At 36.0% G+C, this 43555-nt stretch carries 47 protein-coding genes, 1 pseudogene and 1 riboswitch; of the genes and pseudogenes, 33 read left to right on the top strand and 15 right to left on the bottom strand.

All coding sequences use genetic code 11. From position 1 onward, the window contains the following. The first annotated feature begins 489 nt into the window (after positions 1–489). The gene (locus ACVWXS_RS11665; protein ID WP_456958323.1) at positions 490–1146 is read left to right on the top strand and encodes a CAP domain-containing protein; all 657 of its coding nucleotides are present in this window, start codon (positions 490–492) and stop codon (positions 1144–1146) included. A 254-nt stretch (positions 1147–1400) separates the two neighbouring features. Then, complete coding sequence (locus tag ACVWXS_RS11660; RefSeq protein ID WP_456958322.1) at positions 1401–1619, top strand: hypothetical protein; 219 nt, start codon at positions 1401–1403, stop codon at positions 1617–1619. A gap of 110 nt (positions 1620–1729) precedes the next feature. On the opposite strand, the gene ACVWXS_RS11655 is transcribed toward ACVWXS_RS11660, so the two are convergent. Further along, positions 1730–3100 (bottom strand): MATE family efflux transporter, encoded by a 1371-nt coding sequence (locus ACVWXS_RS11655; protein WP_456958321.1) that lies wholly within the window; start codon positions 3098–3100, stop codon positions 1730–1732. A gap of 165 nt (positions 3101–3265) precedes the next feature. Here ACVWXS_RS11655 and ACVWXS_RS11650 point away from each other — a divergent pair, with 165 nt between their 5' ends. After that, positions 3266–4342: an undecaprenyldiphospho-muramoylpentapeptide beta-N-acetylglucosaminyltransferase gene (locus ACVWXS_RS11650; RefSeq protein ID WP_456958320.1), complete on the top strand. Its 1077-nt coding sequence runs from the start codon at positions 3266–3268 to the stop codon at positions 4340–4342. Between the two features lie 125 nt (positions 4343–4467). Here ACVWXS_RS11650 and ACVWXS_RS11645 read toward each other — a convergent pair whose 3' ends face one another. Continuing rightward, positions 4468–5016, bottom strand: coding sequence for a GNAT family N-acetyltransferase (locus tag ACVWXS_RS11645; RefSeq protein WP_456958319.1), 549 nt, complete (start codon positions 5014–5016; stop codon positions 4468–4470). 740 nt (positions 5017–5756) lie between these two features. Here ACVWXS_RS11645 and ACVWXS_RS11640 point away from each other — a divergent pair. From ACVWXS_RS11640 to ACVWXS_RS11595, 10 genes are all read left to right on the top strand, one after another. Continuing rightward, positions 5757–7784, top strand: a complete 2028-nt coding sequence (locus tag ACVWXS_RS11640; protein WP_456958318.1) for a diguanylate cyclase domain-containing protein — start codon at positions 5757–5759, stop codon at positions 7782–7784. Positions 7785–7899: 115 nt separating this feature from the next. Further along, on the top strand, positions 7900–8574 hold the full coding sequence (locus tag ACVWXS_RS11635) for a response regulator transcription factor (protein WP_374966734.1): 675 nt from the start codon (positions 7900–7902) through the stop codon (positions 8572–8574). Beyond that, complete coding sequence (locus tag ACVWXS_RS11630; RefSeq protein WP_456958317.1) at positions 8571–9956, top strand: sensor histidine kinase; 1386 nt, start codon at positions 8571–8573, stop codon at positions 9954–9956. The genes ACVWXS_RS11635 and ACVWXS_RS11630 overlap by 4 nt, the downstream gene beginning before the upstream one ends. A 232-nt stretch (positions 9957–10188) precedes the next feature. Next, positions 10189–13011, top strand: coding sequence for a 2-oxoglutarate dehydrogenase E1 component (locus ACVWXS_RS11625; protein WP_456958316.1), 2823 nt, complete (start codon positions 10189–10191; stop codon positions 13009–13011). Positions 13012–13106: 95 nt separating this feature from the next. Next, on the top strand, positions 13107–14348 hold the full coding sequence (gene odhB / locus ACVWXS_RS11620) for a 2-oxoglutarate dehydrogenase complex dihydrolipoyllysine-residue succinyltransferase (RefSeq protein ID WP_374966731.1): 1242 nt from the start codon (positions 13107–13109) through the stop codon (positions 14346–14348). A 158-nt stretch (positions 14349–14506) separates the two neighbouring features. After that, positions 14507–14671, top strand: a complete 165-nt coding sequence (locus ACVWXS_RS11615; RefSeq protein ID WP_456958315.1) for a hypothetical protein — start codon at positions 14507–14509, stop codon at positions 14669–14671. Between the two features lie 217 nt (positions 14672–14888). Beyond that, a riboswitch (Lysine riboswitch) is annotated at positions 14889–15075 on the top strand. Between the two features lie 117 nt (positions 15076–15192). Beyond that, positions 15193–16047 carry a transporter substrate-binding domain-containing protein gene (locus ACVWXS_RS11610; RefSeq protein ID WP_374966729.1) on the top strand — a complete coding sequence of 285 codons (855 nt, stop codon included), beginning with the start codon at positions 15193–15195 and terminating at the stop codon, positions 16045–16047. 188 nt (positions 16048–16235) lie between these two features. Then, entirely contained in the window at positions 16236–16961 is a 726-nt protein-coding gene (locus tag ACVWXS_RS11605; RefSeq protein WP_456958314.1) for an amino acid ABC transporter permease, read from the top strand. 12 nt (positions 16962–16973) lie between these two features. Continuing rightward, positions 16974–17705 carry an amino acid ABC transporter ATP-binding protein gene (locus ACVWXS_RS11600; protein ID WP_456958313.1) on the top strand — a complete coding sequence of 244 codons (732 nt, stop codon included), beginning with the start codon at positions 16974–16976 and terminating at the stop codon, positions 17703–17705. Between the two features lie 275 nt (positions 17706–17980). Continuing rightward, complete coding sequence (locus tag ACVWXS_RS11595) at positions 17981–18178, top strand: DUF6501 family protein (protein WP_068984183.1); 198 nt, start codon at positions 17981–17983, stop codon at positions 18176–18178. Between the two features lie 236 nt (positions 18179–18414). Here the strand turns inward: ACVWXS_RS11595 and ACVWXS_RS11590 are convergent, their stop codons facing one another. From ACVWXS_RS11590 to ACVWXS_RS11580, 3 genes are all read right to left on the bottom strand, one after another. Beyond that, on the bottom strand, positions 18415–19479 hold the full coding sequence (locus ACVWXS_RS11590; protein WP_456958312.1) for a toxic anion resistance protein: 1065 nt from the start codon (positions 19477–19479) through the stop codon (positions 18415–18417). Then, a complete protein-coding gene (locus tag ACVWXS_RS11585; RefSeq protein ID WP_068984185.1) occupies positions 19476–20126 on the bottom strand; it encodes a 5-bromo-4-chloroindolyl phosphate hydrolysis family protein in 651 nt (216 codons plus the stop codon). Before ACVWXS_RS11585 ends, ACVWXS_RS11590 begins: the two co-directional genes overlap by 4 nt. Before the next feature lie 149 nt (positions 20127–20275). Further along, a complete protein-coding gene (locus tag ACVWXS_RS11580; protein WP_456958311.1) occupies positions 20276–20479 on the bottom strand; it encodes a hypothetical protein in 204 nt (67 codons plus the stop codon). A gap of 77 nt (positions 20480–20556) precedes the next feature. Here ACVWXS_RS11580 and ACVWXS_RS11575 point away from each other — a divergent pair, with 77 nt between their 5' ends. From ACVWXS_RS11575 to ACVWXS_RS11555, 5 genes and pseudogenes are all read left to right on the top strand, one after another. Next, positions 20557–21339, top strand: a complete 783-nt coding sequence (locus ACVWXS_RS11575) for a hypothetical protein (protein WP_456958310.1) — start codon at positions 20557–20559, stop codon at positions 21337–21339. A gap of 356 nt (positions 21340–21695) precedes the next feature. Then, positions 21696–21800: pseudogene (locus ACVWXS_RS11570) on the top strand (toxin C-terminal domain-containing protein); the annotation flags it as partial. A gap of 2 nt (positions 21801–21802) precedes the next feature. Further along, a complete protein-coding gene (locus ACVWXS_RS11565) occupies positions 21803–22321 on the top strand; it encodes a hypothetical protein (protein WP_456958309.1) in 519 nt (172 codons plus the stop codon). A 635-nt stretch (positions 22322–22956) separates the two neighbouring features. Next, the gene (locus ACVWXS_RS11560; protein ID WP_456958308.1) at positions 22957–23184 is read left to right on the top strand and encodes a hypothetical protein; all 228 of its coding nucleotides are present in this window, start codon (positions 22957–22959) and stop codon (positions 23182–23184) included. A 183-nt stretch (positions 23185–23367) separates the two neighbouring features. Next, the gene (locus ACVWXS_RS11555) at positions 23368–23589 is read left to right on the top strand and encodes a GH-E family nuclease (RefSeq protein WP_456958307.1); all 222 of its coding nucleotides are present in this window, start codon (positions 23368–23370) and stop codon (positions 23587–23589) included. Between the two features lie 158 nt (positions 23590–23747). On the opposite strand, the gene ACVWXS_RS11550 is transcribed toward ACVWXS_RS11555, so the two are convergent. Next, positions 23748–24458 carry a hypothetical protein gene (locus ACVWXS_RS11550; protein ID WP_456958306.1) on the bottom strand — a complete coding sequence of 237 codons (711 nt, stop codon included), beginning with the start codon at positions 24456–24458 and terminating at the stop codon, positions 23748–23750. Between the two features lie 619 nt (positions 24459–25077). Between ACVWXS_RS11550 and ACVWXS_RS11545 the strand changes: the two genes are divergently transcribed. Then, the gene (locus tag ACVWXS_RS11545) at positions 25078–25275 is read left to right on the top strand and encodes a hypothetical protein (protein WP_368634722.1); all 198 of its coding nucleotides are present in this window, start codon (positions 25078–25080) and stop codon (positions 25273–25275) included. Positions 25276–25354: 79 nt separating this feature from the next. On the opposite strand, the gene ACVWXS_RS11540 is transcribed toward ACVWXS_RS11545, so the two are convergent. Both ACVWXS_RS11540 and ACVWXS_RS11535 read right to left on the bottom strand, forming a co-directional pair. Next, entirely contained in the window at positions 25355–25636 is a 282-nt protein-coding gene (locus ACVWXS_RS11540) for an acylphosphatase (protein ID WP_456958305.1), read from the bottom strand. 44 nt (positions 25637–25680) lie between these two features. Continuing rightward, positions 25681–27408, bottom strand: coding sequence for a methyl-accepting chemotaxis protein (locus ACVWXS_RS11535; RefSeq protein WP_456958304.1), 1728 nt, complete (start codon positions 27406–27408; stop codon positions 25681–25683). A gap of 127 nt (positions 27409–27535) precedes the next feature. Between ACVWXS_RS11535 and ACVWXS_RS11530 the strand changes: the two genes are divergently transcribed. The 4 genes from ACVWXS_RS11530 (at position 27536) to ACVWXS_RS11515 (ending at position 29042) form a co-directional block, all read left to right on the top strand. After that, positions 27536–27823, top strand: a complete 288-nt coding sequence (locus ACVWXS_RS11530; protein WP_456958303.1) for a DUF1033 family protein — start codon at positions 27536–27538, stop codon at positions 27821–27823. Between the two features lie 219 nt (positions 27824–28042). Continuing rightward, a complete protein-coding gene (locus ACVWXS_RS11525; RefSeq protein WP_049665398.1) occupies positions 28043–28243 on the top strand; it encodes a cold-shock protein in 201 nt (66 codons plus the stop codon). A 155-nt stretch (positions 28244–28398) separates the two neighbouring features. Further along, the gene (locus ACVWXS_RS11520) at positions 28399–28524 is read left to right on the top strand and encodes a hypothetical protein (protein ID WP_368634726.1); all 126 of its coding nucleotides are present in this window, start codon (positions 28399–28401) and stop codon (positions 28522–28524) included. A 20-nt stretch (positions 28525–28544) separates the two neighbouring features. Further along, positions 28545–29042, top strand: a complete 498-nt coding sequence (locus ACVWXS_RS11515) for a YkvA family protein (protein ID WP_456958302.1) — start codon at positions 28545–28547, stop codon at positions 29040–29042. Between the two features lie 66 nt (positions 29043–29108). On the opposite strand, the gene ACVWXS_RS11510 is transcribed toward ACVWXS_RS11515, so the two are convergent. Genes ACVWXS_RS11510 through ACVWXS_RS11500 form a run of 3 tightly spaced genes read right to left on the bottom strand, consistent with a single transcriptional unit; the run spans position 29109 to position 31694 of the window. After that, positions 29109–29915 (bottom strand): S1C family serine protease, encoded by an 807-nt coding sequence (locus ACVWXS_RS11510; RefSeq protein ID WP_456958301.1) that lies wholly within the window; start codon positions 29913–29915, stop codon positions 29109–29111. 60 nt (positions 29916–29975) lie between these two features. Next, positions 29976–30638: a hypothetical protein gene (locus tag ACVWXS_RS11505; protein WP_456958300.1), complete on the bottom strand. Its 663-nt coding sequence runs from the start codon at positions 30636–30638 to the stop codon at positions 29976–29978. A gap of 60 nt (positions 30639–30698) precedes the next feature. Next, positions 30699–31694 carry a S66 family peptidase gene (locus ACVWXS_RS11500; protein ID WP_456958299.1) on the bottom strand — a complete coding sequence of 332 codons (996 nt, stop codon included), beginning with the start codon at positions 31692–31694 and terminating at the stop codon, positions 30699–30701. A gap of 274 nt (positions 31695–31968) precedes the next feature. On the opposite strand from ACVWXS_RS11500, the gene ACVWXS_RS11495 reads away from it, so the two are divergent. The 5 genes from ACVWXS_RS11495 to ACVWXS_RS11475 all read left to right on the top strand — a co-directional run bounded on the left by ACVWXS_RS11495 (position 31969) and on the right by ACVWXS_RS11475 (position 35562). Beyond that, positions 31969–32439 (top strand): DinB family protein, encoded by a 471-nt coding sequence (locus tag ACVWXS_RS11495; protein WP_456958298.1) that lies wholly within the window; start codon positions 31969–31971, stop codon positions 32437–32439. Between the two features lie 83 nt (positions 32440–32522). Then, the gene (locus ACVWXS_RS11490) at positions 32523–33080 is read left to right on the top strand and encodes a TetR/AcrR family transcriptional regulator (protein ID WP_456958297.1); all 558 of its coding nucleotides are present in this window, start codon (positions 32523–32525) and stop codon (positions 33078–33080) included. Between the two features lie 31 nt (positions 33081–33111). Then, positions 33112–34356 (top strand): beta-ketoacyl-ACP synthase II, encoded by a 1245-nt coding sequence (fabF, locus tag ACVWXS_RS11485; protein ID WP_423491661.1) that lies wholly within the window; start codon positions 33112–33114, stop codon positions 34354–34356. Positions 34357–34407: 51 nt separating this feature from the next. Beyond that, on the top strand, positions 34408–34935 hold the full coding sequence (locus ACVWXS_RS11480; RefSeq protein ID WP_456958296.1) for a DUF3916 domain-containing protein: 528 nt from the start codon (positions 34408–34410) through the stop codon (positions 34933–34935). Between the two features lie 102 nt (positions 34936–35037). After that, entirely contained in the window at positions 35038–35562 is a 525-nt protein-coding gene (locus ACVWXS_RS11475; protein WP_456958295.1) for an N-acetyltransferase family protein, read from the top strand. A 65-nt stretch (positions 35563–35627) separates the two neighbouring features. On the opposite strand, the gene ACVWXS_RS11470 is transcribed toward ACVWXS_RS11475, so the two are convergent. Further along, positions 35628–35960: a hypothetical protein gene (locus tag ACVWXS_RS11470; RefSeq protein WP_456958294.1), complete on the bottom strand. Its 333-nt coding sequence runs from the start codon at positions 35958–35960 to the stop codon at positions 35628–35630. 174 nt (positions 35961–36134) lie between these two features. Between ACVWXS_RS11470 and ACVWXS_RS11465 the strand changes: the two genes are divergently transcribed. Together ACVWXS_RS11465 and ACVWXS_RS11460 are read left to right on the top strand one after the other, a co-directional pair. Then, positions 36135–36350 (top strand): hypothetical protein, encoded by a 216-nt coding sequence (locus tag ACVWXS_RS11465; protein WP_456958293.1) that lies wholly within the window; start codon positions 36135–36137, stop codon positions 36348–36350. A gap of 53 nt (positions 36351–36403) precedes the next feature. Next, positions 36404–37138: an SDR family NAD(P)-dependent oxidoreductase gene (locus ACVWXS_RS11460; RefSeq protein WP_456958292.1), complete on the top strand. Its 735-nt coding sequence runs from the start codon at positions 36404–36406 to the stop codon at positions 37136–37138. Positions 37139–37291: 153 nt separating this feature from the next. On the opposite strand, the gene ACVWXS_RS11455 is transcribed toward ACVWXS_RS11460, so the two are convergent. Next, positions 37292–38896 (bottom strand): ABC-F family ATP-binding cassette domain-containing protein, encoded by a 1605-nt coding sequence (locus tag ACVWXS_RS11455; protein ID WP_068984202.1) that lies wholly within the window; start codon positions 38894–38896, stop codon positions 37292–37294. Positions 38897–39204: 308 nt separating this feature from the next. Here ACVWXS_RS11455 and ACVWXS_RS11450 point away from each other — a divergent pair, with 308 nt between their 5' ends. Then, a complete protein-coding gene (locus ACVWXS_RS11450; protein ID WP_456958291.1) occupies positions 39205–39432 on the top strand; it encodes a hypothetical protein in 228 nt (75 codons plus the stop codon). Between the two features lie 321 nt (positions 39433–39753). Here the strand turns inward: ACVWXS_RS11450 and ACVWXS_RS11445 are convergent, their stop codons facing one another. Beyond that, the gene (locus tag ACVWXS_RS11445) at positions 39754–39960 is read right to left on the bottom strand and encodes a DUF3923 family protein (protein ID WP_402987223.1); all 207 of its coding nucleotides are present in this window, start codon (positions 39958–39960) and stop codon (positions 39754–39756) included. 655 nt (positions 39961–40615) lie between these two features. On the opposite strand from ACVWXS_RS11445, the gene ACVWXS_RS11440 reads away from it, so the two are divergent. Further along, positions 40616–41299, top strand: coding sequence for an SH3 domain-containing protein (locus tag ACVWXS_RS11440; RefSeq protein ID WP_456958290.1), 684 nt, complete (start codon positions 40616–40618; stop codon positions 41297–41299). Positions 41300–41985: 686 nt separating this feature from the next. Further along, the gene (locus tag ACVWXS_RS11435; RefSeq protein WP_456958289.1) at positions 41986–42840 is read left to right on the top strand and encodes an excalibur calcium-binding domain-containing protein; all 855 of its coding nucleotides are present in this window, start codon (positions 41986–41988) and stop codon (positions 42838–42840) included. 166 nt (positions 42841–43006) lie between these two features. Here ACVWXS_RS11435 and ACVWXS_RS11430 read toward each other — a convergent pair whose 3' ends face one another. After that, on the bottom strand, positions 43007–43477 hold the full coding sequence (locus ACVWXS_RS11430) for a hypothetical protein (protein ID WP_456958288.1): 471 nt from the start codon (positions 43475–43477) through the stop codon (positions 43007–43009). Positions 43478–43555 lie beyond the last annotated feature (78 nt).

Here is a 43555-nt window from a genome sequence, read left to right as displayed (position 1 = left end):
ACATTCGAATTCACGGAACACTAGGCTATTTAACACCAGTGGAATTCAAGCAACAGCCCTTATAATTTTTGTCCAGTTTAGTGTTGACATACCAACTCTATCGAGAATGTGAAGGAGAATACTATAGCAATAAAAGGGCTTTCTTACGGAAAGTCCTTTTACATTGATCATTACACAACGATCTTTTTTGCTCCTACTGAAAAATCCTTCAAAAAACGACCGATTTCACTTTGAATAAAAGCTTTTTTACTCAATTTTAGTCTGATAGTATTGTTTGAATTTTGAAAATAATTACTAGTTTTCTAGGGGTGTCAACCCTATTTATAACGTAAGTATTTCATAGATTGGTGAAACCTGTTAAAAAATATAGCAAAAAAACGCTTATTTTACGCGAATCTGTTTCTGTAATGGTGTTGTTAGCAGATGTTGGAAAGAAATTAAATAAAAACGTCCTTTACGATTAGTTGCAGAGAAGGAGGAATTGCAAACATGAAAAAAACACTAACTGCAATTTGTGCAACATTTTTATTAGCAGCTCCAATTCAAATGGCTTCTGCTGCTTCAAATACAACAGAAGGGAATACTGTTCAACAAACGAATAACTGTAAAGTCTATTATTATACTTGGTCAAATAATAAGTGGAATGTAAAACTACCACAAACATCAGCACCATCAAAAGGAACAACAAATAATAATACACAAACAACTCAAAAAGAAAATACAGCAACTGCACCATCTAAATCAACACCATCTACAACAACTTCAGATGTAAATGCTTTTGAACAAGAGGTAGTAAAATTAACGAATGCTGAACGTACAAAAGCTGGTTTAGCACCTTTAAAAACAGATAATCAATTGATGGCTGCTGCTCGTGAAAAATCACAAGATATGCAATCTAAAAAGTATTTCTCACATACGAGCCCGACATTCGGTTCACCATTCGATCGTATGAAAACTTTAGGTATCAGTTATAAGAGTGCAGGTGAAAACATTGCACAAGGTCAACGTTCACCTCAAGAAGTGGTACAAGCTTGGATGGATTCACCAGGTCACCGTGCAAATATTTTAAACGCGAAATTTACACATATCGGTGTTGGTTATGTGAAAACAGGTAACTACTGGACACAACAATTTATCCAAAAATAATAGTGTAAATTGAATAGCTTCATTGAATAAAAGGATGTCCACTAAGTCGTAAAATACTTAGTGGCATCCTTTTTGTTTTGACTGAAAAACAAGCGAGTACATTACCGGGGATAATTGAATACATTAGATATGTTGAAAAAAATGGCTTCACTATGCGATCTAGCAAATAGTTGAATAATTTACTGTAGCGATGAACAAAATTCATTTAAGAGGCTATAGGGCTGCGTTAACAAACTGAAAAAGGAGAGTGGTATATGATATTAATAAAATGTGGCGAATGCGGTAAATTAATAATAGATAGAGCAAAAAGTATTTATAACACTCAAGCTGATAAATTTTACTGTAATGAAAGTTGCGAAAAACAGGACTTGGAAGACATGAACAGTCGAGTTCCTCCTATTAAAAATAATAATAATGGGCAATTGTATTGGGATTTTCGAATAGGGCACCAGAGCGATGAGAAAAGCTTTTAAGGAAATACTTTGTAAATGAAGTTTCCCTCTTTAGAAGAGGGGATATTCAATGTTGATGAATGTTTTGGGGTTTTTCTTCTATTATGCAAAATAGCAAACTAGAACAATGTCTAGTTTGCTATTTTTACTTTGGACGTGCTTGTAAATCTTTTCTGAACAAGTAACAACCTGATTAATAAAGTAATTGCTCCTGTTGTCAGGCCTGCAACAAGTCCAATCCAGTAACCAAACGGTCCGAAATCTGTATGCGTTGCAAGCGTATATCCGACAGGTAAGCCGATCACCCAATACGAAATAATAGCCATAATAAAAGTGATCATCACATCCTTATAACCTCTCAAAGCCCCTTGTACTGGCGCTTGAATAGCATCAGATAGCTGGAAAATGGCTGCGAATACTAAAAATTGTACGGCATATTCTATTACTTCACGATCTGTTGTATACATATTGGCGACGGGTTCACGCAGTAAAAAAAGGATACAAGCTGATATAAAGCTAAATAAAATCGCAGTCGCAACACATAAATAGCTATAGATTCTAGCATCTTGCATTCGACCTGCACCTATTTCAAAACCTACTAATATCGTAACGCCCATTGAAATGCTAAGTGGTACCATGTATAGCAGGCTGGTGAAATTTAAAGCGATTTGATGAGCGGCAATGATTTCTGTACTAAAGCTACTCATCATCATTGTGACTGCCGAAAAAATACTTGTTTCTGCAAATAAGGATATACCGATTGGTACGCCGATGATTAAAATTTCCTTCCAACGAAGCCATTCTAATTTTGGCCAATCATGGAATATACGAAAACGTTCAAAGGGCACATGTTTTGCAATAATCCAAACGGTTATAAAGAAAATAAGCCAGTAGGTAATTGCTGTTGCAACCCCTGCACCGATTCCACCAAGCTCGTGCGCTCCAAATTTCCCGAAAATAAAAATATAATTTAACATAATATTAATCGGTGTAGTAAGTAGCGTGATCATCATTGTGACGCGTGTTTGTCCGAGAGCATCAATAAAGCAACGCAATACACAAAATAAAAAGAGCGGTAAAATACCAGCACACATCGCGTAAATATATGATTTAGCAATGTTATGTACAGAGGTTTCTAAATTCATATTCCCTAAAATCCAATCAATTCCAACTAATAGCACACAGAAAATAAGTACAGCTAATAGAATGGCTACATAGATCCCTTGCTGGACAGCCTTTTTAGCATCCAGTTCTTTTTTAGCACCTACAAGCTGAGAAACAATTGGTGTAATGGCAAGAAGAATTCCGGAAAGTCCTATGTAGATAGGCATCCAAATGGAAGAACCGATCGAAACCCCGGCTAGGTCTGCTGTGCCGTAGCGACTCGACATTAAAATATCGAAAAAAGAAATTAGATACATCGCTACTTGCGTAACTAAAATGGGTACAATCATTTTTAACATTAGTTTATATTTATCTTTTATCGTCGTTGTTTGATACATTTAGTCTAACTTCCTCCATTAACATAATGAATAAGTATAGCATACTTAAATAGGTATAAATTGAAAAATTAAAGGCTTCATCTATATCTTTTCGTTCGCATATAGTAAAATAAAAGACTGTAAACAAAAAGTAGTGACGGCTTTTTAAGGAATAGGAGAATTTACGTGAAACAACAAACAATCATTTTAACCGGTGGAGGGACAGCTGGTCATGTATCGCTCAATCAAGCGATACTCCCGTCTTTACTAGACCTAGGTTATGATGTCCACTATATTGGGTCTGATCAGGGCATTGAAAAAGAATTAATAGGCGAGGCATTTCCTGATGTTCCGTTTTACGGTATTTCAAGTGGAAAATTGCGTCGTTATTTCTCAATGAAAAATTTTACTGACCCATTTAAAGTGCTTGCTGGATTGATGCAGGCTTTTCGTATTATTAAAAAAGTGAAGCCGCAAGTTATTTTTTCAAAGGGCGGCTTTGTTTCTGTACCCGTTGTCATGGCTGCGAAACTTGCTGGTGTTCCAGTGGTCATCCATGAATCAGATGTTACACCGGGCTTGGCCAATAAAATTGCGCTACCATTTGCATCACATATCTTTACGATTTTTGAAGAAACATTACAACACTTACCGAAAGAAAAGGCAACTTGCACAGGCTCCATTATTCGTGAAGAGTTATTTATGGGTGATCGAGCGGAAGGATTATCTCTCTGTAGCTTTACAACATTAAGACCTGTTCTTCTTGTAATGGGGGGGAGTTTAGGTTCAGTTGTTTTGAATGATGCACTTCGTCAAAATTTACCAGAGCTTGTCAAACAGTTTCAAGTCATTCATTTGTGCGGTAAAGGAAATTATGACAAATCATTCGAGTCTATGTCTGGTTACAAGCAGTTTGAATATGTAACAACAGAATTACCAGATTTATTACATGCGGCAGACTTTATCGTCTCACGTGCAGGCTCCAACTCGATTTTTGAATTTTTAGCACTTCACAAGCCAATGTTGTTAGTGCCATTATCTGCACAAAAAAGTCGTGGTGATCAAATATTAAATGCCAACCTATTTAAAAGACAAGGTTATGCAGAAGTATTACAAGAGGAAGAGTTAACAAAGGAATCGTTTAAAAAATCGGTGCATGTGTTAACGGAGCGCAAAGAAGAAATGGTGGCAACGATGCAAAAAACACAAAGACCTAAAACGCCTGAAGAAATGGCGAAATTGATTTTACAATATAAAAAGTAAGCTCTTTACTCGATATGCTTTAGACAATACCCACAAAATAGGGGCCTTACTGCATGTAAAGCCCGAAAATAAAAGCTATGTGCCTGTCATAACGACAGAACACATAGCTTTTTTTTATTGGTAGATTACATCGCTTGCTCTTCGCCTTCTTGCGTCTGATAGGCTGTTGTCAAATAGAACAAGTCTTTTGGAATTTTAAATAAATTAAATTGCGCTTCGCCTCTGTTTACCTGTGCTAATAACGTCGGGTGTTCTTCATTTGCACTAACGACATAAGGTAGCTTTAAGGCTGCGCGCTGTGATTTTATATTTTCAACACGAATACGGAGAAATACCGTATGGAAGTTATAATCAAAAAATAGTTCATTCAAAAAAAGCATCTTTGCCTTTTGGTTATATCCTTTACCTTGATAAGGGAGTCCAATCCACGTTCCTAAAAAGCCTGCACCTTCCTCAACATCATGAATGCTAATGGTGCCGATTGGTTGACCCCAATCATCAGTAATGGTCCTAGAAATAGCGAGTCCCTTCGCTTCCTCTTCAATCAGTTGCTTTGTCATAAACCAGTATTCATCAGCAGACGTGGCTTTTTGACGGACAAATGGGAAAACAGAAGGGTGTGATAATAGCTCATAAAGCTCTGTACATTCATGAAGGTCTCGATGTTTAAGCATACGAAACGCCTCCTTTACTAGGGTAGTTAAAACAATTCCGTTGAAACATAAAGAAGAAAACTACAATTCGTACTGGAATTAAAACCCAAAGAACTAGACGTTATAACTATGATATCCATAATTTCCCGCTGTCTTACTGATTTTTCGCCCATACCGAAAAAAGGCTAGCTTTTTTAATATAATATAACATTCTTACTGCTTTATGCAATCATTTTCCACGAAAAAACAAAAAATAAATATATTAGTCAGTAAATTCCGAAAGGTGAATTATTATATTCTAATTTTTAGGAGATTTAAGTCTAAAATAACAATTTTCTGTATAAAAATATTTAAATAGTGTTTCTTTAGCATTATATTTTTTCTTCAAAAGAGGTAAAATATCAAAAAAAACCCTGAAAAGGATACAATTTTTTCGAATTGGAAAATGTGATTCCTTGATATTATGTTATAATAGTAGTATTGATTTTTTGTATAAACAAACAATATAAATAAATTTTATCAGTCGTGTTGATTAGGGAAAAATAGGTTTATTATGGAGTAATAAAAAGTTTTTTGCTGCTATTTTGAAATATATTCCTATTTTCAACTGATTGTAGTGTAGGGCTACTCGACTCCCGCAGGAAAGCGAGTAACCCGTAGCGGAAATCAGCACCTTCTAATTAATTAGGATGGATAAAAAATGGTTAATCAACACATCTGAAAATTTTATTTTAATATGATCGACTTATGGGGGTGACAGCATGGAATATCTTTTAAGCGAAGATTTTTTTAATGAATTGTTTATTGGCAAAGATTTTGTCTTTCTAATGAAAAGAGTGGGAGACGATTATCAATATATTCGCTTAAATCAAGCAGCTCGAGCTTTGTTATCACATGAGGCGATTGGGGAAATGCTTTCTACCCGTACCTCGAGTCGTAATTTTTCGATAATTCTAGAAAATTACCATCAAGCAATTGCAAAGCGTAGTCAAGTTGATTATGTGGATTATGCTTATGTTAAATCTGAAGTTCGTAAATATGAGACATCTGTTCGTCCGTATAAAAATAATAATGAAGACTATATTTTAGCCATAACAAAAGAGATTCTATATGATCGCAGTATTGAAGATAAGTTTTTATTTATGCGCTCAATGTTTGATCATGCCTTTTTTTCTACGGTCATCCTATCAGCTGAAGGGGCTATTTATGAAGTGAATTCCAGCTTCATGGAGGACTTTGAATTAGATAATGAAACGGTCAAACACAAATTATTCGTTGATTTACCAATTGTTCCTAAAGATGAGGTAGAAAACATTCAAAACTATTTACAAAGGGCAGCAATGGGCGAAAATATTGGAGAAAAACTCATCAAGCTTCATACACTGGATAAAAAAGAGCGCACGTATTTACTTTCACTCTCTCCTGTGATGCAAGGAGATAACTCTTTTGCTATTTTTCTTATCATGCAGGATTTCACACAATTCACTCAACAAAAAGCGGAGTTACGCTCAAAATCGCATGGTTTAGAGGTTTTTAAAGCTGCTCTAAATTCTGCAACGTCCATTGCTGTTTTTGATATGGATGGAAAAATTGTAGAAGTTAATGATTTATTTTTAAATGCGTCTGGTTTCACGGCAGAAGAACTAATTGGTCAATCTTATCATTTAATCAAACCTCGATATCATACGGAGGACTTCTTACAATCAATCAATACAACAGTTGGAGCGGGGGAAATTTGGCGAGGGGAAATGTGCTACCGTACAAAATATTACGCTGAATACTGGGTAGAAGCAGCTATAGTTCCATTAAAAAATGAATTTGGCAAGACAGAAAAGTACTTATCCATTAACTATGATATTACAGACAAGAAAAGAATGTTCACGGAATTGAAAAATATTGAACGAACATTTCGTCTCATAACAGAAAATACAAATGATTTGATTGTCATTACTAACGAGGATGGCATCATTATTTATGCCTCACCATCCTATAAGGTATTCTTAGGGTACGAAAATGTAGAATTACAAGGTCAGTTTTACAGTAACATCATCGAGGACGAAAGTAAGAAGGCATGGCAAACGTTTCTAAATAATTATTCGGGTCAAACAGATACGCAGTTTGAGCTACTGCTTAAAGCAAAGGATGGTACGCCTGTTTGGACTGAAGGAAATGTAACAGTTGTACATGATCCTGAACGCGAAAAAGTTTCACAAATTATGATGGTATCCCGTGAAATAACCCGTCGTAAGGAGCGGGAGAATGATCTATTATATTTAGCTTACCACGATACGTTAACACAGCTACCAAATCGTCGTTTTTTACAAAAGGAGTTCCCGAAATTACTGACACAAGCACAAGAACATCATGTGTGTTTAGCTATTCTCTATATCGATGGGGATGACTTTAAGAATGTTAATGATTGCTACGGCCATGATACAGGGGATGATTTTATCCGGAAGTTTGGCCAAGTTTTAAATACAGCTGTACGTAGTCATGATTTAGTCATTCGCATTGGCGGCGATGAATTTATCGTTGTCTTAACAGGTTTAACTCGGGATGATGACAAGAGGCATACTCAAATTATGCACATTTATAATCGGATCCGTCATGAACTTAAAAAAGGTTGGACCATCGAAAATCATCATTTTTCCCCAACTGCCTCTATTGGAATCGCTTATTATCCGGATCACGGTACTTCATTAAATGAATTGCTAGAAATAGCAGATCAAGCCTTATATAAAGCGAAGGAATTCGGGAAAAATAATTTCTATATTGCTGATGCACAGTAAAAAAGTCTGTACAAACAAGTAATTGCTTGTGGTACAGACTTTTTGTTTGATGTTATGCTATAACAGTGCTAAGGAGGAAATCCTTATCGTTATTTTTAGAAAAGAAGGTGATGGAATGCCTAAAAAGATACTTTTGGTGGAAGATGAGAAGCATATCGCGCGCTTTGTGGAGCTCGAATTAAAGCATGAGGGCTATGATGTATTGGTCGCTTTTGATGGACGTGAAGGACTTGCACTAGCGTCATCTGAAAATTTTGATGTTCTGTTATTAGATGTTATGCTTCCGGGGATAAATGGTATTGAAATTTGTCGCCGAATACGTACGCAATCAAAGGTACCGATTATATTGTTAACGGCACGAGATGCTGTGATGGATCGTGTAGCTGGCTTAGATGCTGGTGCAGATGACTACATAGTAAAACCATTTGCGATCGAAGAACTACTAGCAAGAATTCGGACTATTTTACGTCGGGTAACACCTGATGAAAAAAGTGCAGAATCATTAAATTTTCGTGATATCGAAATCGATATAGCAGCCTATGAAGTATCCGTGCAGGGGGCTAAGCTTGATTTAACGAAGACGGAATACGATTTACTTAAACTATTAATCGAGCATAAAAATAAAGTTTGTACACGAGAGCTCATTTTAACCTCTGTTTGGGGGTATGATACGGATATAGAGACAAATGTTGTAGATGTATATATCCGACATTTACGCACAAAACTACCTGGAGATATGAATGCCTATATAGAAACCGTTCGTGGGGTTGGGTACGTGATGCGTGAATGAAAAGATTGAGAGATTATTTAGTTCATCAACCCTTACAAAGAAAATGGATGCTAACATCTAGTGCTGTAATATTTTTTAGCTATACGATTATTTGTATTGTCGTTTATATTTCGCTCCATACATGGCTATTACATGACGAGGAAAGTAAAATCAAACGGACAAGCGATGATTTGGTGTCTTTTTTAGAGTCACAAGGACCCAACCTTACAATTCAGCAAATTCAACAAAACACAGGGCTATTAAATTCCATTGTGGATCGTGATCAAACTGTTAGAGTGTTCAATTTAGATGGTGTAGAGATTTTACGTATTAATAATGCTTCACAGGCTGCACCCATTACCTCGATGCAAGAAATTATGGAAGTGACGATTGATAATGAGGATGCCTTTGTCATAAATGTACCAATTCAGCTAGGTTTCTTTCAAGGCTATATTCAAATTATTCATCCACTGACAGGGTTCCAATCATTGATGCATTATTTATTAACGGCGATGCTTATAGCAGGTTTAGGAGCATTGTTGTTATCAGCCTCAATTGGCTATTATCTTGCTAACTATTTAATGCAACCATTACATGCGTTACGTTCATCCATGAAAACGGTTATGGATAAAGGATTTAATGAGCCAATTCAATTAACATACTCTTCTCATGATGAGATTGGTGATTTATTGAAGATGTACAATGCAATGATGGACGAACTGCAAATTTCATTTACAAAACAACAGCAATTTGTCGCAGATGCTTCTCATGAGCTACGTACGCCAATTCAGGCCATCGAAGGACATCTCTCTCTATTGAAAAGATGGGGGAAGGATGATCCGGAAATTTTAGAAGAATCTATTGATACTTCCCTAACAGAAATTGCACGGATGCGTAAAATGATTGAAGAATTATTAGAGCTTGCACGTCGTGAAGAAAAAGATGATACGAGTGAGGCTGACGCAGTAACTGTTATTACAGGGGTAATAGAAGAGATACAGTATCTTCACCCAGAAGCTCGAATAACGCTGTCGAAAAATGAAGAAATAGGTCTGTTATTTATTACAGAAAATGCACTCAGTCAAATTGTTCGTAATATAATAGAAAATGCAATTCGTTATTGTGAAATAATTCCAGAGATTCAAATTTCACTATTCGTCTCCGGGAAGGAAGCGCTGTTAAAAATAGAAGATAATGGAATCGGCATAGCGGAAGAAAACATCCCTTTCATTTTCGATCGATTTTATCGAGTTGATGAAGCAAGAAATCGTCAAATAGGCGGTACGGGCTTAGGGCTTAGTATTACCAAAATGTTGCTTGAAAAATATAATGGTACGGTAGAAGTCAAGAGTGAAAAAAACGTTGGAACCGTTTTCTTCTTAAAATTCCCGCTAAAATATTAAGAAAAATCCACGCTTTATTTAATTATTTTAGCCTTTACGAAAAAATTTGCTTAATTTCATAAAAAGAGTTGTATTTTTTGTGAAGAGTAGTAAGATTGAGATGGAAAAAACGTTCTTTAAATAATGGATAAGTTGTGTCAAACATCCTTTTAAAGAACAGAAAAATATTATATAATTAATTGCAATTTAATTAATGGAACTGCCGAAAGGCAAAATTTGGAGGTCATTTTTCATGTCGAACAACGTTACAACTGTAAGTTCTCCATGGTCAGCTTTCTCTGGTCCTAACCTAGGATATGTGATGGAGCAATACGACTTATTCTTACAGTCTCCTGAAGAAGTAGAACCGGAGTTAGTATTATTATTCCAACAATTTGGTGCACCAGTAGTAGTTGAAGGTGAAGTAGCTGTAGCTAGTAATGCAGCAGCTCCTGCTGGCGATTACAAAAAAGTGTTAGCAGCTGTGAAACTAGCAGATGCAATTCGTACACATGGTCATTTAGCAGCAGATATTTATCCTTTAAAAAACCGTGAACTACAAACAGCTCAAATTGAAGAAAGCGCGTTCAACTTAAGCGCTGCAGATTTAGCTGAAATTCCTGCAGCTGTCTTCTTCAAAGATGTGCCAGCAAACGTGAAAAATGGTAAGGATGCAATCGATTACTTAAAATCTGTTTATACAGAAAAAGTAGCATTTGAATATAATCACGTAATAGCAACAGAAGAACGTGATTGGATTCAAGCACAAATTGAAACAGGTTCATTTAAACAAACATTAGCTTCTAATGAGAAAAAAGCATTATTAGACCGTTTAACTCGTGTTGAAAACTTCGAGAAGTTTATCCACAAAACTTTTGTAGGTCAAAAGCGTTTCTCTGGTGAAGGTTTAGATACTCAAATCGTCCTATTCGATGAAATTTTAAAAACATCTGAAGCAAATAACGTAGAAAAAGTACGTATTGGTATGGCTCACCGTGGTCGTTTAAATGTGTTAACACATATTTTAAATAAACCATACGACATGATGTTCTCTGACTTTGCACACGTGTCTAATGAATTATTTTTACCAAAAGATGGTCGCCTTGAAATAACTAAAGGCTGGACAGGTGATGTAAAATACCACATGGGTGCTTCTTACAACCGTGAATCTGGTATGAATGTTAAACTTGCTTACAACCCATCTCACTTAGAAGTAGGAAACCCAGTTGTTTTAGGTACTGCTCGTGGAGCACAAGATGATACTTCTAAGCCAGGGCAAGCGATTCATAACCGCACAAAAGGGTTAGGTATTCTTGTACATGGTGACGCTGCGTTCCCAGGTCAAGGTATCGTAACAGAAGTATTAAACTTTGCAAAAACTGAAGGGTTCACGACTGGTGGTACAATTCACATCATTGCTAACAACATGATTGGATTTACAACTGAACTACAAGACTCTCGCTCATCTGTTTACTCTTCTGACCCTGCAAAAGGTTATGAAGTGCCAGTTGTGCACGTAAATGCAGATAGCCCTGAGTCTGTTGCTTTAGTAGGTCGTTTCGCAGCTAGCTACCGTCAAAAATTCGGTAAAGATATCGTCGTAGACTTAATTGGTTATCGCCGTCACGGTCACAATGAAACGGATGATCCAACTGTTACAAACCCTGAAACATACAAATTAGTTGCTAAACATGAACCAGTTCGTGCTTTATATGGTGCACAATTAGTAGCTGAGGGTGTTGTTTCTGCTGCTGATGTAGCAGCTTTAGATACAGCTATTTATGCAGAAATGCAAGCAGCTTATGACCACGTAAAAGAAATGGCAGCTAAAGATGAGCACAAACATCTAGAAATGCCAGAAGAGTTAAAAGTAGAATTCCCACAAATTGAAACAGCAGTTGGTGCGGAACGTTTAGAAAAAATTAACGAAGAGCTTTTAGTGTTTGAAGAAAACTTCGAGCCACAGAAAAAACTTGGCAAAATTTTAGAAAAACGCCGTGATGCATTTGCTTCTGCAAAAATCGACTGGGGTCATGCAGAAACTTTAGCTTATGCAACAATTATTCAAGATGGCACACCAGTACGTTTTACAGGTCAAGATGCACAACGTGGTACGTTCTCTCAACGCCACTTAGTGTTACATGACAAAAACAATGGTAACTTATTCACGCCACTTCACCATATTTCAGGTGCAAATGCTTCATTTACAGTGCATAACTCTCCACTGACAGAAGCAGGGGTAGTAGGCTTTGAATATGGTTATAATTTAGAAAATGACCATGTATTATCAGTTTGGGAAGCTCAATTCGGTGACTTTGCAAACATGGCACAAGTGATGTTTGATAACTTTATTTCAGGTGCACGTGCTAAATGGGGTCAAAAATCTGGTTTAGTAATGCTTTTACCGCATGGTTATGAAGGTCAAGGTCCAGAACACTCTTCTAGCCGTATGGAACGTTATTTACAAATGTCAGCTGAAAATAACTGGTTCGTTGCAAACTGTTCAAATGCAGGCAACTACTACCACTTATTACGTCGCCAAGCAGCATTATTAGGAACAGAAGGTGTTCGTCCGCTTGTAGTGGTATCACCTAAATTCCTACTTCGTCACCCATTAGCTGCTGCAAACGCTGATCAATTAGCAAATGGCTCATTCCAAGAAGTAATTGAGCAACCAGGTCTAGGTTCAAAACCAGAAGCTGTTGAGCGCGTTGTATTAGGAACAGGTAAAGTAATGATCGATATTGCGGACCGTATTAAAGATGGTGAAGGCTTCGATCACTTACACATTGTACGTGTAGAACAACTTTACCCATTCCCAAAAGAGCAAGTTGCTGGTATTATTGCTAAGTATCCTAACGTAAAAGAAGTTGTTTGGGTACAAGAAGAACCTAAAAACCAAGGTACTTGGAATTATGCATTAGAAACATTATTTGACCTTTCTGAAGGTAAAAAGCTACGTTATGTAGGTCGTCCTGCAATGAGCTCTACTTCTGAGGGTGATGCAGATTCTCATAAAGCAGCTCAAGCAGCACTTGTAGAAGAAGCAGTTGCTGAGCCTGTAAAAGTTAAATAATCAATCACATAATAATTTTAAAAGCCGGGCTACTTGCTTAGGCAGTAGCCCTTTTATGTGCACACAATGCACGTTAATCAAAGGAGGAAATGAAAGTGGCTGAAATTAAAGTCCCTGAATTAGCAGAATCGATTACAGAAGGTAGTATCGCACAGTGGGTAAAAAAAGTGGGCGATCGCGTTGAAAAAGGTGAATTCATCGTTGAACTTGAAACAGATAAAGTAAACGCTGAAATCATTTCTGAAGAAGCGGGTGTATTAACTCAAATTTTAGCTGAAGAAGGCGATACTGTACTTGTAGGTCAAGTAATCGCAGTTGTAGAAGCTGGCGAAGGCGCAGCTCCAGCTCCTGTTGCAGCGGCTCCAGTTGAAGCAACACCAGCTCCAGCAGCGCCACAAGCAGCTCCGGCTCCTGTTGCAGCAGCTCCAGTTGTTGAAGAAACTTCTGGTGAGCGTGTAATCGCATCTCCAGCAGCACGTAGACTTGCTCGTGAAAAAGGTATTGACCTTGCTGCTGTATCTCCAGTAGATCCACAAGGCCGTGTACGTGTACAAGACGTTGCAGCTCATGGTACAGCTCCAGTAGCAGCACCACAAGCAGCTCCAGCAGCACCTAAAGCAGTTGTAGCTGTAGATGAATCACGTGTGACAGTTGAAAAAATGAGCCGTCGTCGCCAAACTATTGCAAAACGCTTACTTGAAGTAAAACAATCTACTGCGATGTTAACAACATTTAACGAAGTAGATATGACAAATGTTATGGCATTACGTTCTCGTAAAAAAGACCAATTCTTCGAGTCAACTGGCTCTAAACTTGGTTTCATGTCATTCTTCACTAAGGCAGTAGTTGCTGCACTTAAAAAATATCCATATGTGAACGCGCAAATCGTTGGTGACGAAATTCACTTAAACAACTTCTTTGATATCGGTGTAGCTGTATCAACAGAAGAAGGTTTAGTAGTACCAGTTGTACGTGACGCTGACCGCAAAAACTTCGCTGAAATTGAAGATTCAATTGCAGACCTAGCGAAAAAAGCACGCGACAAAAAATTAGGTTTAGCAGATCTTTCAGGTGGCTCATTCACAATTACAAACGGTGGGGTATTCGGTTCATTAATGTCTACACCTATCATGAATGGTACACAAGCTGCTATCCTAGGTATGCACACTATCAAAAAACGTCCAGTTGAAGTGAATGGTGAAGTAGAAATTCGCCCAATGATGTACTTAGCACTTTCTTATGACCACCGTATTATCGATGGTAAAGATTCTGTAGGTTTCCTTAAAACTGTAAAAGAATTACTTGAAAACCCAGAAGATTTATTATTAAATTCTTAATTCCAAAATCATATTTAAACCCTGCGAACTTTGTTTTGCAGGGTTTTTTCTTTTTATGGAACATTTAAGGGAGCGATGGATAAAGCAATCGAAACGACGGAAAGAATAGTCGAAGTGACGGATAGGAACCCGAGGCGACGGAAAGAAGAGCTACAGCGATGGATAAAGTATTCGAAGCGACGGAAAGAAAAGCCAAAGCGAAGGATAAAGTATCCGAATCGGCTCGACGCTCGCCCGCAGGAAGCCTTGCTCTGTGCGAAAGCGAAGCGGCAGCGACAAAGCGAATAGCCCGTAGCGGAAATCAGAGCCCTCAAATCAATTAAGGTAGATAAAAATGGTTAACCAACACACCTGATTTGCTGAATTCTATAAAAATATAAATTGATTTATAACATTGCAAAAGTGCGAAATGGATTAATAAAGGTTAAAAACCTAATATTGTAAACAATCAGAAAAATGATGAAATTATCTTGACGAATATCTTACTTTTATTGTAGTATCTTAATATCAATTAAATAAACAAACCTCACATTTGTTCTACGGTGAGGTAGAGGCGCGGTATTTATTAGTTCATTGTTGAGTATAAGCAAGCGAAGACGCAATGGAGAAGGAACTACCGCCGAAGTATAAAAGGAGCTCGTACTTTTATGCTGGGTCTGCAGTGAATAAGTGCAGGACTGTCCTAGTGAATTATTTTCCAGATTTACTAGGTTGTGCTATCTCGGAAACATGGAAATTATAGTGAGGATTTGGGCAACTGTTAATTAAAATAAGACCTAAGTTCAATTCTTAGGTCTTTTTTCGTACAGTTGTCTTATTTTTTTACAGAAAAGGGGAGTTTTTCATGAAAAGAAAATGGTTGTTATTAATGTTAACGGTAATGACTGCAATTGTGATGGCAGCATGTGGTGCTGGCGACAAAAAGGATGAAGCAACAGGTGATGCTGGTGCAGATAAAGATGGCGGAGGTGAATTCCGTGTTGGGATGGAAGCAGGTTATGCTCCATTTAACTGGACGCAGCAAGATGATGCAAATGGTGCAGTAAAAATCGCCGACAATGCTGAATATGCAGGCGGTTACGATGTGCAAATGGCGAAGAAAATCGCTGAAGGCTTAGGCAAAGAATTAGTCATTGTGAAAATGGAGTGGGATGGTTTAGTACCTGCACTGCAATCAAATAAAATTGATGCCATTGTTGCTGGGATGTCACCTACTGATGAGCGTAAGAAAACAATTGATTTCACTGAAAATTACTATACTTCTGATTTTGTTATGGTTATTAAAAAAGGTAGCAAGTATGAAAAAGCAAAATCAATCCAAGATTTTTCAGGAGCTAAAATCACATCACAATTAAACACATCTAACTACGATGTGATAGATCAGATCAAAGACGTTCAAAAACAAACTGCAATGGATAGCTTCCCAGCTATGCGTGTAGCCTTAGAAGCTGAAAAAATTGATGGCTATGTAGCAGAACGTCCAGAAGGAATTTCAGCTGCTGCAGCAAACGATAAGTTCACATATGTAAAGTTTGAAGAAGGCTTTGATACAGATATTTCAAACACTTCTATCGCAGTAGGTTTACGTAAAGGTGATGCAAATCTAGAAAAAATCAATGAAATTCTAAAAGGTATTTCTGAAGATGATCGTCAAAAAATTATGGAAGAAGCAATTCATCAACAACCAGCAGCACAATAATAAGACTGCACGGGCTACTTGCTTAGTCCGTGCAATATCTTTTCATCATTATTCAATGAGTACCTCTTTAAATAATGATAATGTCCTAGCTAATAGAATCATAAAATAATAAGAAAAAGTAAGTTGCAATGAAATAGCTAAGGCAAAAAAGAACAAGCAAACAACACGACGTTGTAAGGAGGCACATCATGAGTCTTGAATGGATTATTTCAATTGTTGAGAACAACTGGCAAATGTTTTTACGAGGTGCGTATTATACATTACTTATTTCGATTACTAGTACAATTATTGGTGCACTTATCGGATTTTTCATCGGAATTATGCATACTATTAAGGTTCGTAAAAAGGGTGTAAAATACTATAGCTTAAAGATCATTAATTTTATACTAACATGCTATGTTGAATTCTTCCGTGGTACACCAATGATTGTACAAGCTATGGTTGTATTTTACGGATTAGATATGGCATTTGGTATTGATATGCACTTTATTACAGCAGGTATTTTAGTCGTTTCACTAAACACAGGGGCTTATATGACGGAAATTGTACGTGGTGGTATTGTATCGATTGATAAAGGACAGTATGAGGCTGCTTCAGCAATCGGTATGAATCATTTTCAAATCATGCTAAATGTAGTCTTACCACAAGTTGCGAGAAATGTATTGCCTGCAACAGGTAATCAATTAATTATGAATATTAAAGATACAGCAGTATTAAATGTTATCGGTGTTACGGAATTATTCTTCCAAACAAAATCGATTGCAGGTAATAACTTCCGCTATTTTGAATCATTCTTCGTAGCTTGTGTCATGTACTTCATCATGACATTTACAGCATCAAGGATTTTACTATATGTTGAAAGACGACTTGATGGACCAGATGCTTATCAAAAAGAACAGAAAGAAGCAATATAGGGGGACGAACAAATGGCCGTTATTAAAATAGAGCATTTAAGTAAATCATTTGGGCGTAACCAAGTGTTAAAGGACGTAAATTTTCAAGTAGAAAAGGGCGAGGTTGTCTGTTTAATCGGTTCTTCAGGATCAGGTAAATCAACACTACTGCGCTGCATTAATCTACTAGAAATGCCTAGTGGTGGTCAAATTATTTATAAAGGTGAAAATATTTTGGACGAAAAGCATAATATCCAAGAATATCGTACACATTTAGGGATGGTATTCCAGCAATTTAACTTATTCAATAATCATAATGTGTTAAATAATTGTACGGTTGGACAAGTGAAAGTATTAAAGCGTTCAAAAGAAGAGGCCGAGAAAATTGCTTTAAAATATTTGCAAATCGTTGGCATGGATCAATATGTCAATGCAAAGCCTCGTCAGCTATCTGGCGGGCAAAAACAGCGAGTAGCGATTGCACGCGCATTGTCCATGAACCCAGATGTGATGCTATTCGATGAACCTACGTCTGCATTAGATCCAGAGATGGTTGGAGAAGTGTTGAAGGTTATGCGTCAGCTAGCGGATGGTGGAAATACGATGTTAATTGTTACACATGAAATGGAATTTGCTAAAGAAGTAGCCGATCGTGTTGTATTTATGGATAAAGGTGTTATTGTAGAAGAGGGACCACCATCACAGGTATTAATAAACCCTCAACATGAACGTACAAAAGAGTTTTTAAAACGTACACTAAAATAATTTCAAAAAAAGTGAGTCCAGACGAATGGGCTCACTTATTTTCTAGAATTCCACTCTGCATATAAAACAAAGCAAATTGCAAATGCAACGGCAATGATAAAAAACCATTGCGGTACACCACCAAAGCTCATAATATCACCTCGAAGTTAAGATTTAAGAATATAAATGGTTGAAAAAACGGACTTCTATGGTTTTTTTCTCCACAAAAGTACAAAAATATTATAAAATAAGCAATAGACATTAGCTTCATGCTAGTAAAGAAAGGTAGAGATATTATGTTACATTTAAAATGGAAAGATGCACCAACACTACGCGCAGTAACTTGTAAGCATACAAATGCATCAAAATATTTAGTATCGAACGTATTAACAGTAGGGAAACAATATGATGTAAAAAATGAAACAGAAGAGTTCGTTTTTATTATTGATAACACTGGTAATATTGGTGGCTACTATAAAGATTATTTTGAATAAGTATAAAATCAATTTCGCCTTGGCGTAATTGTTGCTGTCGCTTCGCTTTCGCACAGATAAACAATGCGTCTGGATTTTCGCAGGATGCGAAGGTTATAGGCTAACATCCTTTTATTCACTCCTTTTAAAATCCGTGACATCCGCCGGAGGCATAATTTTCATTCAATAGGTTTGAATGAAAATAAGAGGGTGGTTCAGATGATTTCTGAGCCACCCTTATTCGTTGAAAAAAAGAATCAGTCCCTGTTATAGCCCTTTAATTCTGCTACATCCTGTAAATGCTGTTTTTCCTGTTCTGTAGCTGTATGTAGGGCAAAGACGTCTTGGATAGCTGTTTGAAGCTCATGCTGTGTTTCTTTGAATTTCGATACTTGCTGTTCGAAAGAAGGGCTTGCAAAACGGTCATTCGTGCGAGATAACCGCTCCTCTAGCTGGACATAGTGTTGGTCCATATTCATGGATAACATCATCGCCAATTGATTTTTCCAAAGCGGAATGAGGGTAACAATTGAAAATTCTATTTTTTCTGCTAGCGTTTGGTTTGATTGCTGAATCATCCGTATTTGTGGTGCCGTTTGTAAAGCAACCTGCTGCGACACTTGTAAATCATAAATGCGCTGATCGAGTCGTTCGATTTGAGCGGCAAAGTCATTAAGCTGTTGGATCGCAAGTGGTTGATTCGATGCCTGGACACTAGTCACCTTTGCAGGAAGCTCTACTTCGATTGCTTGCTGCTTCTTCATTTGCCCAGCCGCAATAGCAGTCGCTAACTCTTCAAAAAATCCTCTATTATGTGAATAAAGTTCTTCAAGCATTTCTACATCTTTAATCATTTGAAGCTGAGCACGTTCGAGCTGAACACCAATTCGCTCTACTTGGATACTAATACGTTCAAATTCCGTTAATGTTTGTTTAATAGGACGCTCAGTTTTACCAAATATTTTTTTAAAAAAAGACTGCTTTTTTGGCTCTAACGCGTTAGGATCTACGCGGTCTAACGTTTGCATTAATGAATCTAACATTTGGCCAATTTTTGTAACGTCTTTTTGTTTTACTTGTACAAGCATTCGATCAGCAAATTGAGAAAGAGCTCGCTGTGAATCTTGCCCTAAAGATAGGACCGATTCGAATTTTGTTAAATCGATTTGACTAGCACAAAGAAGTGCACGACTTTGTGCAAGAGGCGACAGCGTTTCATACGTCGCCATCGCCTCGTTATTTGTAGTTTCTAAATAAGATTGTACAAGGGGGGAAAGACCTTGTATGGTATTTAGTTGAAATGCGTGATCATTTGCTGTCACTTATCATCGCCTCGCCACTCCAATTGTTCTTTTCGTCTACTATTTGAACGATTTGCAAATTCGATTTCCATTTGAAGATGGTCGATATCATTAGAAAGCGCATCCTTTAAATCGATTTGAATCGTATCATTTAAATCTGTCAGTGTTTCTCGTGTTTTTGATAATGTTATTTGAATTTCCTTATCTTTCACTGGCTGCTTCGATAACATCGTATATTTTTCCGTTAATTCGACAGCGGAAGGTAGGTGAGCATAAAAAAATTGTTCAACATTATAAAATTTTCGTGGATCTGCCTTCACAATTTTCACGATATTTTTTGAAATACGTGTCATTTCGATTAATTGTTTAAATGCTGAAACAGAGCGTACACGTAAGTAGTTTTGGCTTAATGTTTGTATGTTTTTATTGGCTGCTTTAAGTTGTGTTTCAATAAGTTTGTATTCTTCTTTTGTTATACCTGCAATTTGTCTGACTTTCTTTTTCTGTCTATGTTTCAACAACGCTGTACTTGGCGCGTAAGTTCCAGCAAACAATAAACCACCAAGGAAGAATCCTGGATCTGCGGCAATTGCTGCGATAGAAACAGTTGATAGCGAAATAAAGACGCTAGCGGTATGTCTAGAGAAAAACTGTCCGACACTGAGCATGTTTCTTCCTCCTAGCATTTAAATATGTCTATATTCTTATACGAAATAATCGACATAAAGTTTCAATAAAATAAAACCCTTACATAAATTTTACTGCTAATTGTAAAGTTTCTCAATGATAATACATAAAAACGAGGAAATCCGTTGCTTTATAATAGAGAATTGGGGCAAACGAAATAGAAGTCTTGGTAGAATAGTGGCTCATCACCAAACGTGTGGTTGATTTCCGTTCCGACTGGGCGCTCTTCTTGGGGCGTCCGATGAGCCGTTCCTCTATCGCAGATCCCCAAGGAGTCACCCAGACGGAACGATGACCAACTTATATTCACGGCATATCTCTTAGCAAATGTCATACAAAACTTTTGGTGAAAAACATACTATTATATTTATGGTATATAATAGTAATTAATTGTGTTTGAGGGGGAGAATAATGAAGAAATTATTTATTGTGTTACTAGCAGCATTTGTATTTGCGGTAGTAAGTCCAACAAAATCAGAAGCGAAAGTGATGTATGATGGAGCGGAAGTTGTAAAAGGGCAAACAGGAAAAATGACCTTTAAAAAAGACATCAAAGTATATAAGAAAAATCCAGATGGTTCGTTTGATTCTTTAGTGGTTAAAAGAAATAACTTCTTTAAAACGTATGATATTGAAAAATATGATGGCAAAACATTTTACCAGATGGGGCAATATCGAGTACAAGCAACAGATTTAGTGGTTTTCAAAGAAGTACCAATCGATATTCGTTCATCTTTTTATGACATGCCAACCTACGTCATGATTAATCATCAGGGCGTGAAAATTCCTGTCCAATATCAAGACATCGCATATGGTCAACCTTTAATAGTCGGAAAACGAGAAGAGGTTTGTACTGGTCCAAAATCAAGCTTAGTTTCTATAGAGAAAGGCAAATTAAATTACCATTATTGTGCTGGAGATATTGAAGGAGGGCCTGTAATTAATACCACTATTATTGATAGCACTGATGTTCGTATTTTTGAAAAGATAAATAAAGGTTCCTATGTATTAACTGAAGATACAGAACTATTAAGTGCTCCAATGAAGGGGGCACCTAGTTATACAAAAATGGTGAAGGGAACTATCTTCCAATTATCAGGGATTGAGATCAATGGTTATGTTGAGGTGGGTCTCAGTGAGTATTATTTTAATTACATTCCAGTAAATCTACTGAAGCCAGTGAATGGCAAGTAAGGAACTAGGACTCAAACCTTAAAAAGAGAAAACATGCTTGCGTTCTGAGCTAACAGTGGATATTCAAGAGCAACTTAGTCCTGTAGAAGGGCTGTTCATAAGGGAATGTATGCAAAAGGAAGCGTTTTTTCTGTGGAAAGGAAAGTATAGTTTTCAAGCGTATACACATTAAAAAAGACATCAACTCGCACTATTTTGATGGGAGTTGTGTTTTCTAAATTAAATACTTCTGCAGCAAAGAAGAAAGGGTATGGTCCAACAGGTATTACAGCGAAGAATGGCGAGAAAATTTACTATAATAAGAAAACTAAAACCTATATTAGCAGGATGTAGGAAGTGGTAATGGTTCACCACCTCACAATGGTGGAGTTTGGAAGATGGCGAAATCCCCTACAGCTATAAATAGTAAAAGAACTAGGATGGGCACATATGATGCTAATCTTAATAGGATAGGTGATTAATAATGAACAAGTACAGTATTTCTAAGTATGACCCTTTGTTCAGGGATGAAGCTGGATGTTATCAAAAAAATGAGTGGACAGCAATCAGTGATATTGGGAAATCTTTCGATGGAATATTACTAACGGATGAAGAGTATATAGGGGTTGAGGATAAATATGTTGATGCAGTGAAACTAATAATTAAATTTCATTCACTTACTAGTTTATCTGTAGCAAATTTATGTCATTCATTCTCGAAAGAAGAATTTTTAAATTTAATAAAACCTTATTCTCAGTTGTACCCCCAAAGTTTACTTGCCTTTTATTCAAATTTTAATGGAAGACAGGCGTGTCTTGATGAAGTTGAGAGTTTATGTAGGTTACAGCTAAGAGAAGATATTGGGGTTGATATATTTTCTCCGAGAAAGCTAAAAGTATTTATCGGATACGATTATTTAATGGGGGTCAATAGTTCAAAATCACTGGAGCCAATTATTCCAGAAATAAGCGCTATGGGACTGTTTGTCGAAAAATTTGATTAATAAACTGAATAGTTCTTAATACAACAGAAACCTTGATTGAAGTTACCTTTCAAGGTTTTCTTTATAGGGACTGGATAATGAATAATTCGGTTTTCTCAACTTCAAGAAGGATAACCATTGTCATCTATCTGTTTTATCAATTTTGTTGACGTTCATTGATTTGAAAGACATGCAGCAGTTGTGGAAGTGTGAAAGATATATCATTATCTGAATGAGTATTTTCTTGAAAATGCGGTGTAAATCTAGACAGAGATTATAACTACTCAGCTATCAATATCAAAAATGAGCAAGACGTTTATTAGCGTTGCATAAATGACAGTAAAAGAACCTTTGGAACAAGGGAGTTAGCTCGGCTGTCTTAAGACTAATTCGGAAGCTATCAAAAGTAACGACTAACCGAGAAACATAAATGGTTACGAGTACGAGATAAAAATTAAAGGTAGATGGGGTAATGCAAAAGTATATGGGAATCTTGATAAAAAGTCAGGTCATATAATCTTCTCTTACCTTGATAAAAAACATAAATAAGGGAGGCGTCTGCTATTTTAGACATAGAACAATTTAGAAGTTTTATAGAACAATGGAACATTGAGAAACAAACTATAGAACAATTTTGGATTCAATTAAATAATTATATGTCTGAGCAGGATGAGGAATTTTATTCGATTTTTGGAGAATTTATGCAAACAGATGTGGGCTATTATATAAAAAAAATTTCACTTGAATTGAGAAACTTCCCTGAGTTTGTTAATCAAGTGGTTTCATACTTAAGTATAGATTATAAGGGGGAGAATGTAGGAGAATTCAGGTTATATTTTACTTTAGATGGGGAAATTTCTGACTTTGAATTAATTATGTATTAGTAAAATAAATTTTAGATAGAAAATTAACATACTTATGCCATTGATAGTGATTTTTATCAAGGGCATCTTTTTTATGTAATAAAGATAGGCGTACAAATTAAACGATTTACTATAGCAAAATATAATAGAAAAAAATATTATGGGAAGACACCAACAAGTGTTGTGCGTAAACAAGTTTTAAAAATGGATAACAATATTTGTAAATATTGTTCGGGTAAAGCAAATTTAGCAACAGGTCATAATCCTTCTGTAAAGCAACATTACTATACTAGAGGTTTTGGAATGTCACCTAAAGCTAGAAAAGCTTGGGCCAACAATCCTAACATTTTGAGAGCTGCTTGCAGATCATGTAACTCAAGTAAAGGGTCAAAACATTTTCCAACTCAATGGAGACTAAGGTTTTAATACGAGATTGATTCAACATGTATGTAGAAAGGCGAAATAAAAAAGCGGCGGGACATAACTGGTCAAAACCTTAAAAAGCGCGAGAAAATCAATTTTAGAAACGTTGATTTCTCGCGCTTTTCTGTTGTGAATTTTTTAATTTTGCTTTGAAAATATACTTATGACCAAGCCTCATTCTGTCGTTTGCTTATGAAAAGAGGAATTATACATAATGATCCAAGGAGAATGAACAGAATTAAGGTGTTGATTGGATTATCTTTTACAATTGTATCTTCTTTGTGTTTTTTTTCAAATTCTTTTACCTCTTCTAGGGTCTTTACTTTATCATTTGGAATAAATTCATTTTTATTTACATCATAGTAATAGAATCCGTGTTTGTTAAAGGTGAAAAAGTCATCTAAAAGCGTTTTATATGAACTTGAAATCATTGCTAAGTTCACTTTTTCCATATCAATCACTGTTTTTACATATTTTTCACTTTCTTTTTTAAACAATTCTTTTTCTTTTTTTAATAAGTTAGCTGCCTCACTTTTTACTTTTTCTACATCTTGCAGTGTTGTTGCTTTTTTCAATCCCTCTTCAATAAAGGCTATTTGTTCCATTTTCATTTTTTCTTCAAATTCTTTTGTTTTTTGCTCTAATAATGATTTATCTTCTCTTTCTGTTTTAATCAGCACCGTTTTTGTTTCTTGTGCTACTATTTTGGCGGAGTCGTTTTTGTAATTATGAATTTCATTTTTGTTTTTATTATTTACTGAATTCAGATGATCTTCTGTAACGATTTTTGTTGCCATGCTGGCAGATGAAAAAACGATACTCAATAGACATACTGACAGTCCGATCACACTTAATTTTTGTATAAATTTCATTTAAATCACCCCGTTTTTCCTATTATTATCCACATAAACCCCTTTGCATTTTATCTTTTTAATTCAAATTTTTTCTATTTTATGATGGATCAAGGAACTATATGAAAGAAAGAATTTTTCTTAACCGAAGAACAACTAATGCGTTCAGATACATTAAGACAAAAAATAATTTGGTATGTGAACAGGGGAGGAGCGGAAGCATCCTCTTTAGAAATTCAAGATATATTACGCTTGATAATGCATTCTTTCCGTTAATCAAAGCTATATCAGAAAAAGACAAAACTCTTAACAACCACGCAAAAAAGTTACTATTTTGCTAATGTCTTTTCATTTTAACTGATTGTAGGGTAGGGCACTTGAGTGCTCCTGTCGCTTCGCTTTCATCGCAGAGCAAAGCTTCCCACAGGAAAGCGAGTAGCCTGTAGTAGAAATCTGTCTTGGTTAATCAACACACCTGATATGAGACAGTGATTAAAAGTGAATCAGAGCAACTATTTGAAAATCAAATTAATTGATGAAACTCTCTCATTCATTTATTGATCAAAATATCTAAATAGGTTATATGATTACAAGTAATGAGAAAGTAAGAGGAAACGAAATTTTCAATAGGGGGTAATCAATGAATCAACCTTCAGATGAAGCATTTAAAAATATGCTTAGGTTTTTATTAAAAACTAGTGTTCCACGGCTAATCGCTAAAAGAATTAATAGAAAGAGAGCAATAATAAATCATCTAAATAATTATTTGCACTTGCTACGGCAGGTGTTTTTATGGAAGGGGAAAATAAAAAGGACTGGGTTATTATCCCAATCCTAATTAATAAAATATAAACTACCCCCAGCAACTTCATTTTATATAAACCGTATTCTAGCACTACAAAAAAGGAGGAGCCAGACTAAACAATGTCTGACTCCATACGTACATAACCTTTTAAATCATCATAAAGCTCTAACGTAAATGAATTAGAATCGGCTTGAGGGCTAACCCCTTTTTGAACAAACACTAGGAATTCGTCAATCGCTTTTTGTGCACCTTCAACTTCAACTTCTATTTGTTCATGTTTGTTTAGTTTGCAATAACCTTTTAATCCCAGTTCAATCGCTTTTTGTTTAATAAAAAAACGGTAGCCAGTCCCATAAACATCTCCGAAAAATCTAATTAGCGCTCGCTTTTTCATGCTAAAACCTCCTAAAAGTTAAGGGGAAAGAGTTCACCCTGTACTTAGTGCATAACACGTTCTTTTTCTAAATATAAAATTAGATTATTGATGAAGTAGAGTACCTGCTTAGAAGCTTGGTCTACTTCTTTTAAATGAATTTCAGCCTGTTGAATTTGACCAGCTTTGTGAGCCTCCGCCGCTAATTTTGCAGATTCATGAACACGTATATGATAGGCGTCTAATTCACGATAGTCTTGTAAGTGTCCAAAACGTTCTACAGAGCGTGGAGATGAATACCATTTACCTAGACGACATTCTTTATGAGAAGAAACATCACTTGGCTCTACGTTTTCGAGACCAAGGAACATGTTATAAATTCGCCATTTCCATAAAATATGATCTGCTTTTGATAATTGTAAAAGCGCAATAGATGATAGCTGAACATTATTGTTGGCAATAATATCATTGCGGAAACGATTAATTTCTTTTCCTAATAAGTGAATATCGCTAGAAGTGTTATGACTATACTCGCGAATATCATCCTGAAGACTAGAAATCTCAATCATTCTTGTTGAAACTTCATCTATTGCAGCTGCTTGTTCTTGAGATATTGCAGCTGTATTTGTGACATCCAGATTAATATCTTCAATAGCACTAACAATTGCGTTTAATAATGGTAACGACTCTTTCGCTTCAACTGTTGCTTCTTTAATAATCTCAGTCGTTCCCGTAATGGAGTTTGATACATCGTTTGAATAACTTTTTAAATGATGAACATTTGTAGTAACCTCGCTGAGTGCCGATACAGTTCCCTCAGCAAGTTTGCGAACTTCCTGTGCAACTACAGCAAAACCTTTGCCATGTTCACCCGCACGGGCAGCCTCAATAGAAGCGTTCAAAGCAAGTAAATTCGTTTGATCAGCAATTTGGTTGATTAACGTTACAACATGTTCAATATCATTAACCCGCTTTTGCAATTCTGAAAAGGATTCAACAATACTTGTGAATGTCTCTTCTGTTTTAAAGATTTCAGATAGGGCATGCTCAATGGCATTTTTTCCTTGTACAGCGTGATCAACAGATTCAGTTGTTTTCTCAGAAATACGAGAAGACATTCGAGCAACTTCATTAATAGAAGCGGCAATTTCTTCAGTTGCTGCGGTAGAGGATTGGATTTCTTCATTTTGTTTATCTAAGCTAAATACTAAATCTTTCATATACATGATTTTAGCGTTGACATCCATTAAAGAAGAAACCTCAGCAACTACATTTTCAATAATTCTTTCCGTTAATACTTCAACAAGTAATTCCTGATCGACATTGACAGCTGATTGAAAAGATTTCATATATTCAAAGGCTTTATAAGGTTTTAAACCAAAATTATGTAAAATGTATGTAGTAATATAAAATGCGAATTGATTGAATACGACAATTAGTTTACCAGGCTCGTACTGATTTTTTCGGAATAAGTTGAAAAATTTAACGGTTTCATCCACATATTCATCATCGCGAGTACCTAAGAAAAATTGCGTTAAGTATCGGTTAATATATTCCTCACTAATCGTTAGCTGAGAGGTTGGGGAAATTTCACTTAAATAATTATGAAAAATAGCATTCATAGAAGGTGTGATATCTTTTAACTTATAGTAGAGAGTTTTTAAATTTTCCTCATCTTGAGAATTAAAATGGTTAAATGCTAGTGTTTTATTGAAACGGCCTGTTGCATGTAAATTTGTACCACGCTTTAATAATTCCTCAAGCTCGGCTTTAGGTCGAATACTTGAAAACATAAAAATATACCTCCCAAAAATAATGAATAATAAGGCAATAATAGCATATTTCAGGGGGTTTTAATAGACATTTCAGATGTCTTTGCTAAAATGAAAATATCTTATTACAGCAGGGAATGTGGCAAATATGTATACAATTATTTACATGAAAGCTGATTATGAGCCTTGGTGGAAATTCGAAGGCTGGGAGACTTTTATCCAAACAAATGAAACGTTTGAAACGGGAGAGCAATTTGAATTGGCATTACAAAGAAAGTTGCAACATTTCCGATTAAACTATGACAATGAGGCAACTAAAGATGGGGGATTTTGGGCCTTCTGGTCAGAGGAAGAAAGTGTTTTTTGCGAAGCCTGTGATGATGATGTACAAATATATCATGGTATTATTGCAACGAAATCTGAGGAATTGAAATAAAATTTCGAAATTAATTAAAAAAACAATTTTCTTTATTTGACAAAATTATGAATGATGGTTATACTTAGGTTAACAATTTAATTGCTTCACCGGAAACATGAATTCACATATTACAAAAAGTGATCGCGTTAGTTCGGTACTCTTTGTAATATGTGAATTTTTTTCAATCGCTGAAGAAATTACATATTGTTCACTTTTATTTTTTGGAGGTTTTCTTAAATGAAACAAGGTACAGTAAAATGGTTTAACTCAGAAAAAGGTTTTGGATTCATCGAAGTTGAAGGTGAAAACGACGTATTCGTACACTTCTCAGCTATCGGAGGAGAAGGTTTCAAAACTCTTGACGAAGGTCAAAAAGTGGAATTCGAAGTTGTAGATGGCAACCGCGGACCACAAGCTGCTAACGTAACTAAACTTTAATTCTCAGTAATTAAAATTACTTTCGTTAATTTAAAGACATCCTATGTAATTAGGATGTCTTTTTTTTGCATTCTTTGAATGTTAAAGGGTTAGAAATCTCTAATTTTGGTTAAAAGTATAAAGATGTCATTCTGGACTTTTAGGAAGCTTGCATTATGCTCGTAGAAACAAAAGGGACGGATAGAATCATCGAACAAATGGATAGAACGTTAGAGGGAAAAGGAGTCACAGGAACGTTTGAGCAAGCCTCGAATTGTGCCTTTCCGCAACATTTGATGTAGAATCAAGGAAGTGAAGGAGGATGAATAGATTGAATACATCAACACAAATTCCTAGTGAACAGGAGCAGCAAGATTTTTATAAAAAGCTACGTGCTAAATTAGTTTCTTATCTCACATCAAAATCCGGGAAAAAAAGTAAATTCACACAATATTTAATGTTTGTGCCCGATTTATTCCACTTATTAGTAAAAACTCTTACAGATCCTAAAATTGATAAGAAAAGTCGTGCCTTAATAGGTGCTTCAATAGCATACTTTGTCATGCCAGTGGATTTTTTACCAGAAGGGTTACTTGGATTTGGCGGATATTTAGATGATCTTGTTATTGCAACCTTTGTTGTTAATACCGTGATGAATAAATTAGGACCAGACGTTATTGAAAAGCACTGGACTGGAGACGACAAACTTCTAAACGTCCTTCAAAAAATTGCTGAAGTAAGTGATGAGGTTACTAGTAAAATCCCGGTAAAATCAGTTTTAGCACGATTTATAAAACACGAAAGTAAAGATCTCGAATAATTTTATTATGTAAACTATAATAAAGCTGCTTGTCTTTTTTAATAGAGGACAAGCAGCTTTAAACTGTTATTTTAATTTACGCTGTAACACTTCAACAGGAACAAATAAGCCCACACGACCATATGGATCCTTTTCTATCGTTGCAAAGACGATTCCGATCACCTCACCATCAGCATTTATGACAGGGCTCCCACTATTTCCTCGATAAACAGGGGCCTCCATCATCATAACAGGTTCCTGCCAATCTTTAAGATATGTTGATTCAAGTAAAGTTCCTTCATTAGCAATGCCTGTAAAAGCTAGTGGATTGCCAATGAAATAGACATGCTCATTGTTACCATAGTTAGGATCTTCTGCAAGTGGAAGGGTTGGTAGCTCATCACCAGATACTTGCAATAACGCTAAATCAACATCTGGGAAGCTTTGTAGTAACTCAGCTTCCATTAATCCCTCCTCAGGAAAAATGACTAATAATTTTTGAGCATCCTCAACAACGTGTGCATTCGTTACGATAAGACCATCAGGTGAAATGGCAAAACCAGTGCCTTTACTAGAGCCTGTAAAGATCTCTACAACAGCCTTTTTATATGTTTGTATATCTTCTTGTGCTGATAGCCGTGCAGACACCTTTAAAAATTCAATAGCTGGGATGGAGTAAATTTGAAAGATAAGTGCAAATGTATTCAAAAACAACACAAATGCCATACTCCAGACTATCCATTTTACAATCGGTTTTTGCTTCTTTGGCTTTTTACCTTGCTGACGTTCTTCTTGTTCTTCTGCTAACGCGTTTTGTTGTTCAGCGAGGACTAGCTCAATGAATTCTTCTTCCGTCAATTCATCGTCAGTTTTTGATTTATGTATATCATTCATGAAAACTACCTCCTTACTCAAAATGAAAGACGCCCAAGCAGGACGCCTGTGAATTATATTTTATTCGATTTTTTGTAAGGTCGAAGTTAGGACAAATGCTTCCTCGGTATTTGTCACCATCGTGTCCTCTGTACGAATAAGGCCAATGTTTTTTACAAAATATTTCGTTGTTGCTAGTGTATCTTCGGAGTGTGTTAGCTGAATAACATCATGATAGACAGTTGTTCCAGTAGTGATAGAAGCCGTAGTCGATTGAATTGTCCAACCATTAAAGTTATTTCCTACTGTTAAAGGTTTTTGCAAAATTGTTTCGAGTACTGGAAAGGAAGCAGCTTCTTGTGCTGTAGGGAGGGTGGGGTTAGCGTCTACAGCTTCTTTATAGACAAGCTCAATCGCTAGATCCGTAATCCGGTACACCTTTAAAAGTGTGACACCGCCGTTATCTTCCACTTGTGCGATATGATTTGCACCGATGTAAGTTGTTTGAAGTGTGAAACTAGCAAATTCATTCCCTTCACCTTGAAAAAGGGCTGTTGAACCATCTGGTGGGAAAAAGGATGCGAGTTCGGCTTTTTTGTTAGTTTGTTGTTCAACAGGCTGTTTGACTTCAGGTGTTTTGTCTCCCACGTTATGTTTAGGCTGATCCTCATGCTCTGTTCGATTTTCTTCACTACAACCAAAGAGTAATACTGCAAGAGAAAGTACGACTACATTAAGTCTCATATGCAAACTCCTTCAGCTATTTTCTATCATTATACGCGAAGTCCATAAGTTATACGAATGTTATGAAAACCAGTTTTCTAGAAAGGTAATCTGTTTATTAGTTGAATCGACGCGAACTCGTAAGCCGATGGGCATGGCATGAAGGGGATGCGTGTGGCAGCAATCAACATCAGCGATAATAGGAATTCTACGTCCATCTAGCTGCTCTAGCAATACATCATAAGGCTTTCTTCCGGAACCTAAATCATCATATTGTTCATGCTTACCTAAGATAATTGCAGAAGCTTTGTCAAAAATGCCGTGTAGTTTTAGCATGGCAAAGTTTTTCTCAACAACAGCAATAGTCTTAGATGTATCTTCTAGAAGTAAAATATCTCCTTCTTTAATTTGAGGGAAATAAGGTGTGCCAATAAAGCCGTACATTGTATTAATATTTCCACCTATTAAACGACCTTCCGCTATACCGGGTTGGACGGTAATCCATGAGTTAGGATGCTGTGTTTTTTCAGTCGTTCTTTCTAACCAATTTACTCGGTCATCTGTCCATATTGGTGGGATTGGTATGTCATAAGGAATCGATAATGAACGTAAAAACAAATCTTTAAAATATTGCTCTGTATAATGGACAAATGGTGGAAATTCACCAAGGGTAGAAGCTACAGAAGGTCCATAAAAGACGGGAATACCAGTCTTTGCATACATCGCTAGAAGTATGGCAGTTACATCAGACAAGCCAACAAGTATTTTGGGGTTGTGCTGAAAGGCTTCGTAATCTAAATAAGGGAGCATACTATTGGCGTTTGTACCACCCATAGTTGGTAAAATCATTTTGATGTGGGGATCACGCAGTAGGGCATTAAGCTCTTCTGCTCGTTCCTTTGGCGTACCGGAGCGATAAAAATCTTCTTTTCCAGTTAAAGAACCTTCTTTTAATGTAAAGCCAAGCGCTTGCAGACGCGCCTTACCGCGTTCATAGCGAGCCTTAGCAATAGCTGTAGCTGGTTTGGAAGGCGAATAAATACCAATGATATCGCCTTTAGTTAATGGGGAAAACATAAACTACCTCTTTCTTTTAAACTTATTTCTGCCGATTCCGGACGCAATTATGCAGAGGCATAATTGCTAATAAGACAAAACTATTATACATGATTTTACAATTTTGTGATCGTAGACTTGAACTTTTGTAAAGAGCGGTAAAAAGTAACTGGAAAGCATTGTTATAATAGAAATCAACATAATTATATTATGTCAACTCGAGGTTTGAAACTTGTAAGCGTGTTTATTATTTAATATGATAGAGAAGAATTTTTATGAAAATGGGGGCGTTTACATGTATCGACAAGTAGATGATTTTATTAATGAATGGTCAGCCGCAGCACAAGGTACGATTCAAGTATTAAAAGCTGTAACGGATGACAAGCTAGAGCAAAGCATCGTGGAAGGCCACAGTACATTAGGTTGGTTAGGCTGGCATTTAGTTGGAGCAGCAGGTTATTTTAGTTACTTAGCTGGTTTACAGGTGCCTATGACTCGTCAAGAAGATCCAATTCCATCTACAGCTGCTGAAATTGTAGCTGCCTACGAAAAAGTAGCAAATAGTGTGAAAGAGGAAGCAGCAAAGTTTTCAAATGAAGACTTAGTAGAAGAAGTAAAGGGCTTTACTGGACCAATAGCTAGAGGTGCATTATTACGTGTACTAGTCGATCATCAAACACATCATCGTGGACAGATGATAGTGCTCCTACGTCAAGCGGGCTTGCCAGTACCTGGCGTATTGGGACCAACGAAGGAAATGCAATAACAGAGTAGGCGGCAGATAGAATTATTTCGATCTGTTGCCTTTTTTTATTTGACACTTACCTACTAGTAAGTTAGTATGGTGCCATGACAAATAGAAAATCTCAAATCATAGAATTATCCTTAAAAAAAATCCAAGAAAAAGGCTTCTCATCATTTAGCTATGATGATTTAGCAAAAGAACTTGGCGTTACCAAAGCTAGTATTCATTATCATTTTGAAAAGAAGGGAGATTTAGGGTTTGCCGTTTGCGAAAGGATTCAACAAGGACTGGAGGAAGCTTATTCAGCTATTAAACATTCATCTACCGATCCTAAAGAAAAGCCTTTCGCATTTATTTTACAAAGGGTGAGGTTTATCGAACTAAACGATGTTTGTCCGATTTCTGCATTGCAGGCAGACTATAATTATTTACCCGAACAAATACAGGAAAAAATTCAACAGCTTAGTCAAATGGAAGTGAATTTAGTAGTGGATTTACTACATGAAGCAAAACAAGAAGGGGCATTACAAACTACTGATGATTTGAAGGGGCTTGCCGTACTACTGATTTCCAGTACAAAAGGTGGGCTACAGTACAAGCGAGTCTTAGGAGAAGAGTTCTTTTCAAAGCTGTTAGAAGAATTGAAGGAACAATTGAAATAGTGAGTATCAAAACTTTGAAGGAGTGTTGTGAATGGTAAGAAGAGTAGTTGTAACAGGATATGGAGTGGTTTCCCCATTAGGAAATACAGTTCAAGCGATGTGGGACAATATTAAAGTGGGAAAGTCAGGTATTCAAAAAATTAATGCAGAAGGATTCGAGCACATTAATACCCAAATTGCAGGTACTATTTCAGATTTTCAGGCACAACACTATTTAGATAAAAAGGAATTAGGAAAATATGATTTGTTCGTCCAATACGCTGTAGCAGCCTCTCAGCAGGCTTTAGAACAAGCAAATTTAGATATGAATCGTGTTGATAAAGAGCGATTTGGTGTTTATATTGGTTCAGGCATTGGCGGCATTCAAACGATTTTAGATAATCATACTGCCATGACGGACAATGGACCACGAAAGGTTTCGCCATTTATGGTTCCGATGATGATTAGTAATATGGCTTCAGGGATCATCGCCATAAAGACTGGCTTTAAAGGGCCAAGCTTTTCACCCGTTTCAGCTTGTGCAACAGGCAACCAGGCTATAGGTGAAGCCTTTTTAAATATTAGACATGGGTATTCTGACGGCATTTTAGCTGGAGGAGCTGAAGCGCCAATTAATCCTCTTAGCTTTGCAGGATTCTCTCGAATGAAGGCGATGTCTACGCAAAATGATGCGCCTGCAAAAGCTAGTCGACCATTCGATAGCAGTCGGGATGGCTTTGTAATGTCTGAAGGGGCAGGGGTTCTGTTATTAGAGGAATATGAGCATGCGAAAAAACGTGGTGCTAACATACTTGGAGAAATTGTAGGCTATGGATCGACGACAGATGCCTATCATATTACTTCTCCAGATTATACTGGTGCAGCGAATGCCATGAGACTGGCATTAAAAATGGGCAATATCGATGTAACGGATGTCGATTATATTAATGCCCATGGCACAAGTACACCTGAGGGAGATAAATCTGAAACAAATGCAATCAAAAGCGTATTTGGCGAACATGCTTACAAGATAAAGGTAAGTTCTACTAAATCCATGACTGGCCATCTCTTTGGGGCAGCTGGTGGCGTAGAAGCTGTCATCACTCTTAAAAGTGTGAAGGAAAATATCGCGCCACCAACCATCAATTATGACACGCCAGATCCAGCATGTGATTTAGATTATGTGCCCAACCATGCCATTCACAAGAATATCAATGTAGCACTATCCAATGGATTTGGCTTTGGAGGACATAATGCTGTTTTAGCCTTTAAAAAGTTTAGTGAAAATGAGGAATGAAGCGGCTTTAAAACTTAGCTGTCAGTAATAGTTTGAATGAGGTACAGTGAATTGCGAGAGAAAAAAATTCGAGGCGTAAAAAGAAAAATTAACACAATGGTGAAACGGATAGGAGACTACACCTTGGAGTTTCCAGAAGAGTTTTATCATGATTATTGGCATTTACACTTGCCAATTGCCTATACGTTTATAAAGTCTAGTAAAACACCTTTTAAAGTGAAAAAGTTTTGCATTCAAACACTTTTAGAAAGTGCTCAACGTTTGATGCAAAACAAGCCGAATGATGAAGGGAACTATCGGGTAGTAGTGGCAGTTACTTTACCAGAAATGTGGAATTCTCAAATAATTATATTTAATAATGATCAATATTTTAAAAATTTCTTTCAGAGAAATGATCAATATCAAAAATGGCATCTTCTTTCAGAGGAGAGAAATCTTTTTAATGAGTGGGACATTAAAATTCCTAGTAATTTGAATGTTTTAGGATTTCAAGAAATCATATCGGATGTAGACGACTACCGTTATGAAGGGGAATTATGGTTTATCGGTGAATTACATCAATGGAATATCAGTAATTAAAGAAAATATTCTTCCATTATGAGGAATCTATTTGTTGAATATAATTAGAATCAGCATCACTGTAATACTAGTGGTGCTGATTACATTAGTGGAGTGATGAAGGTGAACATAAGAGAAGCTACAATTCAAGATGCACAAGGTATTGGTAAAGTCCATGTTGATAGTTGGAGAACGACGTATAAGGATATTATTCCGGATCATTTCTTAAATAATCTTTCATATGAACAGAGAACAGAACTAGCGAAAAGGAATATTTCAAAAAAAGATAATCACATGCTAGTAGTAGAAAATGAATTTGGAGAAATAGTTGGCTTTGCTGATGCCTCGACTAGAGAATCAAATGTTGTACCATATTCAAGCGATTTAACGTCCATTTATCTATTAGAAGAATATCAAGGCAAAGGGATTGGAAAACTTTTATTGAAAGAGTTATTTATGTATTTTAAACAGAAAGGGTATCAGTCCATATTTGTAGAAGTATTGGCAGAAAATAAAACACGTAATTTCTATGAATATTATGGAGCGGAATATGTTAAAACAGTGCAAATTACTATTGGTGGGAAAGTATTAGAAGAATTTGTTTATGTGTGGAATGATATGGATAAGGTGTTAGAAAAACTAGAATAAGAGGGCTTTGTAATTTATTGATTTTGTTATATTCCCCTATATACGGAGGGGAATATAACAATCAATTAAACATGGAGATTCTCTTTTTTTAATAACAGGCCATCTAAAAATATTGAAATAAAGCCTTTACTTTCTTGCAATAAATCGAAATCCTTTCCAAAAACTAGCCAGTCGTATAAAGAACCTCGCATACAACGAGAAATATAAATAGCAGTTTGCTGAACGTCTGTTTGTACGGATAATTCACTATCATCAATAGCTTTTTGTATAAATGTGTGCAGGATTTTATAGAGTTTGCGTTCGGAATGGGTAAAGAAATTTTCTTCGTTTTCAATTAAGCCACTTTTGTAAACGGAACGCATTAAATCCATTCCTAAATCCTCTTTTAAATACTTCATTTGTGCCTCAATTAATGCAATCACCTTTTCCTTGAAGCAAAGATTTGCTGGTAGTGTCGTTATATTTTCGCGACTCAAGGTACGTTTTTCTCTGAATTATTTCCAGCGAATGTACGATATACGGGGCTATCCTTTGGCTATCAAGTCGCTGCGGCTATAGTCGGTTTCGGACCTATGCTATGGACATCTTTAGCAACAGAATATGGGGCATCACCTTATTTATTCGGTACATTAATGATCGCGGGACTCCTTCTATCACTGCTACTTGCCGTATTTTCACCTGATACACGTAGAATCACACAATATGAAGAACCTGTTGAGAAAGTACATGAACATGAACAGATGGTAGATGTTCCAGAAAAAGTAGCGATGACATCGACAAAGTCATAGATTATTAATGACAAACGATCCTGCTTTTAAGTAAATATTAAGAGGTGAAACAAATGGAAAAAGAAGTGGCAATCATTACAGGGGCTGCAAGTGGTATTGGACAGGCAATTGCTATCGCTCTATCAGAAAGAAATATATGTACAATTCTAGTAGATAAAAATCCATGTACAGAAACGATTCAGCAGCTTACAGGTGATTTCTTTGAACATAATGGTGATATCAATAGTGAAGCCTTTATCGATGAGGTCATTACGAATACAATCAAGCATTTTGGCAAAATTGATATTTTAGTAAATAATGCAGGAACGTGCGGTAGAAGTTCATTGGAAACAATGACACTCGAAGAATGGACACGCGATATTTCGACAAATTTACAGAGTACCTTTTTATTTATTCAAAAAGTAGTGTATCCGCATATGAAAGAACAAAAATATGGACGAATTATCAATATTAGCTCTATTTCAGGTATGAATGGCGGTGCAATTTCTGGGGGCGAAACAGTGGGAAGATCGGGCCCAGCCTATGCAGCATCAAAAGGTGGCATCATTGCGTTAACCAAATGGGTTGCAAAAGAAATAGGGGCCCTTCATATCACATGTAATTCTGTTGCACCAGGGGCTACTGAAACAGGCATCACAAAAGGTGTCAATTACGAAATTAGCAATCAGCCGATTAATCGTATGGGGCAACCAAGTGAAATAGCTGCTGCCGTTGCTTTTTTAGCAAGTAAAGAAGCAAGTTATATTACAGGGCAAGTGCTTGCGGTAGATGGCGGATTATATATGTAGGAAGGATGACAATCTATGGAAGCGGGGAAGTAGTGATTAAAAGATTGAAGGTACTAGTTACTCAAATACAATCATTCATAGTTCAAAATGATTCATTTACTTCATAAAATAACAGGGTTCTCCTTTTTGAATAGGAGAACCCTGTTTTGTACATTAGTTTAAGCCTTGGCTATCTTTCCACTCTAAGAACTCATCATAAGTTAATAGTTTATCTAAAATTGTGCCGTCTTCACGGATTTCGATGACACGGTTCGCAATTGTTTGGATGAACTGATGGTCATGAGATGTGAAGAGCATCGCACCTTTGAAGCGCATAAGTCCTTCGTTTAGTGCTTGAATAGATTCAAGGTCAAGGTGGTTCGTTGGTTCATCTAGTAAAACAACGTTTGCTGTGGCAAGCATCATTTTAGATAACATACAACGTACTTTTTCTCCCCCTGATAGTACAGAAGGGGATTTCTTTACTTCCTCACCAGAGAATAGCATACGACCTAAGAAGCCGCGTAAGAAGCTTTCTGTTTCATCATCAGGAGAGTATTGGCGTAACCATTCAACTAATGATTTCTCTGAACCTTCGAAGTATTTATCGTGATCATTTTCAAAGTAACTTTGAGAAGTTGTTACGCCCCATTTGAACGTACCAGCATCTGCTTTTCTTTCATCCATTAAAATATCAAGAAGAGCCGTTTTGGCCATTGGATTACCAAGTAAAATGATTTTATCTTCTTTGTTCATTGAAAAGCGAATATCTTTAAATAGTGTTTCGCCTTCATTACTTGCTGTAAGACCTTCCACTGTTAACACATCGTTACCGATCTCACGTCCAGTTTGGAAGTTGATGAATGGATATTTACGGCTAGAAGGTTTAATGTCGTCAAGCTCGATTTTATCCAACATTTTCTTACGAGAAGTCGCTTGGCTTGATTTCGAAGCGTTCGCAGAGAAACGTGCAACGAATGCTTGTAGCTCTTTAATCTTTTCTTCTTTCTTCTTGTTTTGGTCTGCCATCATTTTTTGTGCTAATTGGCTAGACTCATACCAGAAGTCATAGTTACCAACATATAATTGGATTTTAGAGAAGTCTAAATCCGCGATATGCGTACATACTTTATTTAAGAAGTGACGGTCATGGGATACGACAATAACCGTATTTTCAAAGTTAATTAAGAATTCTTCTAACCATTGAATTGCTTTTAAGTCAAGGTGGTTGGTAGGCTCATCTAGTAATAGAACGTCTGGTTTACCAAATAGAGCTTGTGCTAATAATACTTTGACTTTGTCAGAACCTTCAAGGTCAGCCATTAGCATATAGTGAAGCTCGTCGCCAATCCCTAACCCGTTTAATAATGTTGCTGCTTCTGAGTCAGCTTCCCAACCATTTAGGTCAGCGAATTCACCCTCTAATTCAGCAGCACGCATGCCATCCTCATCAGAAAAGTCTTCTTTTGCATAGATAGCGTCTTTTTCAGCTTTTACTTCCCAAAGACGTTTGTTCCCCATAACAACTGTATCTAATACATTGTATTCATCGTATTCAAAGTGGTTTTGTTTAAGGACTGATAAACGTTCGTCCTTACCCATTGATACGTGACCTTCTTGTGCTTCAATTTCACCAGAAAGAATTTTTAAAAATGTTGATTTACCAGCACCATTTGCTCCGATTAAACCGTAGCAATTTCCCGGTGTGAATTTTATATTTACGTCTTCAAATAGTTTACGATCGCCATAGCGAAGACCTACATTACTTACTTGAATCATGCAAGTTCCTCCTTTTTTTCACAATGCACCTAGTATATCATGAAATATGTTCCATAGTCTATAAACATTATTAAATCAACGTTTGACGTTATATAAATTATTTACAGTACGAATTACACCAAGATAAACCACGATAATATTATGCCTACGATTCAATACACTGAAAAGGTATCATCAATGTAATGTAATAAAAAAGCACCTTACAAAGCATGTACGCTACTATGTGTGCTACTGAATCGGTAGTCTCTTTGTATAATTACAGTACATTCCATTTATACTATCGTGTAGGTGAATGGAGGTGTTGACTAATGGAGTATGAATATACAATGAAGTTTTACTTTGACGAAGGTCGTGAAGAAGATTATAAAATCAAGACGAATATTGAACAAGAAACATTTACAGAAGAAATGTCGAATAGATTCAATGAGATGGCCTGGTATTCATTTACAGAGACAGAAAATTATAAAACGATTTTAATTAGTACGAAAGATGTTTATAAGGTAGTAGTAGAAAAAGATGTTTTAACATTTGATTAATCCAATGTATTTAGTCACATCCAAATCAGGTGTGGCTTTTTATTATGTATTGAAAGATCGAGTATGAATTAAAAGGGTTTTCGTTCCTTTAACAGATGCACATATAGCAAGTAATGTTTCGCCTTAATTTGTTAGCGTAGCATCAAACAGTTGGAGCTGTTTAGGCATTGCTCCTAAGTCAGCAAATATTATTGTTTCTGTGATTGTGTCCATGTCATGCAATCCGGGCAGTACATTAGTGCATATAAAAAAGCCACTTATTGAAGTGACTTAGAAAAACTAGTAAGAGCAACGCTGAGTCAAAATTGTCTTTTTGTTGAATTATTGCGTTGTACTTTTTCTAACAAAAAAAAGAAAAATCAGTTGAAACAGTACAACAACTATAAATACAATACCCAAAATAGCAAATGATATCATTTTAATTTCTGGCGTTTGAACTACTCCTGCAGCATCAACTTCCCTTACTCCTATAAATATTGCTCCAACAGCAAAAATAATTAGCCACACAATATTTATAGCCCACCACATGATTTTAATAATAAACATCCTCTTTCTATAATTGTATTTGGTTTATCACCATAAATTAGAGTTGATTTCCGTTCCAGCGGGGCACTTTCTAGGGGCTTCCAGTAATCACTTTGGAGAAACCAGGAACGAAATCACCGCGCATTCTAAAATTTATACGCTTAAACAAATATCACCTTCGACTTTTGATGACGAATCGCAGTGTTTTTTCTTTTTTTTCCTTTTATGGTTTAATTATAATTCTCCTTCTTTTTATTGGCAACGAACTAGAGTCGGTGCTACCACTCAGCCTTAAGACTGATTTCCTTATCATTACAAAGATAAATGCAAAAAACAGACAACCAATAGTAGTTATCTGTTCCTTAATCTTAAATATAAGAATGTGAATGAAATACAGCCCTAATATAATCTTTCTTTTTGTGTATATTTAATTAAATTTTACCAATTCTGAACTATTTGTGTAATAATTTTGAAGGAGGGGGAATTTTACAAATAGTCTGACTGTAATGGTGAGTGGAGTAGCTTGTGAGAAATAGGGGAGTCACTTTATTTCGAAATACATATAGTTATTATGATAAGTATTTCTACAATATTATCAAACAGACGAAAAAGAATGATAATAAAAATTTTAAAGAGACCTAAATATTTGGAGGATAAAATGAAACTGAAAACAATCGCAGCATTATTCGTTATGTTACTTTTAGCTTTCAAATTTGAAGTAGCTGATGCGAGCACATTTAAAAAAGTTAAAATTGTTGAAAATACTTCATCACCAGTTGAGGTATATGAAAAACCTGATGCGAAATCTAATGTATTAGGAACTGTAACACTAGGAACATTTGTAACATTTATTAGTGATTGGCATAATACTTTCTATTCTCGGGTAATCTGCCTAGATGAGGATGGGAAAATTATTGAAGGCTATATTCTTAGTTACTACCTTAGTGATGCCCGGCACGATATTAAGGTAGCTAGTTCTAAAGGTGGTTTAGTCGTTAAAGAAACACCATCTTTGGACGGAAAAACAGTTGCGACACTTCAACATAATATGGTAGTGAATGACTTTGGCTCTGTAGGAGATGGATGGTCATATGTACAATATGGTAATGTTATTGGTTATGCTTCTACAAAATTTATGAGTGATTCTAAGCCAATAACTAAATATGTATCAAAAAGCGGGCTTGTTGTTAGAAATATCGCTAGTACTTCTGGAGCTAGAGTTGGAGAACTTTTTAAATACGATAAAGTTTCCGTTCATTCTACTATTGCTGGTTGGTCATATATAACATCTTTGGCTTATGAGGGATATGTTGATGCTTCACAATTAACTTCTGAAAGATGAATCAAGAAGTTTATCAAAATCTAAACCTTCTGAATGTGAATATTATACATTTGGAAGGATATGAAAAAAGCACGATCGTGGTGTGGATGGGTTTGTGATAGAAAAAAATTAGTTACCTATAATTCGGTAGCTTTTTTTGATTGGGGGAGGTCCCAATATCATTGTGTAAATGAACTAGGCGCTCATAATAGATGAGTACCTAGTTTTTTTGTTGTGACGACTATTAAAAAGTTCACTTCTCACTCATACCTACAAAACTTGCCCCGATTAGTTCTTGCAAGACTTTGCTATTCAAGCACCCGAAAATCCTCGATATAGCTAGATGACAGCACTTTTCTAATCCAATTCTACGTTAACTCGATAGAACATCATGAAATATGTTCCTACATCGATAAACATTATTGAATGAACGTGTATCGTAAAATTAATGATTTGTCCTAGTTTCTTGTAAAATGTTACTGAATCAACCAATTTTGGAAACTATTTATGTATAATGAATTTGAAGGAGGGGAATTTTAACAAAGTCTGACTGTAATGGTAAATGGATTGGCTTGTGACAAATAGCTGAGTTACTTCATTTCGAAATACGTATAGTTATTATGATAAGTATTCTTACATTATTTTCAAACAGACACAAAAAGAAAGATAGCAAAAAATATACTAGACATAAATAGTAGGAGGAAACAATGAAACTGAAAACAATCGCAGCATTATTCGTTATGTTACTTTTAGCATTCAATTTTGAGGTAGCTGATGCGAGCTCATTTAAAGAAGTTAAAGTTATTACAAGTTCATCTATAGAAGTATATGAAAAACCCGATGCATCCTCAAAAGTATTAGGAACTGTGACAGAAGGAACGCTTGTAACACAAATCAGCAAGGGACATAATGGTACATTTTCACGTATATCCTATCTAAATAGAGATGGGAAAATAGTAGATGGCTATATAGCTGATATTGCACTTGATGATGCTCTGTACGGTATTCAGATAGCTAGTTCTAAAAGTGGTTTGGTAGTGAAACAAACACCATCATTGAACGGAAAAACAGTTGCGACTCTACAACATAAAATGGTTGTGAAAGACTTCGGTTCTGTTGGAAACGGATGGTCATTGGTACAATACGGTAATGTCATTGGCTATGCAACTACAAGTTTTATGAGTGAATCTAAACCAACAACAAAATATGTAGTAACACAAGGTCTTGTTGTTAGAAATATCGCTAGTCCTTCTGGAGATAATATCGGAGAACTTTCGAAAAACGAAGAAGTTTTAGTTCATTCTACAATTGCTGGTTGGTCATTTGTAACAACGCCACTGTACGGAGGTTATGTAATAGATTCACATTTAACTTCTAAAAATCCATCGGCTAAAACTAGTAATGGATCAAGTGGCTCATCAACACCTTCAAACGGAAGTAAGTCAAAATATAAAAATTGTACAGAACTTCGTAAGGATCATCCAAATGGAGTAGGTAGCGATCACCCAGCTTATGAAAAAAAGCATGATCGTGATGGAGATGGATGGGCTTGTGAAAGATAGAAAGAAACTGGGACATAAATAGCCAAAACCTTAAAAAGCGCGAGATATCAATTTTAGAAATGTTGATTTCTCGCGTTTTTCTTATGTGAAATTTTTTAACTTTGCTTTGAAAATTGTTGGTTTAAAGTAAAGTTTGATTAAAATATCTCGCCCTTTAATGGAATAGCTAATCTACTTCTAAAATGAAGGCATAGAAAGCGTCGCCATGAGATAAATTCTCTTCCTTATCATCCATCCACCATACGCCATATGAATAATAATAAACTCCAGGTTGTGTAGGTGCGGTAAAATGATTGTCTTTAACCATGACTTCAGTTTTCTTGTTATTACTCATTTGTACAACATGACATTTATTCGGTTTTGATTCATAGTCCATCACAAAAGTTATATTTTCACCAGATTCAACTTTTATAGACTTTTTACCCTCTAATAGTTCAACTGGTCCAGCAGTATCTACGCATTCAATTTTACCATTCCCTTGCCAACAATAAGTACCGAGCGTAGTTTCAAATTTTTTATTATCAATTTCAATATAGGCTTTTGGAGGCTTTCCTACTGACATTTCATTAGTATTTGAACACCCCGATATTGTAAGTCCAAAAAGAACTACTAAATATAAAAAAATTTCTTCATGCACATCCCCCCTAATAAATATGACGAACTCGTTAATACTAAGTTACAATACAATCTACATATTTATGGAACTTATGCCATA

This window comes from Lysinibacillus sp. TE18511, from assembly GCF_054062295.1.
The sequence above is the reverse complement of the archived record's forward strand: the minus strand, read 5'-3'. Positions and strand labels throughout refer to the sequence as shown.

Excerpts from the sequence above, each read along its gene's own strand:
- ACVWXS_RS11665 (WP_456958323.1), top strand. The coding sequence starts at position 490 with ATGAAAAAAACACTAACTGCAATTTGTGCAACATTTTTATTAGCAGCT.
- ACVWXS_RS11660 (WP_456958322.1), top strand. The coding sequence starts at position 1,401 with ATGATATTAATAAAATGTGGCGAATGCGGTAAATTAATAATAGATAGA.
- ACVWXS_RS11655 (WP_456958321.1), bottom strand. The coding sequence starts at position 3,100 with ATGTATCAAACAACGACGATAAAAGATAAATATAAACTAATGTTAAAA.
- ACVWXS_RS11645 (WP_456958319.1), bottom strand. The coding sequence starts at position 5,016 with ATGCTTAAACATCGAGACCTTCATGAATGTACAGAGCTTTATGAGCTA.
- ACVWXS_RS11640 (WP_456958318.1), top strand. The coding sequence starts at position 5,757 with ATGGAATATCTTTTAAGCGAAGATTTTTTTAATGAATTGTTTATTGGC.
- ACVWXS_RS11635 (WP_374966734.1), top strand. The coding sequence starts at position 7,900 with ATGCCTAAAAAGATACTTTTGGTGGAAGATGAGAAGCATATCGCGCGC.
- ACVWXS_RS11630 (WP_456958317.1), top strand. The coding sequence starts at position 8,571 with ATGAAAAGATTGAGAGATTATTTAGTTCATCAACCCTTACAAAGAAAA.
- ACVWXS_RS11625 (WP_456958316.1), top strand. The coding sequence starts at position 10,189 with ATGTCGAACAACGTTACAACTGTAAGTTCTCCATGGTCAGCTTTCTCT.
- ACVWXS_RS11615 (WP_456958315.1), top strand. The coding sequence starts at position 14,507 with ATGGATAAAGTATTCGAAGCGACGGAAAGAAAAGCCAAAGCGAAGGAT.
- ACVWXS_RS11610 (WP_374966729.1), top strand. The coding sequence starts at position 15,193 with ATGAAAAGAAAATGGTTGTTATTAATGTTAACGGTAATGACTGCAATT.
- ACVWXS_RS11605 (WP_456958314.1), top strand. The coding sequence starts at position 16,236 with ATGAGTCTTGAATGGATTATTTCAATTGTTGAGAACAACTGGCAAATG.
- ACVWXS_RS11600 (WP_456958313.1), top strand. The coding sequence starts at position 16,974 with ATGGCCGTTATTAAAATAGAGCATTTAAGTAAATCATTTGGGCGTAAC.
- ACVWXS_RS11595 (WP_068984183.1), top strand. The coding sequence starts at position 17,981 with ATGTTACATTTAAAATGGAAAGATGCACCAACACTACGCGCAGTAACT.
- ACVWXS_RS11585 (WP_068984185.1), bottom strand. The coding sequence starts at position 20,126 with ATGCTCAGTGTCGGACAGTTTTTCTCTAGACATACCGCTAGCGTCTTT.
- ACVWXS_RS11580 (WP_456958311.1), bottom strand. The coding sequence starts at position 20,479 with ATGACATTTGCTAAGAGATATGCCGTGAATATAAGTTGGTCATCGTTC.
- ACVWXS_RS11575 (WP_456958310.1), top strand. The coding sequence starts at position 20,557 with ATGAAGAAATTATTTATTGTGTTACTAGCAGCATTTGTATTTGCGGTA.
- ACVWXS_RS11565 (WP_456958309.1), top strand. The coding sequence starts at position 21,803 with ATGAACAAGTACAGTATTTCTAAGTATGACCCTTTGTTCAGGGATGAA.
- ACVWXS_RS11560 (WP_456958308.1), top strand. The coding sequence starts at position 22,957 with ATGTCTGAGCAGGATGAGGAATTTTATTCGATTTTTGGAGAATTTATG.
- ACVWXS_RS11555 (WP_456958307.1), top strand. The coding sequence starts at position 23,368 with ATGGATAACAATATTTGTAAATATTGTTCGGGTAAAGCAAATTTAGCA.
- ACVWXS_RS11550 (WP_456958306.1), bottom strand. The coding sequence starts at position 24,458 with ATGAAATTTATACAAAAATTAAGTGTGATCGGACTGTCAGTATGTCTA.
- ACVWXS_RS11545 (WP_368634722.1), top strand. The coding sequence starts at position 25,078 with ATGAATCAACCTTCAGATGAAGCATTTAAAAATATGCTTAGGTTTTTA.
- ACVWXS_RS11540 (WP_456958305.1), bottom strand. The coding sequence starts at position 25,636 with ATGAAAAAGCGAGCGCTAATTAGATTTTTCGGAGATGTTTATGGGACT.
- ACVWXS_RS11535 (WP_456958304.1), bottom strand. The coding sequence starts at position 27,408 with ATGTTTTCAAGTATTCGACCTAAAGCCGAGCTTGAGGAATTATTAAAG.
- ACVWXS_RS11530 (WP_456958303.1), top strand. The coding sequence starts at position 27,536 with ATGTATACAATTATTTACATGAAAGCTGATTATGAGCCTTGGTGGAAA.
- ACVWXS_RS11525 (WP_049665398.1), top strand. The coding sequence starts at position 28,043 with ATGAAACAAGGTACAGTAAAATGGTTTAACTCAGAAAAAGGTTTTGGA.
- ACVWXS_RS11520 (WP_368634726.1), top strand. The coding sequence starts at position 28,399 with ATGCTCGTAGAAACAAAAGGGACGGATAGAATCATCGAACAAATGGAT.
- ACVWXS_RS11515 (WP_456958302.1), top strand. The coding sequence starts at position 28,545 with ATGAATAGATTGAATACATCAACACAAATTCCTAGTGAACAGGAGCAG.
- ACVWXS_RS11510 (WP_456958301.1), bottom strand. The coding sequence starts at position 29,915 with ATGAATGATATACATAAATCAAAAACTGACGATGAATTGACGGAAGAA.
- ACVWXS_RS11505 (WP_456958300.1), bottom strand. The coding sequence starts at position 30,638 with ATGAGACTTAATGTAGTCGTACTTTCTCTTGCAGTATTACTCTTTGGT.
- ACVWXS_RS11500 (WP_456958299.1), bottom strand. The coding sequence starts at position 31,694 with ATGTTTTCCCCATTAACTAAAGGCGATATCATTGGTATTTATTCGCCT.
- ACVWXS_RS11495 (WP_456958298.1), top strand. The coding sequence starts at position 31,969 with ATGTATCGACAAGTAGATGATTTTATTAATGAATGGTCAGCCGCAGCA.
- ACVWXS_RS11490 (WP_456958297.1), top strand. The coding sequence starts at position 32,523 with ATGACAAATAGAAAATCTCAAATCATAGAATTATCCTTAAAAAAAATC.
- fabF (WP_423491661.1), top strand. The coding sequence starts at position 33,112 with ATGGTAAGAAGAGTAGTTGTAACAGGATATGGAGTGGTTTCCCCATTA.
- ACVWXS_RS11470 (WP_456958294.1), bottom strand. The coding sequence starts at position 35,960 with ATGAAGTATTTAAAAGAGGATTTAGGAATGGATTTAATGCGTTCCGTT.
- ACVWXS_RS11465 (WP_456958293.1), top strand. The coding sequence starts at position 36,135 with ATGCTATGGACATCTTTAGCAACAGAATATGGGGCATCACCTTATTTA.
- ACVWXS_RS11460 (WP_456958292.1), top strand. The coding sequence starts at position 36,404 with ATGGAAAAAGAAGTGGCAATCATTACAGGGGCTGCAAGTGGTATTGGA.
- ACVWXS_RS11455 (WP_068984202.1), bottom strand. The coding sequence starts at position 38,896 with ATGATTCAAGTAAGTAATGTAGGTCTTCGCTATGGCGATCGTAAACTA.
- ACVWXS_RS11450 (WP_456958291.1), top strand. The coding sequence starts at position 39,205 with ATGGAGTATGAATATACAATGAAGTTTTACTTTGACGAAGGTCGTGAA.
- ACVWXS_RS11445 (WP_402987223.1), bottom strand. The coding sequence starts at position 39,960 with ATGTGGTGGGCTATAAATATTGTGTGGCTAATTATTTTTGCTGTTGGA.
- ACVWXS_RS11440 (WP_456958290.1), top strand. The coding sequence starts at position 40,616 with ATGAAACTGAAAACAATCGCAGCATTATTCGTTATGTTACTTTTAGCT.
- ACVWXS_RS11435 (WP_456958289.1), top strand. The coding sequence starts at position 41,986 with ATGAAACTGAAAACAATCGCAGCATTATTCGTTATGTTACTTTTAGCA.